Source organism: Chryseobacterium cheonjiense, from assembly GCF_012927265.1.
Classification (GTDB): domain Bacteria; phylum Bacteroidota; class Bacteroidia; order Flavobacteriales; family Weeksellaceae; genus Chryseobacterium; species Chryseobacterium cheonjiense.
On record NZ_JABBGF010000001.1, the window covers coordinates 772,891 to 830,561 of the forward strand.

The 57,671-nt window shown below is 38.6% G+C and carries 50 protein-coding genes (2 of these 50 only partly in view); 32 read left to right on the forward strand and 18 right to left on the reverse strand.

The features are described from left to right. Positions 1-356, reverse strand: partial view of a carcinine hydrolase/isopenicillin-N N-acyltransferase family protein gene (locus HHL20_RS03620; RefSeq protein ID WP_169229816.1) — the start only. Its footprint begins 922 nt before the window's first position; the window shows 356 of its 1,278 coding nt (coding positions 1-356); the start codon lies at positions 354-356; its stop codon lies beyond the left edge, outside the window. Between the two features lie 283 nt (positions 357-639). Between HHL20_RS03620 and rpsA the strand changes: the two genes are divergently transcribed. The 4 genes from rpsA to HHL20_RS03640 all read left to right on the forward strand — a co-directional run bounded on the left by rpsA (position 640) and on the right by HHL20_RS03640 (position 7,432). Continuing rightward, a complete protein-coding gene (gene rpsA, locus HHL20_RS03625; protein WP_169229817.1) occupies positions 640-2,436 on the forward strand; it encodes a 30S ribosomal protein S1 in 1,797 nt (598 codons plus the stop codon). A 217-nt stretch (positions 2,437-2,653) separates the two neighbouring features. Further along, positions 2,654-5,251 (forward strand): T9SS-dependent M36 family metallopeptidase, encoded by a 2,598-nt coding sequence (locus HHL20_RS03630; RefSeq protein WP_194306224.1) that lies wholly within the window; start codon positions 2,654-2,656, stop codon positions 5,249-5,251. Positions 5,252-5,378: 127 nt separating this feature from the next. After that, positions 5,379-6,350: an EamA family transporter gene (locus HHL20_RS03635; protein ID WP_169229818.1), complete on the forward strand. Its 972-nt coding sequence runs from the start codon at positions 5,379-5,381 to the stop codon at positions 6,348-6,350. Between the two features lie 89 nt (positions 6,351-6,439). Beyond that, positions 6,440-7,432, forward strand: coding sequence for an alpha/beta fold hydrolase (locus tag HHL20_RS03640; RefSeq protein WP_169229819.1), 993 nt, complete (start codon positions 6,440-6,442; stop codon positions 7,430-7,432). A gap of 57 nt (positions 7,433-7,489) precedes the next feature. Here HHL20_RS03640 and HHL20_RS03645 read toward each other — a convergent pair whose 3' ends face one another. Continuing rightward, the gene (locus tag HHL20_RS03645) at positions 7,490-8,452 is read right to left on the reverse strand and encodes a Gfo/Idh/MocA family protein (protein WP_169229820.1); all 963 of its coding nucleotides are present in this window, start codon (positions 8,450-8,452) and stop codon (positions 7,490-7,492) included. A 127-nt stretch (positions 8,453-8,579) separates the two neighbouring features. Between HHL20_RS03645 and HHL20_RS03650 the strand changes: the two genes are divergently transcribed. The 6 genes from HHL20_RS03650 to HHL20_RS03675 all read left to right on the forward strand — a co-directional run bounded on the left by HHL20_RS03650 (position 8,580) and on the right by HHL20_RS03675 (position 18,715). Then, a complete protein-coding gene (locus HHL20_RS03650; RefSeq protein ID WP_169229821.1) occupies positions 8,580-9,233 on the forward strand; it encodes a protein-L-isoaspartate(D-aspartate) O-methyltransferase in 654 nt (217 codons plus the stop codon). A 116-nt stretch (positions 9,234-9,349) separates the two neighbouring features. Then, entirely contained in the window at positions 9,350-10,342 is a 993-nt protein-coding gene (locus tag HHL20_RS03655) for a 2-hydroxyacid dehydrogenase (protein ID WP_169231110.1), read from the forward strand. 157 nt (positions 10,343-10,499) lie between these two features. Next, positions 10,500-10,790 (forward strand): hypothetical protein, encoded by a 291-nt coding sequence (locus HHL20_RS03660; protein WP_169229822.1) that lies wholly within the window; start codon positions 10,500-10,502, stop codon positions 10,788-10,790. 200 nt (positions 10,791-10,990) lie between these two features. Continuing rightward, on the forward strand, positions 10,991-15,187 hold the full coding sequence (locus HHL20_RS03665) for a T9SS type B sorting domain-containing protein (RefSeq protein WP_169229823.1): 4,197 nt from the start codon (positions 10,991-10,993) through the stop codon (positions 15,185-15,187). A 389-nt stretch (positions 15,188-15,576) separates the two neighbouring features. Beyond that, a complete protein-coding gene (locus HHL20_RS03670) occupies positions 15,577-15,993 on the forward strand; it encodes an endonuclease domain-containing protein (protein ID WP_169229824.1) in 417 nt (138 codons plus the stop codon). A 736-nt stretch (positions 15,994-16,729) separates the two neighbouring features. Further along, the gene (locus tag HHL20_RS03675; RefSeq protein WP_169229825.1) at positions 16,730-18,715 is read left to right on the forward strand and encodes a urocanate hydratase; all 1,986 of its coding nucleotides are present in this window, start codon (positions 16,730-16,732) and stop codon (positions 18,713-18,715) included. A 275-nt stretch (positions 18,716-18,990) separates the two neighbouring features. On the opposite strand, the gene HHL20_RS03680 is transcribed toward HHL20_RS03675, so the two are convergent. The 4 genes from HHL20_RS03680 to HHL20_RS03695 all read right to left on the reverse strand — a co-directional run bounded on the left by HHL20_RS03680 (position 18,991) and on the right by HHL20_RS03695 (position 23,696). After that, a complete protein-coding gene (locus tag HHL20_RS03680) occupies positions 18,991-19,626 on the reverse strand; it encodes a hypothetical protein (RefSeq protein WP_169229826.1) in 636 nt (211 codons plus the stop codon). 499 nt (positions 19,627-20,125) lie between these two features. Further along, positions 20,126-21,115: a hypothetical protein gene (locus tag HHL20_RS03685; RefSeq protein ID WP_169229827.1), complete on the reverse strand. Its 990-nt coding sequence runs from the start codon at positions 21,113-21,115 to the stop codon at positions 20,126-20,128. Between the two features lie 261 nt (positions 21,116-21,376). Next, a complete protein-coding gene (locus tag HHL20_RS03690; RefSeq protein ID WP_169229828.1) occupies positions 21,377-23,329 on the reverse strand; it encodes a DUF262 domain-containing protein in 1,953 nt (650 codons plus the stop codon). Positions 23,330-23,462: 133 nt separating this feature from the next. Further along, positions 23,463-23,696, reverse strand: a complete 234-nt coding sequence (locus HHL20_RS03695) for a hypothetical protein (protein WP_169229829.1) — start codon at positions 23,694-23,696, stop codon at positions 23,463-23,465. Between the two features lie 106 nt (positions 23,697-23,802). Between HHL20_RS03695 and HHL20_RS03700 the strand changes: the two genes are divergently transcribed. The 4 genes from HHL20_RS03700 (at position 23,803) to HHL20_RS03715 (ending at position 27,671) form a co-directional block, all read left to right on the forward strand. Continuing rightward, positions 23,803-24,513, forward strand: coding sequence for a DUF6261 family protein (locus HHL20_RS03700; protein WP_169229830.1), 711 nt, complete (start codon positions 23,803-23,805; stop codon positions 24,511-24,513). 120 nt (positions 24,514-24,633) lie between these two features. Continuing rightward, entirely contained in the window at positions 24,634-25,008 is a 375-nt protein-coding gene (locus HHL20_RS03705) for a hypothetical protein (protein ID WP_169229831.1), read from the forward strand. After that, entirely contained in the window at positions 25,005-25,220 is a 216-nt protein-coding gene (locus HHL20_RS03710) for a hypothetical protein (protein ID WP_169229832.1), read from the forward strand. Before HHL20_RS03705 ends, HHL20_RS03710 begins: the two co-directional genes overlap by 4 nt. Before the next feature lie 822 nt (positions 25,221-26,042). After that, a complete protein-coding gene (locus tag HHL20_RS03715; RefSeq protein ID WP_169229833.1) occupies positions 26,043-27,671 on the forward strand; it encodes an NADP-dependent glyceraldehyde-3-phosphate dehydrogenase in 1,629 nt (542 codons plus the stop codon). A gap of 713 nt (positions 27,672-28,384) precedes the next feature. Here HHL20_RS03715 and HHL20_RS03720 read toward each other — a convergent pair. After that, positions 28,385-29,215 (reverse strand): alpha/beta fold hydrolase, encoded by an 831-nt coding sequence (locus tag HHL20_RS03720; RefSeq protein ID WP_169229834.1) that lies wholly within the window; start codon positions 29,213-29,215, stop codon positions 28,385-28,387. A gap of 265 nt (positions 29,216-29,480) precedes the next feature. Here HHL20_RS03720 and HHL20_RS03725 point away from each other — a divergent pair, with 265 nt between their 5' ends. Then, positions 29,481-29,987 (forward strand): RNA polymerase sigma factor, encoded by a 507-nt coding sequence (locus HHL20_RS03725; RefSeq protein WP_169229835.1) that lies wholly within the window; start codon positions 29,481-29,483, stop codon positions 29,985-29,987. A 10-nt stretch (positions 29,988-29,997) separates the two neighbouring features. Further along, a complete protein-coding gene (locus tag HHL20_RS03730) occupies positions 29,998-30,594 on the forward strand; it encodes a hypothetical protein (protein ID WP_169229836.1) in 597 nt (198 codons plus the stop codon). 31 nt (positions 30,595-30,625) lie between these two features. Here HHL20_RS03730 and HHL20_RS03735 read toward each other — a convergent pair whose 3' ends face one another. Continuing rightward, entirely contained in the window at positions 30,626-31,156 is a 531-nt protein-coding gene (locus tag HHL20_RS03735) for a YdcF family protein (protein ID WP_228463081.1), read from the reverse strand. Positions 31,157-31,202: 46 nt separating this feature from the next. Then, positions 31,203-32,801 carry a S41 family peptidase gene (locus tag HHL20_RS03740; protein ID WP_169229838.1) on the reverse strand — a complete coding sequence of 533 codons (1,599 nt, stop codon included), beginning with the start codon at positions 32,799-32,801 and terminating at the stop codon, positions 31,203-31,205. Positions 32,802-32,872: 71 nt separating this feature from the next. On the opposite strand from HHL20_RS03740, the gene HHL20_RS03745 reads away from it, so the two are divergent. Then, entirely contained in the window at positions 32,873-33,973 is a 1,101-nt protein-coding gene (locus tag HHL20_RS03745) for an MBL fold metallo-hydrolase (RefSeq protein WP_169229839.1), read from the forward strand. Here HHL20_RS03745 and HHL20_RS03750 read toward each other — a convergent pair whose 3' ends face one another. Next, positions 33,974-34,261, reverse strand: coding sequence for a GNAT family N-acetyltransferase (locus HHL20_RS03750; RefSeq protein ID WP_169229840.1), 288 nt, complete (start codon positions 34,259-34,261; stop codon positions 33,974-33,976). A gap of 212 nt (positions 34,262-34,473) precedes the next feature. Here HHL20_RS03750 and HHL20_RS03755 point away from each other — a divergent pair, with 212 nt between their 5' ends. From HHL20_RS03755 to HHL20_RS03765, 3 genes are all read left to right on the forward strand, one after another. Further along, positions 34,474-35,367: a helix-turn-helix domain-containing protein gene (locus tag HHL20_RS03755; RefSeq protein WP_169229841.1), complete on the forward strand. Its 894-nt coding sequence runs from the start codon at positions 34,474-34,476 to the stop codon at positions 35,365-35,367. Positions 35,368-35,455: 88 nt separating this feature from the next. After that, positions 35,456-36,457, forward strand: a complete 1,002-nt coding sequence (locus HHL20_RS03760) for an aldo/keto reductase (protein WP_169229842.1) — start codon at positions 35,456-35,458, stop codon at positions 36,455-36,457. Positions 36,458-36,516: 59 nt separating this feature from the next. Then, positions 36,517-37,707 carry an MFS transporter gene (locus HHL20_RS03765; protein ID WP_169229843.1) on the forward strand — a complete coding sequence of 397 codons (1,191 nt, stop codon included), beginning with the start codon at positions 36,517-36,519 and terminating at the stop codon, positions 37,705-37,707. A gap of 271 nt (positions 37,708-37,978) precedes the next feature. On the opposite strand, the gene HHL20_RS03770 is transcribed toward HHL20_RS03765, so the two are convergent. Beyond that, positions 37,979-40,198 carry an NADP-dependent isocitrate dehydrogenase gene (locus HHL20_RS03770; RefSeq protein ID WP_169229844.1) on the reverse strand — a complete coding sequence of 740 codons (2,220 nt, stop codon included), beginning with the start codon at positions 40,196-40,198 and terminating at the stop codon, positions 37,979-37,981. A gap of 165 nt (positions 40,199-40,363) precedes the next feature. Between HHL20_RS03770 and tpx the strand changes: the two genes are divergently transcribed. Together tpx and HHL20_RS03780 are read left to right on the forward strand one after the other, a co-directional pair. Next, positions 40,364-40,864: a thiol peroxidase gene (gene tpx / locus HHL20_RS03775; RefSeq protein WP_169229845.1), complete on the forward strand. Its 501-nt coding sequence runs from the start codon at positions 40,364-40,366 to the stop codon at positions 40,862-40,864. Between the two features lie 261 nt (positions 40,865-41,125). Further along, positions 41,126-42,337, forward strand: a complete 1,212-nt coding sequence (locus tag HHL20_RS03780; RefSeq protein WP_169229846.1) for a DUF763 domain-containing protein — start codon at positions 41,126-41,128, stop codon at positions 42,335-42,337. A 60-nt stretch (positions 42,338-42,397) separates the two neighbouring features. Here the strand turns inward: HHL20_RS03780 and HHL20_RS03785 are convergent, their stop codons facing one another. The 5 genes from HHL20_RS03785 to HHL20_RS03805 form a co-directional block, all read right to left on the reverse strand. After that, positions 42,398-43,237, reverse strand: coding sequence for an SDR family NAD(P)-dependent oxidoreductase (locus tag HHL20_RS03785; RefSeq protein WP_169229847.1), 840 nt, complete (start codon positions 43,235-43,237; stop codon positions 42,398-42,400). A gap of 184 nt (positions 43,238-43,421) precedes the next feature. After that, on the reverse strand, positions 43,422-44,159 hold the full coding sequence (locus HHL20_RS03790) for an SDR family oxidoreductase (protein WP_169229848.1): 738 nt from the start codon (positions 44,157-44,159) through the stop codon (positions 43,422-43,424). A 180-nt stretch (positions 44,160-44,339) separates the two neighbouring features. Then, positions 44,340-44,912 carry a Crp/Fnr family transcriptional regulator gene (locus HHL20_RS03795; RefSeq protein ID WP_169229849.1) on the reverse strand — a complete coding sequence of 191 codons (573 nt, stop codon included), beginning with the start codon at positions 44,910-44,912 and terminating at the stop codon, positions 44,340-44,342. A 71-nt stretch (positions 44,913-44,983) separates the two neighbouring features. Beyond that, complete coding sequence (locus HHL20_RS03800) at positions 44,984-45,412, reverse strand: DUF4268 domain-containing protein (protein ID WP_169231111.1); 429 nt, start codon at positions 45,410-45,412, stop codon at positions 44,984-44,986. A gap of 101 nt (positions 45,413-45,513) precedes the next feature. Further along, positions 45,514-45,921, reverse strand: a complete 408-nt coding sequence (locus tag HHL20_RS03805) for a VOC family protein (RefSeq protein WP_169229850.1) — start codon at positions 45,919-45,921, stop codon at positions 45,514-45,516. Between the two features lie 182 nt (positions 45,922-46,103). Here HHL20_RS03805 and HHL20_RS03810 point away from each other — a divergent pair, with 182 nt between their 5' ends. The 6 genes from HHL20_RS03810 to HHL20_RS03835 all read left to right on the forward strand — a co-directional run bounded on the left by HHL20_RS03810 (position 46,104) and on the right by HHL20_RS03835 (position 50,898). After that, the gene (locus HHL20_RS03810) at positions 46,104-46,511 is read left to right on the forward strand and encodes an RrF2 family transcriptional regulator (protein ID WP_169229851.1); all 408 of its coding nucleotides are present in this window, start codon (positions 46,104-46,106) and stop codon (positions 46,509-46,511) included. Positions 46,512-46,599: 88 nt separating this feature from the next. Then, the gene (locus HHL20_RS03815) at positions 46,600-47,292 is read left to right on the forward strand and encodes a phosphoadenylyl-sulfate reductase (RefSeq protein WP_169229852.1); all 693 of its coding nucleotides are present in this window, start codon (positions 46,600-46,602) and stop codon (positions 47,290-47,292) included. Positions 47,293-47,311: 19 nt separating this feature from the next. Then, a complete protein-coding gene (gene cysD, locus HHL20_RS03820) occupies positions 47,312-48,220 on the forward strand; it encodes a sulfate adenylyltransferase subunit CysD (protein ID WP_169229853.1) in 909 nt (302 codons plus the stop codon). A 131-nt stretch (positions 48,221-48,351) separates the two neighbouring features. Further along, positions 48,352-49,593 (forward strand): sulfate adenylyltransferase subunit 1, encoded by a 1,242-nt coding sequence (locus HHL20_RS03825; protein ID WP_169229854.1) that lies wholly within the window; start codon positions 48,352-48,354, stop codon positions 49,591-49,593. Positions 49,594-49,632: 39 nt separating this feature from the next. After that, entirely contained in the window at positions 49,633-50,517 is an 885-nt protein-coding gene (locus HHL20_RS03830) for a sulfite exporter TauE/SafE family protein (RefSeq protein WP_169229855.1), read from the forward strand. Between the two features lie 90 nt (positions 50,518-50,607). Continuing rightward, positions 50,608-50,898 carry a putative quinol monooxygenase gene (locus HHL20_RS03835; RefSeq protein WP_169229856.1) on the forward strand — a complete coding sequence of 97 codons (291 nt, stop codon included), beginning with the start codon at positions 50,608-50,610 and terminating at the stop codon, positions 50,896-50,898. A gap of 139 nt (positions 50,899-51,037) precedes the next feature. Here the strand turns inward: HHL20_RS03835 and HHL20_RS03840 are convergent, their stop codons facing one another. Beyond that, complete coding sequence (locus HHL20_RS03840; RefSeq protein WP_169229857.1) at positions 51,038-52,345, reverse strand: T9SS type A sorting domain-containing protein; 1,308 nt, start codon at positions 52,343-52,345, stop codon at positions 51,038-51,040. Positions 52,346-52,560: 215 nt separating this feature from the next. Then, positions 52,561-53,379 carry a T9SS-dependent choice-of-anchor J family protein gene (locus HHL20_RS03845; RefSeq protein WP_169229858.1) on the reverse strand — a complete coding sequence of 273 codons (819 nt, stop codon included), beginning with the start codon at positions 53,377-53,379 and terminating at the stop codon, positions 52,561-52,563. Between the two features lie 95 nt (positions 53,380-53,474). On the opposite strand from HHL20_RS03845, the gene HHL20_RS03850 reads away from it, so the two are divergent. Then, complete coding sequence (locus HHL20_RS03850; RefSeq protein ID WP_169229859.1) at positions 53,475-55,610, forward strand: TonB-dependent receptor plug domain-containing protein; 2,136 nt, start codon at positions 53,475-53,477, stop codon at positions 55,608-55,610. 11 nt (positions 55,611-55,621) lie between these two features. Further along, on the forward strand, positions 55,622-56,749 hold the full coding sequence (locus HHL20_RS03855; protein ID WP_169229860.1) for an HmuY family protein: 1,128 nt from the start codon (positions 55,622-55,624) through the stop codon (positions 56,747-56,749). Positions 56,750-56,792: 43 nt separating this feature from the next. Continuing rightward, complete coding sequence (locus HHL20_RS03860) at positions 56,793-57,671, forward strand: heme/hemin ABC transporter substrate-binding protein (protein ID WP_169229861.1); 879 nt, start codon at positions 56,793-56,795, stop codon at positions 57,669-57,671. Beyond that, a protein-coding gene (locus HHL20_RS03865) for a FecCD family ABC transporter permease (protein WP_169229862.1) crosses the window boundary here: on the forward strand, positions 57,655-57,671 show its start. The gene runs 1,027 nt beyond the window's last position; the window shows 17 of its 1,044 coding nt (coding positions 1-17); its start codon is at positions 57,655-57,657; the stop codon falls past the right edge of the window. Before HHL20_RS03860 ends, HHL20_RS03865 begins: the two co-directional genes overlap by 17 nt.

A 57,671-nucleotide genomic window follows, 5' to 3' on the forward strand; every position in this document is an offset into this window, starting at 1 on the left:
AGGGCCTCTTTTACGTTTTTACATTTTCCTAAAACCTCCCACATAATATCGCCTTTATAAGGATTTGTCAGGTTGAGCTTACTTAAATCATAATTGGCTGCGGCATAATCAAAAAACAGCCCATGTTCATTCATTGCTGAAGCAATTTGCATATCCGGCGCTCCGAAACAAACAGAAGCATAGCGGGCTTTGGTAGCCGGGTTATACCATATTCTGTTAAAAGGTGTAGTATCGTCTTCATTAGCCGCTGCGTATACTTCTCCGCCTCTGGAACATGAAAAAATAGTGCATGCTTTTGCCGTACCTGGGCCGTATATAAGGATACTCATTACTATTAAAAAAATAATTTTATTCATAATTTATAGTTTTTATATTAGTTGTTTGATTGTTGTAAATAAATGTTGTTAAATGCTTAAACAAAATTTAAGTTAAATCACGCCTTTTTTTAAGTATAACTTTTTTAATCATAACAGAAAGAAAATCTGCTTGTTATTATAAAATAAAACTCGTACCTTTGCACCCACTTTTGTGGCGAAAAGGTTTGAAAAGTAAATAACTATAAATTAATTACTTCCGTATTTTTCAATTCACATTCATTCAAACCGTTGAAAGAGAAGGAATACAAATTTTATTAGAATTATGTCAAAAGAGACAAATTCAGCAGAATTATTATTAAACCAAAACGTAGCACCTGAACAATTTGACTGGGATTCTTTCGAATCTGGTCTTGATGCTGATGCTAGAAAAGAGAAAAGCGATCTTGAAGAAATCTACAACGGATCTTTAAACAACCTTGACGATAATGACGTATTGGTTGGTAAAGTAGTTAGATTAACTGACAAAGAGGCTATCGTAGACATCAACTTCAAATCTGAAGGTGTTATTTCTCTTAACGAATTCCGTTACAACCAAGGCCTTAAAGTAGGGGACGAGGTAGAAGTAATGGTAGACAGAAGAGAAGACAAAACCGGTCAGCTACAATTATCTCACAGAAAAGCAAGAACGCTTAAAGCTTGGGATAAAGTAAACGAACTTCACGAAACAGGTGAAATCGTAAACGGTTTTGTAAAATCAAGAACTAAAGGGGGTATGATCGTAGACGTACACGGAATCGAAGCATTCTTACCTGGTTCTCAAATCGACGTTAAGCCAATCAAAGATTACGATCAGTTCGTAGGTAAAACTATGGAGTTCAAAGTTGTGAAAATCAACCCTGAGTTCAAAAACGTAGTTGTATCTCACAAAGCATTGATCGAAGCAGATATCGAAGGTCAGAAAAAAGAAATCATCGCTCAGCTTGAAAAAGGTCAGGTTCTTGAAGGTACTGTTAAGAATATTACTTCTTACGGTGTATTCATTGACTTAGGTGGTGTAGACGGATTGATCCACATTACAGACCTTTCTTGGTCTAGAGTGAACCACCCGTCTGAAATCCTTGAAGACGGACAGACTGTGAAAGTGGTTATCCTTGACTTCGATGATGAAAAAACAAGAATCCAGTTAGGTATGAAGCAGTTAGAAGCTCATCCTTGGGATGCTCTTTCTGCTGACCTTAAAGTTGGAGACAGAGTAAAAGGAAAAGTAGTAGTTCTTGCTGACTATGGTGCATTCGTAGAAATCGCTCCTGGTGTAGAAGGATTAATCCACGTTTCTGAAATGTCTTGGTCTACTCACTTAAGATCTGCAGGAGACTTCGTGAAAGTAGGTGATGAAGTAGAAGCGGAAGTATTAACTTTAGACAGAGACGAAAGAAAAATTTCTTTGGGTATCAAGCAATTAAGCAAAGATCCATGGGAAAATATCGAAGCTAAATATCCTGTAGGATCTAAGCATGTAGGAACTGTAAGAAACTTCACTAACTTCGGTGTATTCGTAGAATTAGAAGAAGGTATCGACGGATTAATCTACATCTCTGATCTTTCTTGGACTAAGAAAATCAAGCACCCATCTGAGTTCTGTGCAGTTGGTGATAAACTAGATGTTGTAGTTCTTGAATTAGACATCCAGGCTAGAAGATTATCTTTAGGTCACAAGCAATTGACAGAAAACCCTTGGGATGCATTTGAAACGAAATATGCTGAAGGAACTATCCACGCTGGTAAAGCGGTAGAAGTACACGATAAAGGAGCTTCTGTACAGTTCGAAGATGCGGAAGTGGAAGCTTTCTGCCCATCAAGATTATTAGAGAAGGAAGACGGATCTAAAATCAAGAAAGGTGAAGAAGCTGATTTCAAAGTAATCGAGTTCAACAAAGAATTCAAGAGAGTAGTAGTTTCTCATACAGGAATCTTCAGAGATGAGGAGAAAAAGAATGCAAGAGAATCTTCTAACAACAGATCTAATAATACATCATCTTCTAATAACGAAGAAAGATCAACTCTTGGAGATATCGATGCATTAGCAGAATTAAAAAGAAAAATGGAAGAAGGTAAATAATCTTCACATATTTTTGAAATAGGCCACTCTTATGAGTGGCTTTTTTTATTTTATGATATTTAACTAAAAATTTTAAGTCGATTGAATGAATTGAAATAATTCATAATTATGTGATTTTACTGATTTAAAATTTAAAATTAAATATTATTAATAATGATTTTATTTGTTGTTGTTTTTGTTGTTGTTTGTTTGTAAATTCGGGGCTTTAATTATATATATGAGAAAAAAGACTCTACCTCTTTTATTTGCAGTTTGTGCATCTTTACCTTCTTTTGTTTTCGGACAGGATAATGAAAGCTTAATAAGAGATTATATCTCTCAAAATAAAATCAGAGAATACAAAAAATCTGATCTTGCAAATTTCATCATTGATAATGTTGATAACTCAAAATCAATGAACGGAGATATTGTGAAGTTTCAGCAGGTATATAATGGATTTCCTGTTTATAATTCCGAAGGAACAGCACTTGTAAGAGATCATAAAATTATTTATTACTCAGATACTTTTCTCAAAGATTATAGTTCAGCAGCATCAGATAATCCTGCAATTACAAAAAGCATCGCATTACAAAAGATTTCTCAGGATCTGCAGCTGCCGGAAATACAATCATATCCAATATTAGATTTTAAAGAACCCGAACCGGAAAATGGTAAGATGGTAAAGCAAAGATTGGTATATGTTCTTGATAACGGAATTTTAAAGTTGGCTTATCATTTCTCTTTCCCCCAACCCAATGCTTCAAATTACTGGGACATTCTGATTGATGCGGCCAATGGAAATGTGATCAGCAAAACAGATATTAATTTATCTTGTAATTTCCGTCACGATGCTTATTCTCATAATAAAGAGAATTCTTACGCCCATCTGATTGGTCCGGTATTCGAACCTTATAAAAATAATTTTTCGTTCTTAGCTCCGGACAATGCGAGTTATAATGTTTTTCCTCTGCCAATTGAAGCTCCTACTTTCGGCTCCAGATCTATCTTGAGCAACCCGTGGATTTTGTCGGCTTCTCCGGAAGGCTGGCATTATGATGGTAATACACGATATACCATTACAAGAGGAAATAATGCATATGCTTATGAAGACACTACCACAACAAATATACCCGGATTTTCTCCGGATGCTGGAACTGCCCGGAATTTTGACTATTCTTTTAACATTAATGATGATCCTTTTATAAATCAAAGTGCTGCCATTACCAATTTATTTTATCTGAACAACAGGATACATGATGTCTTTTACCTATTTGGTTTTACTCCTGCAGCGAAAAACTTTCAAAACACAAATTTTGGATTGGGAGGTATAGGAAATGACTATGTACAGGCTGAAGCACAAGATGGTGGAGGAACCAACAATGCAAATTTTGCGAGTCCGGCTGATGGAAGCAGACCAAGAATGCAAATGTATCTCTGGTCCACTGTAAACAGGATCTTTTTCTATAATGCGCCAAGCTCAGCAGTCAATCGTCAGCCGTTAGCCGGAACAGCGACATTCGGAAATCCCTTGGATCCAACGGGGGTTACTGGTAATGTTAAGCTGTCATCCGTATTAGATGGATGTACAGCAATTTCAGCAGGTTCACTTACCGGAAAAATAGGCTTAATAGAAAGAGGAACCTGTAACTTTTCTGTAAAGGTTAAAAATGCACAGAATGCTGGAGCGTCTGCAGTAATTATTTATAATAATTCAGCTAATGGCGATACTGTTGGGAATATGTCTGGTACCGATGCTACGATAACCATTCCGTCTGTTTTAATATCAAATACAGAGGGAGAGTATATCAAAAGTCAGCTTGCTGTTAATACCACCGTCAATGTAACATTAAAAAATGATCCTGCGCTCAGTATAACTCCAGATGGAAGTTTTGATAATGGTATCGTTGTTCATGAATATGGACACGGAATTTCAAACAGATTAACAGGAACAGGCTCCAATTGCTTAAGTTCTACTGCCAGTAAAGAACAAATGGGTGAAGGCTGGTCAGACTTCTTTGCCTTAATGCTTACCAATAAACCGGGAGACAATGCTTCGGTACCAAGAGGTATCGGAACCTATGCGGTAGGACAACCCATAACAGGGGGAGGGATCAGACCTGCCAAATATTCACCGGATTTCGCTATCAATGACTTTACTTATGGGGATACAAATGGTATGGAATATACAAATTCGAATGGGCAGGTAGTTCCGGATGTACACTCTATTGGGTTTGTATGGGCAACAATGCTTTGGGATCTCCACTGGCAATATGTAGCAAAATATGGTTATTCATCTGATGTTACCGCCAATACAACCAATGGAAGCTCAAGAGTATTACAGCTCGTAACCAACGCTTTAAAGCTTCAGGCTTGTAATCCTACATTCATAGACGGTAGAAATGCAATACTTAGTGCAGAGCTAGCGGCTACACAAGGTGCAGACCGATGCATGATCTGGAGAACGTTTGCAAAAAGAGGATTAGGGGTAAATGCTTCAGCAGGATCTAAAACCGATATTAATGACCAGGCAGAAGATTTCACGACTCCGGTAGACTGTATTTTAGCTACCGGAGAAGTTAATGCGGCAGATAATACAATTTCTATTTACCCTAACCCTGCTAAAAATGAGTTTTTCATTAACTTCCCAAGTAAAATTATGGGTAAGGTGAGTGTTGAAATTTATGATATGTCCGGAAAGCTTATTTCTTCTGAAGATAAAATTTCACCTGATGCAAAAAAATCGATTTCTACCGATAAGCTGATCAACGGAACTTATCTTGTAAAAGTAAAAGGGATTGGTATTGAGACAACGTCAAAACTGATCGTAAAAAAATAAATTAAGATAAAACAACATTAATATTCCGGCGCAAGCGAAGCTTGCGCCGGAATATTTTATCTATAATCACTATAGCATATAATTTCATTTATTAGCTGTAACTTTGCAGGCTTTTAAAAAATGAATCATGCAGAAGAAAAATGTACTGAAAGGAGTGGTGTTTGTGGGAATTGGAGCAAGCATCTACGGAATGCTCGCTACTTTTGTAAAACTCGCTTACCAAGACGGCTATACTACCTCGGAAGTTACAACATCACAGTTTGTTTTAGGTTTAATCGGACTTTTAATACTGAACTTTATACAGACCATCACTTCAACAAAAAAACTGTCATCACCCAGTCGTCGAGAAGTACGAAATTTACTGTTGGCTGGTACATCATTAGGGTGTACGAGTTTATTTTATTACATTGCCGTTCAGTATATTAATGTTTCAATTGCCATTGTGCTGCTGATGCAGTCGGTGTGGTTCAGTGTAGTTGCCGAGAGCTTTATGACCAGAAAACTGCCGCAGATGCGGAAGGTTGTGTCGGTAATTATCGTCTTAGCAGGAACGGTTTTGGCTACGAATCTTATCAATACCCAAATTGAAATTGATATCAAAGGTATTTTTTGGGGATTAATGGCGGCGGCATCATACACGCTTACTATGTTTACTTCAAACAAGTTGGCAACGCATCTCCCGGTTTTCAGAAAAAGCATCATCATGCTTGCCGGAGGTTCGGTGGTGATCTTTTTATTCCTGATCTTTGCTCAGATCGGGCCGTTGCATTTCAATAGCTTACAAGCTTTTTATCTCAACTTTACAGAAAATACAGAACACATTCATGCTTTCAGGTATTCAATTTTATGGAAATATGGATTTGTCCTGGCCTTATTCGGAACAATCATTCCTCCCATCTTATTTAATATCGGTTTTCCAAATGCAGGATTGGGATTAGGTAGTATTGTTTCATCGCTGGAGCTGCCGGTTTCCGTGACGATGGCATTTGTACTGTTGGGTGAAAAAGTAGGTTTTATACAGTGGGCCGGAATTGCACTGATTCTTTTTGCAATTGTTTTAATGAACCTTCCATCCAGAAAACACGCTGCTGTGGTATAGTGTTTGAAGAATTATAAAACTGAATAAAACAATATAAACTGTTTCTTTTGAGGCAGTTTTTTTAAATTTAAATAGTAAAATAAATCTTTATGAAATATTTTAAGAATACTCTTACTGCTGTGATGTTGATCGTTTCCGGTGTACTTTTTTCGCAAATCAAACCTCTTGATGCTGAGCTCACCAATTATCAGTATCCTTTTGAAGTATCTTTTCTGAATATTAAATCTCAGAATAACGATTTGAAAATGGCATACATGGATGTGAAACCAAAAGACTCCAACGGAAAAACCATTATGCTTCTTCATGGTAAAAATTTTAACGGAGCCTATTGGGAAAAGACTGCAAAAGACCTTTCTGATAAAGGATTTAGGGTAATCATTCCTGATCAGATCGGATTCGGGAAATCCTCGAAGCCACAAAGCTATCAGTTCTCGTTTTCACAGCTTGCCGAAAATACAAAAGCTATTTTGGATCATCTGAATATCGATAAAACAATTGTCTTAGGACATTCAATGGGTGGAATGGTAGCCACGAGGTTTACCCTTCAGTATCCCGGAAAAGTAGAAAAACTAGTTCTGGAAAACCCAATCGGATTGGAAGATTATAAAAGATTCGCATCCTATCAGACCATTGATGAGGCGTATCAGTCGGAATTAAAGAATACGGCAGAATCTTACAAAAATTATCAGCTTAAATTCTATTATGATAACAAATGGAAATCTGAATATCAGCCGTGGCTGGATTTGATAGCAGGCTGGACCCTGCATCCGGATTACCCGAAAGTAGCATGGGACGCAGCTTTAACTTCAGATATGATTTACAATCAGCCGGTGTGCTACGAGTTTAAAAATATTCAGGTTCCGACACTTTTAATCATTGGAACCAGAGATCGGACCGCTATTGGAAAAGACAGGGCGCCAAAGGAACTTCAGCCGAAAATGGGACAGTACCAGATATTGGGTAAAAAAACACAGCAGGAAATTAAAGGTTCAAAATTAGTAGAGTTGGAAAATGTAGGCCATTTACCTCATATTGAAGTGTACGATAAATTCTGGAAAGCACTGTATAATTTTATAAAATAATGACAAAATATTACGGCGGCCAAGAATTGGCCGCCGTAATATTTTTATTTTCTTAAATCAGGAAATAAGTTCCATAATCCGTAAAGCAACTTTCAGTGCTTCCGTTCCGTCTTCAATGGAAACTTCCACGTTTTTATTTTCGGTAATAGAATCCGCAAAAGAATTCAGCTCATCAAGAATTGCGTTATTCGGCTGTATATCAGGATATTCAAATAAAATCTGATTTTTTTCACCCTCTGCATTTTCAATAATCATATCAAATGGCGTCGGATGTTCCGGGGCGTCCTTCATTCGGATAACTTCGGCCTTTTTCTCAAGAAAATCAACAGATATATATGCATCTTTCTGGAAAAAACGGCTCTTTCTCATCGCTTTCATAGAAATTCTTGACGTGGTAAGATTGGCAACACATCCGTTTTCAAACTCTATTCTTGCATTGGCAATATCCGGAGTTTTGCTCACCACACAGACACCGCTTGCGTGGATATTTTTTACTTTAGATTTTACAATGCTGAGCAGGATATCCAGATCATGTATCATTAAATCCAGCACTACCGAAACATCCGTTCCCCGAGGATTAAATTCCGCCAGTCTGTGAATTTCGATAAACATCGGATTGTTAATATATTCCTTGGTGGCGATGAAAGCGGGATTGTATCTTTCAACATGGCCTACCTGTGCCTTAATTCCTTTTTCCTGGCATTGTTTTAGAAGCTCTTCTGCCTGTTCAAGCGTTTGGGTGACCGGTTTTTCAATGAAAAAGTGAAGACCTTTGCTTATTGCATGTAAAGCATAATCGTAATGATAAACAGTGGGGGTTACAATATCCAGCATCTCAATTTTATCCAGCAATTCATCAAAATTTTCAAAAAAGGGATATCCGAACTCAGCTTCTAATTTTTTCCCGTTTTCTATATCCTTATCATGAAAACCTATAAATTCATATTTATCCGATTGATTCAGAAGCCTTAAATGGATCTTACCCAGATGTCCGGCACCTACCAAACCTGCTTTTAACATACGTTACTAAATTTCTGTAAATATAAGAATTTTAGAGAACGCAAGAGAGATGATAGGTTTTAGGTTGATAAATACTGAATGTTTTTTTATTTTTGTAAAAAATACCTAAAATCTAAACTAAATTTAAATGGCGCAAGACTCGTTTGTACACAAAGGTAAGAGAAAGATTTTGGTAGATTATCTCAGAAACAGAATCGGAATATCAGATGAAAATGTGCTATCTGCAATGAATCAGGTTCCGCGGCATCTCTTTATAGAAAGCATCTTTGAAGATTTTGCATATGAAGACAGGGCATTTCCTATCCTTGCCCATCAGACTATTTCCCATCCTTCTACAGTGGCGGAACAATCTGAAATTTTACAGGTCAAGGAAAGCGAAAAAGTACTGGAAATCGGTACCGGGTGCGGGTATCAGACTGCCGTTTTACTGGCTATGAAAGCCTTGGTATATACCGTTGAAAGGCAGAAAGACCTTTTTGATTTTTCTAAGAAAAAATTTCGCGAAATGGGACTGTATCCTAAGTTCCAGAGCTTTGGTGACGGCTTTGCCGGACTTCCTACATTTGCTCCTTTTGATAAAATCATCGTAACCTGCGGCGCTTCCGTTTTGCCTACAGAATTGCTGAAGCAGCTCAAAGTAGGCGGTAAAATGGTTATTCCTTTAGGACCGACAGACGAGCAGGTTTTATACAGATTTACCAAAATTTCACCTACGGAATTTGAAAAAGAAGAATTCGGAGCCTACAAATTTGTTCCGATGTTGGGAAATACAAATTTATAATTTCATCTTAAAATTCATAATTAAATATTAGGTCTCATTATTAATTAATGGGACTTTTCTTTGATGGTTTGTTTTTTGATGAATATCAATATCTCAAATTTCAAAACAATTACAGAATGAAGGTATTTATCAATAAGCAGATTCCGGAAACAGGAATTCACATGCTGGAGGAAGCAGGTCTTGAAGTTTTTATTCCTGATCACGATAATTTGTCAAGAGAAGAATGGATAGGGTACTGCCAGAGTCATGATATGATTTTAAGTGTGGGATCAGAATTTAAATTTGATAAGGACTTCTTTAATGAATGTCCGGATATAAAAGCAATTGCTCTGTATTCTGTAGGTTTTGATCATGTTGACATTCAGGAAGCGAACCGCAGAAAAATTCCCGTAGGAAATACTCCGGATGTACTAAGCAAAGCGACTTCAGATATTGCTTTTCTCCTGATGCAGTCAGTAGCGAGGAGGGCAAGCTATAACTTTGAAAAAGTAAAATCAGGGAATTGGGGAGATTTTGATCCGCTTCACGCTTTAGGGCAGGAACTCTACGGAAAGACTTTGGGAATTTTCGGATTGGGTAGAATCGGATACGAAATGGCTAAAAAGTCGAAAGCTGCCTTTGATATGAATATTATCTATCACAACCGTCACCGAAACGAAGAAGCTGAAAATGAACTGCATGCACAATATGTTTCCTTCGAAGAATTGATCTCACAATCGGATGTACTGAGTATTCATGCTAACTTTAAGCCAGAACAGGCAGAGCTTTTCAATGCATCGGTTTTTGAAAAAATGAAAGACAATGCCATTTTTATTAATACTGCAAGAGGTGGTTTTCATAATCAGAAAGATCTTTATGATGCGCTTGCAGAGCATAAAATCTGGGGAGCCGGACTTGATGTAACCAATCCGGAACCTATTTATAAGGATGATCCGATTTTAGAACTTTCAAATGTTTGTGTGCTTCCACATATTGGCTCGGCAACAGTAGAGGCCAGAAGCGGTATGTCTAAAATAGCTGCTGAAAACCTTATTGCCGTTTCAGAAGGCGAAAAAATGCCGGCTTGTGCCAATCCTGAAATTTATTCAGAAAATCATCAAACCAATTGATTTTATTCTTAATTTTATTAGATCAAATATTAATATAATTGTTCTCAGAACACGAGAATCATTGAAACTTGCTTGTTATAGAGCCCCACAATTAAAACCACCTGTTTAAACTTGGAATTATTTTTGTTTGTATCAATTTACACTAAATATAAATATTATGATACCCGAAAACAGCGAACAGGAACAGGAAAGAAGACTGGAGCAGAGAGATTATCAACCTGGAGAAGATATTTTTAATCAGGAAGAGCATATTTCTTTAGACGGAGACGGAAAACCAATCTTTAACGAGAGTACAGATGACGATACCTTAGATAAAGGACTTGACATTCCAGGAGCTGACGACAAAGCCGGAACCGATGACATCGGAGAAGATGAAGAAAACAGCTATTGGGGATACAGTGATAACGAAGACGATCACGAAGAACAAAATGACGACTTGATACGCTAACCTTGCCTAACCGGTAAGGTTTTTTTATTGCCTGACTTTACAAATTCTTAAATTTTTTAATTAAAAATCTAATTGGGTAGAAAAAAATCAATATAAAATGTTATACATATTAATTTAACATAAATAATGATTGCGGATGGAAATGTTATAGTTTTAATTATTAAATTTATCATTGGTTAGTGATTAATTATAATAAAATTATGCTGAAATATTTACAAATTTTACTAGTTTCCATAAGTATATTCACATTTTCCCAGGCTCCTGTTGATGTGAAGGTAAAAGATGCTGCAGGAAACGAAAGTTTCAATGTTACCTGTAACAACGATCTCGATACAAACGGATGTATTGCTTTACATGTAGAATATCCTGTACTCAGACAGACGGCTAGCTACCAGGTCAGCCAGGAAACATACAGTCCGCCGATTCCCCTTAATCAGGGAACTCCACTTAACGCCAACTATGACGATCTTTTTGCCGCTAAACTGGATATGCCATTCAAATTCTGCTTTTACAATCAGTACTTTCAGTCACTTGTTGTAGGTTCAAACGGAATGGTCACCTTTGACCTGGCTCAGCTGGGGAATATCAATTATCCCAATGTTCAGTGGGCAAACCCAAGTCCCAATCTCCCGAAAAATTCTATTTTCGGAGTCTATCATGATATTGTTTTTTCTGCGGGAGATGCTTCCGAAATCTACTATTCGACCATTGGAACCGCTCCTTACAGAAAATTTGTTATCAATTTTTATGAAGGACGCGTATCAGGATGTACCGACAGATCTTCCTCACAGATCGTTTTGCATGAAACAACCAATATCATCGAAATATTTGTTGAAAAAAAACTTACCCCATGTCCCACCAGAAAATTTGAAAATGCTTTAATCGGCGTACTCAACAGCGACGGAACACAGGGAGTATCTCCTGCAAACCGCAACACAGGCGTTTGGCAGGCTCTTCAGGAAGGATGGAAGTTCAGTCCGCTGGGAAACGTGATCGAGCCTCAGGTTACCTGGACAAATGCTGCCGGACAAACTGTAGGAACAGGAATCCAGACAACCGTTTGTCCTACCCAGAACGATACTTATACTGCAAACGTAAAATTTAATATCTGTGGAAACAGTGAGCTTACTTTAACGGATGCCTTTCCGATAACATTCGATCCTACCTATCCCGTAGCAAAAAATTATACCCAGAATTTTTGCGGAAATACATCTGTAAACCTAACATTAAGCAGCTTTCAGGGAAATGTGACCACGCAGAACCCTGCAAACTTTCAGTTCAGCTTTCATACCAGTCAGCAGGATGCGCAAAACAACGTCAATCCGCTGCCGAATAATTATACCCTTACGGGCAATACGGTTTTATATGTGAGAATACAAAATCCGAATGCGCCTTCATGCTTCAGAATTGCGGTACTTACACTCAATCTTGTTTCTAAAAGTTTGCTTACAAATACGGTTGAGATCTGTGACACCAATAACAATGGAGTAGAATCGTATGATGTGACTTCGCTTAATGCGCAGCTTTTCGCACCCGGAACCACCGGAATTTCCTACCATCCTACACAATCTGATGCCCAGAACAATACCAATGCTCTTACGACAGTAAACATTACATCTTCCACCAATCTTTGGGTCAGGCTTCAGGAAGGCAGCTGTACCTATATTTTAGGCCCTGTAACTTTTCAGTTAACACCAGGCGTTAATATTAACTCACCTGTGAATTTCACTTACACGGTTTGTGATGTTAATGCCGATAACCAGGAACCCTTTAATTATTCAACTGTTATCGGTCCGCTTATTACAACCCAGACCGGAGCAGTGTTTGAAGCATACAATACCCTGAATGAAGCACTCACCGGAACCGGAACGGTTTTAAACACCATTAAAAGCGGGGTTTATACCATTTATGTAAGAGTAGAAATCCCGAACGGATGTTTTGCCGTGGCTACCGTCAATATGAACGTAACCTTCACGAAGATTGTCGCTAATGATAAAAACGAATACATCTGCTTTAACGGCACCGATGATATAACCGTAAATCTCATTACCCTGTCAGCAGGAATGCTGGTTTCTCCGGCTTCTGTTCCTGTAACGGAATTCTACGCCACAGCAGCCAACGCCAATGCGGGAGTAAATCCTATCAGTCCCATACAGACGATTACGGCAAACGGAAACCTCGTCACACAGACATATTTTGTACGTTTTGAAAATTCTGATGACTGTTATACGGTGCGGCCATTAGCGGTAAATCTTGTACATCCTGTTATCGTTCAGTCTTCTTTCACAATATGTGATTTTAATAATGATAATACTGAAAATGTACAGCTTGCTGAATTTTCTCCGGCGATTATCGGAAACCAGAATGCGACAACGCTTTTTTATCAGACTTCTGCCAATGCCATTGCGGGAACCAATCCCATAACCAGTATTACGGTAAACGGAACCCAGCAGGTTTTCGTAAAAATAACATCATACAACTGTCAGCAGATATATCCGGTAAATCTGAGTCTTACCTCAACTCCCGCAGTAACTCCTGAAGTGAATATTACCCTTAATACTATTTGCGACAATAATAATGACGGCAGCGAAAATTACAATCTTACGCAGGCGCAGCCTCAGATTTATTCAGGATCTAATGTAACTTTTACCTATTATCTGAATTATAATCCTGCCACCCATGTATTTTCCAATCAGGTCGCAAACCCGGCACAATTTCCTGTTTCTGCAGGAAGCGCAACAGTTTATGTAAAAGTAAAATTTAATAACAGCGAATGCTTTTCGGTTTCAAAACTCAATATTCAGATCACATTTTTACCGGCGGTAGTTTTGAATCCTGCCGTTTTAGAGACCTGTGACGAAGAATTTAACCTGAATGAAACCTTCCAGCTCAGCGATGCAGTTCCCCAACTGTTTGTTGCTTCGCAGAATACCTACCCATTGTCGGCAATGACAATCACTTATTACAATACAGCAGCTCAGGCCAATGCCGGAAGTCCGGCCAATCAGATCGGGCCGTCCGTAACCACAACGGTTTCCTCCGTTCAGGTATGGGCGAGATTTCAGTCACAGACTACCGGGTGTTATTCCGTAGCGCCAATCCAGCTCAAAACGTATTTTCCGCCGAAAGCTATTAACTCAACCATTACCGTCTGCGATGAAAATTTAGACGGAAGCTACGAAGTAAATCTCTTGAATTTTACCAACCTCATGGTGGATATTCCGAATCCTGCCAATTCATTTTCTTTTTATCTTACGCAGCAGGATGCTATGAATGGAACCAATGCTATAGCCAATCCGGCAAATTTTTCAGCCAATCCTTTTCCTGCGCAGATATGGGTGAAAGTTCAGAACATCCCGGGATGTGACGATGTTGCAGCCGTTAACTTTACCCAGGGAAACAAAGTGGTCTTGCAGAACGCCGGCCCTTTCCAGATCGCGGTCTGTGACACGGGAAATAACGGAACGGAAACCGTTGATCTCACACAGTTTCAAAACCAGATTTATACAGGAACAAATGTAACATTTACCTATTATCCTTCTCTGGCTGATCTTAACGCCGGAACCAATGCAATTACGTCTCCTTCGAGTTTTAATTACACTCAGGGACCGGGTCTCAATACCGTATATGTAAAAGTAAGTGTTCCCGGTTCATGCCCGAATGTTGCTCAGATCAATCTTTCATTGAAACTGACACCAATATTTGATATTCCGACCCTTTATTTCTGTCCGGAAGGATCACTGGATTATACGGTAAATATTGAAGGATATACGATCATCAGCTATGTATGGACTAATCCTTCAGGACAGGTTATTTCAACCACAGACACCATTACCGGAGTTACAGTGGTCGGAAACTATACGCTGACAGTCACCGCCCAAAACGGATGTACCTATACCGATACTTTCGAAATCAAACACTATGATGTTCCGGTGATTGAGCAGCTTGAATTCAACGGGAATACAGCCGTGGTTCATGCTACAGGACTGCAGACCATCCTTTATTCTATCGATGGAATAACATGGCAGGCCGGTAATACGTTCTACAATTTACCGACGGGGATCACTACATTCTATGTAAAATATGTAAACAGCGACTGTATCGTAAAACAACAGGGTGTTGTTCTGGATATTAAAAATGCCATTACACCAAACGGAGACGGCCTGAATGACCATTGGATCGTGAAGGATCTTCAGGTATTCGGTAGCAGAATGTCAACCGTTAAAATTTACGACCGGTACCAGTATCAGGTTTTTGAGCAGAGTTCCAATACCCAGTTTTTCTGGGACGGAACCATCAGGGGACGTGCAATTCCAACTTCCAGCTATTGGTATGTCATTACCCTTCCTGACGGCAGAACCTCCACCGGCTGGATCCTGGTAAAGAATAATAATTAAACCTTAAATCAGAAATAGAAACCTCATTGAATGTTCAGTGAGGTTTTATATTTTTGAAAAACACTCTTCATGCGCTCAAAAATTTCCCTATGTGGAAGTATTTTAACGGACAGTAAGTCCCCCTCCCTTGGAAATCGAGGAACGAGATTCGCCGATTCCTATTTATAAATAAAAATAAAAGAGGCATTGGTGGATTCGATCAAAGGCAGAAGACGGGTGTGAAAAGCATAACAACAAATAAAAAAAACAAACAATTAAAAGTCCTCGGAAATAAACATAATTTACATCCATTGACGAACAAAAATTCCCCTCCTTCGGAGGGGTGGATTCGACCGATGGGAGAAGACGGGGTGGTTAAAAATAAGACAACAAACAACAAACAACAAATAATGAAAAAAATCCTCACCGAAATAAATGGAATTCCGATTTACAGAAACTTCGTAGAAGACCTGCCTTATAATCCCCAATTAAAACCCTTATTAAACGGAAAAAGAAATGCCGGAATCCTCAGCGAAGTTATCTTCTGGAAGCAGGTTCGGGCGAAAACTTTCCACCAGCTAGATTTTGACAGACAGCGGATTATCGGAAATTATATCGTTGATTTTTATGTCAAAACATTAGGTCTTGTTATCGAAATAGACGGCTGGAGCCACAATAACAAAGAAATCTACGATGACGTAAGACAGCAATATCTCGAATCTTTAGGTTTAACAATATTCAGAATAACAGATTCTGATGTAAGGAATAACCTCGCTGTAGTAATGAAAGACTTAGAAAATTTCCTTATCGAACATTATAAATATTAGCAGGCAATATTCCCCTCCCATGGAAATCGAGGAACGAGATTCGCCGATTCCGATTTATAAATAAAAATGAAAGAGGCATTGGTGGATTCGACCAACGGGAGAAGACGGGGTGGTCAAAAGAACAACGACAAACCAATAAACCTTACCGTATAAAACCACCCCGTCAAAAATTCTTTGAATTTTCGCCACCCCTCCAGACGAGGGGAATTAACCACTCATAAGATTCCATCTACAAAAAACTCTGAGATTAGACGCTTTTGCTGTTCATATTTTAAACAATATATTTACATCAACATTTTATGTATGACAAAACTCTTTACAAAGTACCTGTTTCTATGGTTTATTCTTCCGATTATAATAATAGTAATTATTTTTAATTTTCCTACGACAAAATTTGAAGTTGGATATTTTGGAGTCAATAGAACTGTAAATTTTAGTAAAATTGACACTGTTTTTGGAAATACGATATACAATTTTTCCTTTTTTCTTATTACATATCCAGTGTATTTCCTAAGCTACTTTATTATTTTTTTAATTCGAAAACATACAGATTTTAATTATTCCATAATACATTTCAGTATATTTATAATTAATTTTATTTTGCTTTCTGTCAATGCAGAGAATAGATTCTTAATTCCTTTATCTGTAATTTGCTTCGTATTTTTTATTTTGAATATCTTTAAAACCTTGAATTCAACCAACTGTAAACATTAAACATAGAACTTTAAACTGCAATATGACTTTCCAGGAACAGATACAGCAGGGCATCCCGAGCCAACTGCCACAGCCGAAACCTTACGAAACCAATATCAACCATGCTCCGAAACGTAAAGAGATTTTGGGGGAAGAAGAGAAAAAACTCGCCCTAAAGAATGCTTTGCGGTACTTTGAGCCTCAGTTTCATGCGGAACTTCTGCCTGAATTCAGAGAGGAACTCGAAAAATACGGAAGGATTTATATGTATCGTTTCCGTCCGGACTATGAGATGAAGGCAAGGCCAATTTCAGAATATCCCGGAAAATCGGAGCAGGCAAAAGCGATCATGCTGATGATTCAGAACAATCTGGATTATGCCGTGGCGCAGCATCCGCATGAGCTGATTACCTATGGAGGAAACGGAGCGGTTTTCTCAAACTGGGCGCAGTATCTTCTAACGGTGAAATACCTGTCCGAAATGACAGATGAGCAGACTCTCGTCATGTATTCCGGGCATCCCATGGGATTATTCCCTTCACATAAAGATGCGCCGAGAGTGGTCGTAACCAACGGAATGATGATCCCCAATTACTCCAAACCGGACGACTGGGAAAAGTTTAATGCATTAGGCGTTACGCAGTACGGACAGATGACGGCAGGAAGCTATATGTATATCGGGCCGCAGGGAATTGTTCACGGAACAACAATTACCGTTCTCAATGCTTTCAGAAAAATCAATAAAGAACCGAAAGGCGGATTGTTCGTAACCTCCGGATTGGGCGGAATGAGCGGGGCGCAGCCAAAAGCGGGAAATATTGCAGGCTGTGTTACAGTGTGCGCGGAAGTAAATCCGAAAATTACCAAAATCCGCCACGATCAGAAATGGGTGAACGAAATCCATGAAAATCTTGATGAATTGGTAGAAAGAGTAAGAAAAGCGCAGGAAAACAAAGAAACCGTTTCATTAGCTTATCTCGGAAATATCGTTGAGGTTTGGGAAAAATTCGACCAGGAAAATATAAGAATTGACATCGGTTCGGACCAGACATCGCTTCACAATCCGTGGGCGGGAGGCTATTATCCTGCCGGGCAGAGCTTTGAAGAATCCAATAAAATGATGGCTGAAGATCCCGAATTATTCAAAGAAAAAGTTCAGGAAACGCTGAGACGACACGCAGAAGCCATCAACAAACATACCGCCAAAGGCACGTACTTCTTCGACTACGGAAATGCTTTCTTATTGGAAGCTTCCAGAGCCGGAGCAGATGTAATGGCAGATAATCCTACGCTCGGAAGAGAATTTAAGTTCCCTTCCTATGTTCAGGATATTATGGGACCGATGTGTTTCGATTACGGTTTCGGGCCGTTCCGTTGGGTATGTACCAGCGGAAAACCGGAAGATCTGCAGAAAACGGATGACATCGCCTGTGCGGTGTTAGAGGAAATCCAGCAGAATTCTCCGGAAGAAATCCAGCAGCAGATGAAAGACAATATCCAGTGGATCAAAGGCGCGCAGGAAAATAATCTGGTCGTAGGTTCACAGGCCAGAATTCTCTATGCCGATGCGGAAGGAAGAATGAAAATCGCCGAAGCATTTAATAAAGCCATCAGAAACGGGGAGATCGGACCGGTAGTGCTGGGAAGGGACCATCACGATGTTTCGGGAACGGATTCGCCGTACCGCGAGACTTCCAATATTTATGACGGATCAAGATTTACCGCAGATATGGCGATCCACAATGTGATCGGTGACAGTTTCCGGGGGGCTACGTGGGTTTCCATTCACAATGGAGGCGGCGTAGGATGGGGTGAAGTGATCAACGGAGGTTTCGGAATGCTGCTGGACGGAAGCGATGATGCCGACCGAAGATTAAAATCCATGCTGTTCTGGGATGTTAACAACGGAATTTCCCGCAGAAGCTGGGCCCGAAATGAAGGGGCTGTTTTCGCCATCAAAAGAGCGATGGAAGCAGAACCGAAACTCAAAGTGACGCTCCCTAATTTTGTGGATGAAAGTTTATTCTAACGTCATTGCGAGGAGGAACGACGAAGCAATCTGTTGAATGGTTGAAAATTATTTGAACGGATTGCTTCGCTTTGCTCGCAATGACGGACAATAATAAAACCTGCTGTAAGGCAGGTTTTTATCTATAACAAGAAAACCGTCCCATCGAGTAGCTTTGCAAAAGCGTATCGAGAAGTTTGATGACAGGCTCTCGATACATCCGACAACAGGATAATTGATACTGGAATATAAAAAAACCTGCTTTTGAGCAGGTTTTTCGTTTTTAATTTATCGTTCTATTTTGGTCCGTTAAAAGTTATTCCGAGAGAAAAAACAGGCTTGGTCAGTTGCGTTCCGTTGATAAAACTCCCGTTTCCCATCACAAACTGATAACCGACCCTCGACGTAAGATAGACTCCGACCTTTTCTTTGGTGATATTTCCCAGTTTATAAGAAAGATCCAGTCCCGGCTGTATATTATAAAACAGATCCCGGCTTAATCTTCTCGGAACTTCATATTCATTTACAAACCATACTCCCCGGATTTGATTGTAAGACATTTCCGTATATGTTTCATCAGGGTTTACCAGGCTTAGAAAATAGATCCCGGTAGAAATATAAGCGCTTAAAGTGAGGTTTTCTTTTTTGATCAGATCATTTTGGGCAAGTACGTTGAAGGTAGTATGATAAGATCTGGTTCTGTTGGCCGGATATCCAAAATTTTCCGAATGATTCTGTTGGGTATACGCCAGTTCGCCACCCAACGAAACGCGGTCATTCACGTATATCCTTCCATTCATTTGAAAAGCTGGCAGGTGCTTTTTTAAACCGGGCTGTAATTGTAATCCTGCAAAAACGGCAATATGATCTTTTTGTGCAAAGAACAGGTTAGAGGTTGATAAAAATCCCAAAATATAAATCACTTTTTTCATACGGATATAATTTACTGTTATATTGGCTATGACCGTACTATTGTTAAAGGTTGCACATCTTTAAAAACGGTACGCTCTATATACAAGACGAAAAAAGAGTTTGATGGTTGCCTGATTACAAATGATTCTTCTTAAAAATCAGGTGTAGGTAATATAGGTTTTAGGATAAAAATATTTTTAGATGGTAAAAATCCCGTCACTTCGAGTAGCTTTGCAAAAGCGTATCGAGAAGTCGGTGATGGGTTCTCGATACATTTTTCGGCGCTGCGCTGCGAAAAACACTCGAACTGACGGAAGCCGTTACTTCTTTGCAGAGACAGTCGTCACTTCGAGTAGCTTTGCAAAAGCGTATCGAGAAGTTGGTGATGCGGTCTCGATACATCCGATTGCATCGGACACCCAACTGACGGAGTGACTTCCGTATGGTAACTCCGCTTTGTCAAAGTTCCGGTCTTTTTTTGATTCATATCAGTGACAAAATTTATTAAAGGACTTCTTCTTATTTACCGAGAATTTCAATGGTATCCTCATTGGCAATGGCTACCTGTTTTGTTATTTGGTTAAAAGCAATAAGAGGTATTTTCTGAGTGCTGAAAACAATTGAAGAAACCTGTTTTCCTGATGAAATTTCTTTTATTTCGTCCACAACTTTCCCGGTCTTGTAATTAATAATCTTAGGATATTCGTAGAGTTCCCAAGCGAAAGTATCGTCGATGGCGATCAGGTTTCCTCCAATGGCACATTCCGGTGTAATGATATCCGAAACGGTATTCGTAACAATATTCCATATGCCGATTTGCCCGTTTTGAAGCTCATCGGGAAACTCATCATCAAAAGGTTCGGTCTCATTAGGAGCACCGATGAGTACAAGTTCATTATTGATAAAACTCGCCGTGCTTATTTCTGCACAAGTTTCAGGTTTTATTCTGCTTTTATCTAATGCTTTCGGGTTCTTAATACATTCTTCGATGTCGAATACTTCTACAAAATCATAAGGATGCCATACCCAGCCTTTGCTCAATAAGGTTTTCTGATCAGGACTTACCTCGAGTCTTGAATGAAAAAAATGGCCGGGTTTTCTGTCGCTGGTATTGGTTAAAAGGACTCCGGTTTCTACCTCTTCGAATTCCAGTCTGTTGAAGTCGTTCGGACAATGAATCAGGATATTTCTTCCGTCTTTAAGCTTTGCAAAAGCAGCAGGATATTCATATACGTGAGCATGATAATAAGAGCGGTTGATTTCTCTCAATATTTCTCCGTTTTTTAGCAAAAGTCCTTTTGTTCCTAATTTTTTATAGAGGAATGAATAGACACCGTCTGAAGAGCTGATGGCACCATCAAAGGAAAAAGCATGATAATACCTGATTAATAGATGATCATCCCCGTCAATTGGAAAAAGTACTCTTCCTCCATTTACCCAGTCTACCAGATGATTTCCTGTCCAGTTTAGGGTTGCCGGTTGTACTTCATGTAACGTCTGTCTCTGCATAAGTTTTCAATGGTTTTATTTGAACTTTTAATAACCATGTAGGTCAGCACAAATATATCCAAATTATAGCAACATTGAATATCAGTTGTACAGACAGAAATTTTCTTACACACACTTTGTCAAAGTTCTGATCTTTGGCAAAGTTTAAAAATAAGAAAACCTGCTTTACGGCAGGTTTTGTTTTATTTTAGAGTGGATTGTAATCTGTGCTTTGTTTTGTAACGCTCACGGATTGAAAATTTGCAAGATTGGTATAAGAATTTATTTTTTACGCAGGAATTCAAGACCTAAAAATTTAATTTTTTCATTTTCATTACTAAACCTTATTTTCCATCTTTTTTCCATAAATTCTATTAATTTTAAACCTCTTTCAAGAATTTCTTTTGATGTCCATTCTGTATAATTTGTAATTTCATTTTCTGAGTAACAGCCATACCTATAGCCGACAGCATTTAGATTATTACTAATTTTATTTTCAAAACATTTATCCTTTAATGATGAATTTTTTTCTTTTGAAATAGGTAATAGGTTTCCTAAGGAATTTCGCAAAGATTTTCGTTGTGGTGATGTGAAATTTTTAAATTTCTCTCTCCAACAAAGTTGTCTCGATGACTGGGGATAAATATGCTCAATACTTTTATAGTCAAAATTATCAAAAATTTCCCAATCTAATTTAACTCTTTTTGTCTTTGAATTCTCGCTCAATGTTAAATCATATTCATAGAGAAAATACCTTATTCCAGCCCATTGATAAAATCCTTTATCTCTAAATAACTTTATCATCAGATCTCTTGCTTCCCTAGTATTTAAAAACTTGTTAGCATTGTCTTCGATTTTTCTTATAAGTTCTTCAGACGTAAATTTTCTATTATGGAACTCTATTGAAAGTTTTAAAAAATTTAAATCATCAACATCTAAATAGTAAAATCTTATATTATGTAAACTAACAATAAAAATCAGCCTTTCAATTTCAATTAAAAACTGCAATCTCTTTCTATTACTATGTTCATTTTTGAAAAATATCATTATCAAAGGAGAAACTGCATTTATTCCTATTCGATTTATTTTGTCTAGGTAATTTTTAACTTCAGAAGAATAATCGGAATCTTGCGGATTATGTAGTTGATACCAAATATCTACTGAGTTTTGTAAATTTTCGACATAATTGTTAATTGAAATTAAGTCGATCTTTGAATCATTTAAATTTTTTGTTGTAAACTTTTTTTCTAGCAAAAAATTTGCATATTCGTCTCTCTGCGGAGAATTTAGACTTGGAATTCTAAGTGTTTTTGCAACGTATTCTTCTTTTGGGAATAATTCAGAACCAAAATAAATTATATAATGATTGAACAAAAATATATCATCTTTAAGTGGTTTGGATTTATTTCTACCTAAATTATGATAAATAGATTTCCAACATTCATTTATTTTTTTTCTTAAACTATTTTTCTCATAATCCTCGTTTGAGAGTTTTGTACTTAAATAAATTAATCTATTTTTTAATAATTCAAGGTGGGATAATGGCTTGCCTCTATTATTCATTGTTTCAAACGAAACAAATGTGTCTATATCAGAAGTAATTGTATAAATGTTAAAAAACAAATTTTGTGTAAGCTTGCGATATAGTAATTCTATTTTTTTTATACTCAAAGCATCAAGTTGGCTTAAAAAAAAACTTTTTGCATTTTTTAAGTTTTGAGTGTATATTGTCTCTTGTTTTTGAGATTTTGTTTCAGAGTGCTCTAAAAATATTTCTGTTTTAAGATACTCATAGCTTGGATTATCTTTTTCATAACCAAAAATATATGATCTTGATATACCATTATCCTTAGAATCAAAGATGAATTTTTTTCGTATATCGCTTATGGGTGTGTAATTTAATTCTTGACACTTTTTTGAGGAAGCTTCTATAATCGACTGAATCAAAATTAATGAAGTTGTTAAGCGTTGTTGCCCATCAACAATATAATATGGATAATAACTTTTACTGCTAATAATCCATGTGTCATCATGCCAATTACTTGAAATAACATCTTCAACAGGTTCTAAAGTTATCACACCCGTATAATGATTTTTACCATCTTCTAGTTGTTCTAAATCATTCCAAAAATCTTTTAATTGCTTCTCTGTCCAAGCATAACCTCTTTGATAATCTGGTATTCGAAATAGCCTCTCATTAAAAATTTTTGAAAGTGAGAACAATGTAGACTCCATTTTTATTTTTTTGTAGTTTAATTTTTAGTTTTCTAATTTAGAAATAAATTAAATATTAAAGTAGACAAATGATATAAAAACAGATTTATATTTAGACTAATGCCACTTATCTACAAACAATTGTATTATTATTTCAAATACTTCTAAATATAAGTATATAATTAAGTGCTAAAATAAAAAACCACCACCACATTCCATTCCGTATTTCTACGGAATTTAAAACAACCCTGAAACAAATCTCCTGCAACTGCATGAAGTCTCCTGCAAGTTGCGGGAAACCTCCTGCATCTGCATTTTGTTTAAAACAAGTCTGTTTGTAACCTCCTGCAATTGCATGAAGTCTCCTGCAAGTTGTGGGGAACTTCATGCAACTGCATTTTGTTTCCCGCAAAATGTTTTAAACTAAATGTAGAATTTTTTATATTTGTTCGTCTCAATTCATAAATAATTAACAATAAAAACACATTTCAAGTATGAAAATCTCATTAGTGAGGCTGAGTACCAAAGACTTGGCTACTCTTGCCCAGCGAATTATTTCGAATGCCCAATCGGGAAAATATCCTGTTATTTCCAACCATCCTCTTGTATCAGCGATACAGACTTCTTATGCAGCGTATGATGAGGTGTACACCAAGCAGATCTATAGCGGGAAGGGAACAGATGTTGCCGGCGCAGATTATGAACGCGACGTTGCGTACAAAAGCCTCAAAGCATTTTTAAACGGTTACCGTAAGCTTTCCACAGCGGTCAATTATCAGCTGGCAGAGGAACTGTACCAGGTATTTAAGCAGTTCGGACTGGATCTCGACCGGCTGAGCTATTCGTCCCAGACCGCCCAGATGAAAAAGCTGATCGAGGAGCTGGAACGTCCTGAAAACAGCCAGAAAATCACCGCACTTTCCCTGAATGCAGCATTTAACGAAATGAAAGCCAAGCATGACGCTTTTGAACTGATCTTTGCCGGTCAGGCTGAAGCCAATGCTGACCTCCGGCAGATGTCCAGCGCATCAGCCATCCGAAAGGTCCTTGAGAAAAACCTCAAATCGTATTTCAATTTGCTGACGGCCATGAAGGAAGTATCGGGATGGGAGCTTTTCTACAACGATGTGAACGAACTGGTAAAAGCCGCTAAAAATTCCTCATCGGGAAAGGGCAAAGACGACGATCAGCCTAAAAGCGAATAGCTTCATCAACTCAGCACCGCGCTGGGTTTTTTTATGACTGTACGGAAGGGTTATGGGAAATAAATGTCACCATTTCCAACCTTTTCAGCGGGTACTGCATCTTTATAAGAAAAGTATGCTATGAAATTAACGATACCGACCCCATGTCATGAAAACTGGGAAGAGATGGCTCCGGCTGAACGGGGAAGATTCTGCTCCGTATGCGTAAAAACCGTACAGGATTTTACCGCCCTTCCCGATGAGCACCTTATGGAAACCCTTTCGCACAGCACTGAAAATGTCTGCGGCCGTTTTACAACGTCACAGCTCAACCGCGACCTGCAGTTTTCCTATATCAACACGCTGTTGGCAAAGTTTGCGGTAGGTTTTATCCTGACCGCAGGCGGATTTACGGCTGTTAAAGCCCAGCAATGCGAGCCTAAGAAAGACAGTAGACCGGAAGAGACGAAAGGAAATGTACAGTCGGTGGTCGTAAAGATTCCGTTAAACACATGAGTATGGTGGTAGGAGGGCTGCAAGCGGTAAGCATCAGAACCAATGTTCCTGTGTATGTGGTTGATGGAAAAATAATGAGTGAGAAGAGATTCAGAAAAATCGATTCACAGCATATTGATAGTGTACGGGTGTTAAGGGGAGAGGTTGCGATTGCCGCTTATGGTAGGAAAGCAAAACACGGAGCGGTTGTCGTGACGACAAAAATGAGGTGAAGAATCTTTAATTTTATTTCCGTTTAATTTGTCATGCTGGAAGCATCTGAACAATGATTTGTTGTGCGTCTGTTGCATTGTTTAGATCCTTTACAGGATGACAATAGAAATGATCGTTTAAAAACAATGAATAATTGTTTGGTGTTTTGTGGGATTGTAGTGATGGATGTTTTTAAACCACCCCGTCAAAAATTTTTTAAATTTTCGACACCCCTCCAAAGGAGGGGAATTTTTATTGTGTTGGTGGTATATTGTTTTGTCATTCTGAACAGAGCGAAGCGGCGTGAAGTATCTTTTTAACCACAGATTTCGCGGATTTACACGGATGATTGTGTGTTATCTTGGCGGATGAGATTCTTCCTTCGTCAGAATGACATCGCATTATTGATGTGTGTTCCTGCTTGTATTAAGCTTGTTATGCTGTAGTTTTTAAACAATAATTTGTTGTGTGTGCTGATGGTTGGTTTAGATTCTTACAGGATGACAAACAGGGATGGTGTTTTTTAAACAATGAATAATTGTTTGGTGTTTCGGTGGATTGTAGTGATGGACGGTTTGAAACCACCCCGTCAAAAATTTTTCAAATTTTTGCCACCCCTCCAAAGGAGGGGAATTTTTATTGTGTTGGTTGGGATCCTTTGCGGGATGACAATCGGAGCGTATGAATTCTGAATGTGCAGAGTAAAAGCATCAGCAGTTATATGTTAATTTTATTTCAAATAGAGCAAATCTATTAATTCAGTCTTTTTAAAATCAATTTTTAGGTCTACCTTTATTCTATTCAAATAAATAACATTAAACAGTAATACAATAAAAAGATCTATGGAATCATCAAGCACCCCTTTATTTCACGAAATATTCAAACCCTACAACGAAATTCCCGAAGAGTATAAAGTTCCCGAAATCCACCAGCGCGAATACCTCCTCAATGGTGAGCTGGTAGCCTGGAGCGGAGACGTACAGGAAATCTATTCGCCGGTATGTATTCCCACAGAAAACGGTCCGCAGCGGAAGCTTCTGGGAAGTGTTCCCAACATCGGCCCGAAGGAAGCAATGGAAGTGCTGGATGCCTGCGTAAAAGCTTATGATAACGGGTTGGGAGAGTGGCCGACGATGTCGGTGGAAGGAAGAATCAAATGTATGCAGAAGTTCGTATACCTAATGATTCAGCAGCGGGACGTGATCATCAGGCTGCTGATGTGGGAAATCGGAAAAACATTAGGAGATTCTACCAAAGAGTTTGACAGGACGGTAGATTATATCAACCAGACCATTGATGCGTTAAAGGATCTTGACCGCGAGTCGTCCCGCTTCCAACAGGCGGAAGGTACCATCGCACAGATCAGAAGAGCGCCTTTGGGAGTTGTTCTCAGTATGGGACCTTTCAATTATCCTTTAAATGAAATATTTACGACGCTTATCCCTGCGCTGATTATGGGAAATACGATTCTGTTTAAACTTCCTAAACATGGTGTTCTCGCACATTATCCTTTGCTGAATGCTTTTAAGGAAGCTTTCCCGAAAGGAACAGTTAATACATTATACGGAAAGGGCTCTGAAATTATCACCCCGATTATGGAAAGCGGAAAAGTGAATGTGCTGGCTTTCATCGGTTCCAGCAAAGTGGCCAATGGTTTGAAAAAACTTCATCCGAAGGTTAATCGTTTACGTGCTATTTTAAGCCTTGATGCAAAAAATGCTGCGATTGTTACCAAAAATGCCAACCTTGACGTTGCGGTGAATGAGTGTATTCTGGGATCGCTTTCTTTTAACGGACAGCGTTGTACTGCTCTTAAGCTGATCTTTGTACAGAAAGACGTAGCAGAAGCGTTTACGCAAAAGCTGACAGCTGCTGTTGCAGCGATGAAGCCAGGGCTTCCGTGGGAAAAGGATGTTAAAATAACCCCGCTTCCGGAAGTCAATAAGCCGCCTTACCTGAAAGAATGTATAGATGATGCGAAGTCAAAAGGCGCCAAAGTTCTTAATGAGAATGGTGGTTTTAATGAGGCTTCTTTCTTCTTCCCGGCGGTGGTTTATCCCGTAAACAGCGATATGAAGCTTTATCATGAGGAACAGTTCGGGCCGGTGATTCCGGTGGTTCCTTTCGAGAGTATTGATGAGCCGATCGAGTACCAGGTGAATGCAGACCACGGAATGCAGGTGAGCATTTTCAGTGAAGATCCATTGGAAGTATCGAAATTAATCGATCCTTTCGTTAATCTTGTAAGCCGTGTGAATATTAACTGTCAGGCACAGCGTGGCCCGGATGTTTTTCCTTTTACGGGAAGAAAAGACAGTGCGGAAGGAACGCTTTCGGTATTTGATGCGTTACGTTCTTTCTCTATTCGTTCGCTGGTAGCTGCGAAAGTAACGGAATCGAATAAGAATCTTCTGAATACGATTGTGCGGGATCATGATTCTAATTTCCTGAGTACGGATTATATTTTTTAATATTAAGTGATGGGCTTTGTCATTTTGAACAGAATGGAGGGGCGTGAAGAATCTATTTTCCCACAGATTTCGCGGATTTGCACGGATCTGTGATTTGAACAGAGCGGGGTGATGTGAGGAATCTTTTTAGCACAGATTTCGCGGGTTTGCACGGATCTTTGATTTGAACAGAGCAGTGCGGCGTGAAGAGTTTTTTTTAAGCACAGATTTCGCGGATTTACACGGATGATGGTGCGTTATCATGGGGAGATTCTTCCTTCATCATAATGACACAGGGAGGGGTTTGTTGAAGCAGTGAATGCTTGTTTTGAGTGAATTGTTAATGTTGTGATCTTTTTAAACCACCTCGTCGTAAATTCTTTGAATTTTCGCCACCAGTGCCTCTGTGCTTTTTATTTATAATTATTTATAAATAGAATCGGCGAATCTCGTTCCTCGATTTCCAAGGGAGGGGAATTGTATCGTGTTAGTGGAATATGTTGTTCTGTATTCTGAACAGTTATTTCCATTACGTTTGTCATGCTGAAAGCATCTCTACAGCGCTTTATTGTGAGTTCAGTAGTTGCTTCGACCGATTTAAGATGGGGTAGATGGTTGGTTGAGTAACTTTTATTTTAAAGAATTACATCATTATACTATATAATAAATCCGCAGCACCAAAGGTGCTGCGGATTTTTGATTGATGAAATCAAAACATATATTGAAGAGAATTGTTATTGCGAAGTAAGAAATCTGCTGATGATCGCGTTCAGCTCTTCAGCATGGGTCACGTTGAGACCGTGAGGTGCGCCTTCAATAATCATGAAATCGTTGTTAAGAATTCCGTTGGCGGCTTGTTTTCCGGCAGTGTCAATAGGAACGATATTATCTGAATCTCCATGTACGATGAGTGTTTTTACGGTTACGTTTTTCAATTCGGGACGGAAATCGGTATTGGCCCAGCTTTCCGCACATTTTATGGTAGCGATGGGATTGGCAAATGATGCAATGGCCCAGTCGTAATCCAACTGCTTCTGGCTTACTGCTTTTGAAAGCAGTCCTACATTGTAAAAATCTTTATGGAAGGATTCCAGGAAGGTGATGCGGTCTGTTTTCAGGGCATTCATAATTTCATCAAGCTTTTCCTGAGGAACACCGTCGGGATTGTCATCTTTCTGTTTTACCAAAGGAATAATGGATGAAATTAACGCGACTTTATCGATGTTTTCGGTTCCGTAATTGGTGAGATACCGAACGACTTCGCCACCACCCATTGAAAATCCGAAAAGGATCACATTTTTAAGATCCAGCTGCGTGATGATTTCATGAAGATCCTGCGCAAGCCCGTCATAATCGTAACCATTAAGGCTTGGCGATGATTTCCCGAATCCTTTTCGGTCATAGGTAATAACCCGGTAGCCGAGATCCAGCAGAACAGGAATCTGCATTTCCCACGATTTTCCGCTTAACGGCCATCCGTGAATTAAAATAATGGGTTGTCCGGATCCTAAATCTTCATAGTAAAGTTCGACGTTTTTATCGTCCTGTTTCGTAATAAAAGGCATATTGATATTTTTTTGGTGTACCACAGAAGACACAAATATTAAGCCATAAATACCATTTCGTCTATATTGTTCTTGTTATACTATATCCGTTAATTGTCCGCCAGTTCAGGGGTTTTGCAGTGTAGCAAAGAAGATGTACCGAAAGCTTGTTGACCAGCTTGACCAGTATATTGTTGTAAAAACTAAATTTATTATTAAAAAAAAGCTGACATTCGCTGTAACATTTTTAAAGGGTTGTTACTAACCTCACAGAGCGTTAGAAATTATGGTCTCAACAGAACAGGATTTTTTAGATAAAATTGAAAAGCATAAAGGAATCATTTTCAAGATTTCTAAAATGTACATGGACGATAAAGACGACCGTGACGATCTTTTTCAGGAAATTACCTATCAGGTCTGGAAGGCGTATCCCGGCTTCAAAGGTCAGAGTGAATTTTCTACGTGGCTGTACCGTATTGCCTTGAATACGGCGATTATCTTTCTTAAAAATGAGAAAAAAAGAAGTTTCATCAGTAACGGCTCTTACACCGAATACAAGATTGCCCATGAAGAATTTAGTAATGATAAAGAAGAAAAGCTGAATGAAATGTATAAAGCCATCAACCAGCTGAATCCTATTGACAAAGCTTTTATTTTCTATTATCTCGAAGATTTTTCCGGAAGAGAGATTGCAGAACAGATGGGAATTTCGGAAGGAAATGTACGGGTAAAAATGAACCGCGCCAAGAATAAACTTAAAGATATTTTAAACTCAAATCAAACACCATATTAAATCAACTGTCATGAATATCGATGAACTGAAAAATACCTGGAATCAGGACGATTCTTTTGAAGAAACCCCGGAAATAAGTATGGAACAGAAGAATAAAATCAACCTTCCGCTTGAAAAAATCCGCCGCAATATGCGCATGGAATTCTGGTCTACCGTAGGAATTTTTGTTTTCGCATTTACCCTTATAGCCCTTTCTGCCGGACCATTTAAGTTTAAATTTTATATTACCATCCTTATTGCTTCGATGGTTTTTGTGACTTTCTTTTTTTTCAGTCAGTTTTTTAAACTGTATAAAAATATGAGCAGTCCCATGATGAAAACCTACGACAGCCTGAAAGACCTGCTGCACCAATTCCAGCTGAATAAGCAGTATTATCTCTCTTTTTATCTTTCTTTTGTTCCGTTTCTGGTATGTGAGATCATTATTGTTCTCGAATTTATTCCACGGCCGGTACCTTTGTCAGATACGAAAATTGCAAGCATTCTTATCGGCAGTATTGTAATTGTCATGCCTTTGCTTTTTGTAATCGGAAAATGGTGGTTTAAGTGGTTATATGGAAAATACATCATCCAGATTGAGAATCTTGTGAATGAGCTTAAACGATAGTTTCGGCGGGCCGAAAGCCCGCCGAAACCTTTTATTGTGTATAATAAGCAGGAAATTCTCTTATTAGGGCATACATATCTCTCCATTCAAAATAATCCGGACTGACGCTGCTTACATTTTCAAAGCCTTGATCCCGAAACAGTTTTTTTGTTCTGGATACATGAAAGTATTGTGAAACGACGATCACACTTTTGAAACGAATCTGCTTTCGTAAGGCTAATGTATTTTCAACGGTAGCTCTGGTATTATTTCCGAGATTGTCGACAATAATCAGCGAATCGGGAATGCCTTGAATAATAAGAAATTCTTTCATTTTATCTCCTTCATAAAAGCCCTCTTTTCCCAGTCCACCGCTTACCAGAATTTGTTTGACACGTCCTGTCTTAAATAGCTGTACTCCGGTTTTCAGCCGCATTTCGAGCCGCTTGGATAAAGTGCCGTCTTCATTAACTTTATTTCCGAGTATCACGGCAAGATCTGCATTTTTTCTACTGTCGGAAAGTCCGTCAGAAATGATAAATACTGTGTGTCCCACAAACCAGACAGCAACTGTAAAGACCAATATTTTAATTACTTTTAATATATTCTTGACCACTGGCTTACTGTAATTATTTCGCGGTTTTTTCTTTTTTAATTTCATTGAGGATCCAATCGAGCTGAGGGTCTCTTTTATGGATTATATCTTCCATTGTTTCCTGAACGGCAATATCAGGAACCACACCTTTTTTAGTATTGGTAGGAGTGATATCCGGCTGTACAAAAACAAGCCCTATGGGAAGATCGATCATGGAATTGGGAAGTGTCTGGTACGAATAAAATCCGGCTACCGTTCCGTCATTGGCGCCTCCTGTCTCCTCTCCGACAAGGGTTGCTCTTTTATCATTTTTAAGCTTTGAAGTAAGAATCGATGACGCTGAAAAACTCGCTCCGTTAATCAATACGAATATTTTACCTCTGAAAGCATTCTTATCGGGTTTTGATCGTTTATCCGCTTTTATTTTATAGTAAACCTTTCCGTCTTTTTTGTAAGTGCTGAAAGTCTGTGCAAAGAAAAAAGCAGGATAGGTAAGGGTTTTAAATGTGTATTCCAAGACATTGCTCTTGCGGAAGTAATTGGTTTTTAAAGGTGTTGTTGCAGAATTTACCTCAGAAGGTTTAATCAAAATATACGGTTCGGGAGAAAGATACGAGTACAGTTTATGAATCTCTTCCAGTGAGCCTCCATAATTGTTTCTTACGTCTATAATTAAATACGATGAGTGGGTTTCTTTTATTTTTTCAAAGGCATTTTTATAAAATTTACCTGAATAAACCCCAGAAAAACTTTTTACCTGGATGTAAGCAATCGTACTGTCTTTATCAAGGAATTTAAAATTTCTGTTATAAGAATCACTTAAAGCCACATAATCGTTGATTTTTTTCTCGTCGGTTCTTTTTTTGTTTTCCTTTTCTTTTTTAAGGTCATCACCGGATTTGGATTCCCGGGTAAGCTGATAGGTTTTTGTTTTTCCTTCATAAACTGTTTTAATGCTGGCTTGATTTTGAAAGCCTTTCTCTGCAACATAATAACTGAAAAAGAGGTCTTTCAGGAAATACGGCTTAAAAGTGGTATTGAATCCGTCGGTACTGATGAGCTTCCTGTATCTTTTAATGTAGTAAGAAACAGGTGTATGATCGATGGAAAGAATCTCAGTTCCGGGTTTAATATTTTCAACAGAATCTTTATTTCCGCTAATAAAAAGGCGGTCATCCTGAATGTAATAATCGAAGCGGCTGAACATTCCTTTTTTATTCTCCAGGGATTTGATTTCTTTTTTGGTAATCCTTTTAGAAGGAATTCTCAGTGAAAGATGTCCTTCCCGGATATCTGAAACCACCGGCTGCAGCTTAAAATAAAACTGAAGCGGTGTAAGGGGCTTATCAATGGTATTTTTGAGACTGTCAAATTTACGGTCAAGATCCTGCTTTGAAATATACCAGAAAAGATGAGGGTGCATTTCTTTGATCTTTGAATATGCGAAATCCACATCTTGCTTCAGTTTTTCCGGCGGAATACAGATTTTCTGCCGCTCGTTGTGTTTCCGCACCGATCCGCAGGCCGTGATTAACAGAAGAAAAAGCAGGAAGAAATATTTTTTCTGCACTTTTTTTAGTTCAAAATTAAAGTTTTCGTCATTACATTCCGAAAAAAGGCGTAATATTTTCATGTAAAATTAAAGGTTTTATATCGACCGAACGTCATATAGAATATTATCACTCATTAACATTTATCTGAAAAATGATCTACATTATTATCAGCCTGGCTGTTCTATCCATTGTATTGTATTTTGTCGTTACGGGACAGCCAGTCTTCGGTTCGGAAGCAACCGGAGAGCGACTGCTCAAAATACAGCGTTCCAAACATTATAATAATAAGCAGTTCCAGAATATTTCTAATACTCCGGCGCTGGCAGAGGGGTATTCTATGCCCAAAGTGATGTTTAATTTTCTGTTTAATAAAAAGAATCCCCATCTTAAACCTTTGTCTGAAATTCCATCGATACATACGGACCTCAAAAATCTTTCCAAAGATCAGGATGTTTTTATCTGGCTCGGTCATTCATCGTATTATATTCAGACAGACGGCATTTCTTTTCTGATTGACCCGGTGCTGAGTCCATACGGTTCCCCGTTTAAATTTTTTAATAAAGCATTTTCGGGAGCGGATATTTTTAAACCTGAAGATATTCCTGCCATTGATTATCTTATCATCACCCACGATCATTACGACCACCTTGATTACCCGACTGTAAAATCGATCCGAAACAGAGTGGGAAAGGTTATTCTGCCTTTGGGAGTAGGTGCACATCTGGAACGGTGGGGGTATACGGCCGAACAGCTTATTGAGGAAGACTGGGGAACTGCAGTTGACCTGCAAAATAATATCAAAATAATATTTACTCCAGCCAGACATTTTTCAGGCAGGAAGGTAAAAAGAAATGTTACCTTATGGACGTCCTATGTTATGATCACTCCTACGAAAAGATTGTTTCTCGGCGGTGACAGCGGCTATGATACTCATTTTAAAGAGATCGGGGAGAACTACGGTCCGTTTGATTATGCTATTATTGAAAACGGACAGTACAATGAGGCCTGGAAATATATTCATGCATTACCGGATGATGTGATTCAGGCAAGTATAGATGTGCAGGCTCGAAATATCATTCCGGTACATTCATCAAAATTTGCCCTTGCACTCCATGCATGGAATGAACCTCTGAAAAAAGTAACCAGTCTTGCCGAAAATAAACATCTCTCAGTTTTAACACCCATGATCGGGCAACCCGTAGATCTTAACGCGGCAGAGCATCATTTTGAGAAATGGTGGGAAACCGAATAGTTATGCGTGCCAGATGTTTTTGTAGCGTGAAGGATGATTTTCAAACTGTTGCCGTACAAAATCACATTCCGGATCTATAAGAAGATCTTTTTCTTCTGCGTACTTCACCAGTTCATCCAGCAGCATTTTGGCATAGCCCTGGCCTTCAAGATCTTCATTAAGCTTGGTATAGTAAACGATCAGCAGTCTGCCATCAACCTCGATAGACATATAGCCGGACTTTTTTCCTTCTATTATCATCTGCAACTCATCCTGATACGGAGATACTTCAAATTTTATATTTTCCATAGTATTGGGATTTTCGGTGTTAATGAAATGATGTGAGAATTTCTTCATTTAAAATTACAAATTAAAAATGATATATAATATCTAAGAAAATTATCATCATCCAACTATACATTCAATTTTTTCAATGGCCGGTAGCAGTATCGGTCATTTTATTTTATCTATTCTTTCGATTTTAATATTACAGTATTGTTTGAATTTTATAATTTTGACAAATGGAATTTAACGAAACAATAAAAGGTTTTTACAAACGCGTAGGACTGCAGTGTATTAAAACACCGGGAGTAGGTCATTTCAATGTATTTTCACGTGAGAACTGTTCTTTAATAACCCCGTACAGCAGAAGGGATTATTATAAAATTTCATTGATCATAGGGAAGGGAAAGCTTCATTATGCTGATAAATGGATTTACGTAGACCGTCCGGCATTACTGTTTTCTAATCCTCTAATTCCGTATTCCTGGGAAGCAGAAGATAATAACCAGAAGGGATATTTCTGTCTTTTTACCGATCACTTTGTGCATGACGGGAACCGCTTGGGAAATCTTCAGGATTCACAGCTTTTTAAAATAGGGGGAACTCCGGTTTTCTTTATCAATGAAGAACAGCAGAAAACCGTTGCGGATATTTTTATTAAAATGATGGCCGAAATTCAATCGGATTATCTTCATAAATACGACATGCTAAGGGCCTATCTTCATCTTCTGATTCATGAAACCATGAAAATACATCCCGCAGAAAATTTCGAACCTTACCAGAACGCTTCACAGAGGGTAGCTTCTTTATTCATGGAGTTGCTGGAAAGACAGTTTCCTATTGACAGTCCCGAAAGGTTTCTTAAATTAAAAAGTCCGGTTGATTATGCCGAAAGCTTATCCATTCATGTTAATTCTTTAAACCGTTCCGTAAAAGAGATCACCGGAAAAACAACAAGTCAGCAGATTGCGGCGAGGATTATCCAGGAAGCTAATGCATTGCTCAAGCATACGGACTGGAATATTTCAGAAATTGCGTATGGTTTGGGTTTTGAAGAGCCTGCTTATTTTACCAATTATTTTAAAAAACAGACCGGAATATCACCCAATGCAGTAAGAACTGCTGTTGTTTGAATTTTATAATTCTTCGTTTGAATTGTATATTAAATAGAAAGCCCGGCTTCTATAATTTTGTACTGTAAATTTTAAATCACAAGCTATCATGAAATTTAGAACATTAGGGAACACAGGAGAGCAGCTGTCTGCCATTGGATTAGGATGTATGGGAATGAGCTTTGCTTATGGACCTGCGGATGAGCAACAAAGCATCAGCACGCTTCATAAAGCACTTGATTCGGGAATAAACTTCTGGGATACCGCAGATATGTACGCCAACGGCGATAACGAGAGGCTGATTTCGAAAGTTTTGGTGCCGAACCGCGATAAAATTTTTATTGCTACCAAATTCGGATTTCGTTTTAAAAATGAAACGGCGGGACACAGCGGATCTCCGGGAACGTATTTTGACGGCTCACCGGACTGGATTAAAAAAGCCGTGGATCTGAGTCTTCAACGGTTGAAAATTGATGAAATCGATTTGTATTATGCACACAGGGTCGACCCGAATATTCCTGTTGAAGAAACGGTAGGGGCGATGGCAGATCTTGTAAAAGCCGGTAAAGTGCGCTACTTAGGATTATCCGAAGCTTCTGCAGAATCTATCAAAAAAGCAAATAAAATTCATCCGATTACTGCCCTGCAATCAGAATACTCTCTGCTGACAAGAGATATTGAAAAAGAAATTCTTCCAACAATCAGGGAACTGGGAATTACCTTAGTGCCGTATTCTCCGCTGGCAAGAGGATTATTTTCAAATATTAATGAAGCACAGCATTTCGGTGATGATGATTTCAGGAAATCCCTGCCGCGGTATCAGGAAGAGTTTCTTGAAAATAATAAAAATCTTGCGAAAGAAATTAATGAATTTGCCCAATCCAAAGGTATTAAAGGAACTCAGCTGGCATTAGCGTGGGTGCTGAATCAGGGAGAAGACATTATTCCTATACCGGGAACAAAGCGCATCCCATACTTAGAAGAGAATATCGCAGCTGCAAATATTGAACTTTCTACTGCTGATCTGGAAACAGTTGATTCGATTTTAAAAAAATATCCAAATGTCGGCGCACGATACAGCGAAGGTGCCCTGAAACTGGTCAATAACTAAAATATTTCCTTTCAGATTTCAATATAAAAACATAATCTGGATTTTACGATTTTATAAAAATGGTTACACTTAAAGAAAAAAATAAGTTTATTGCTACAATTCTGGCATTCGCTGTCATTCCGATGTCGGGTCTTGCAACAGACATTTATCTGCCGTCTATGCCAAGTATGGCAACAGAGCTTCAGCAGCCGGAAAGCAATATTCAACTGACGCTTTCCATATTTTTAATCAGTTACGGTCTGACGCAGTTTTTTGCAGGAAGTATTGTAGATTCATTCGGTAGGTATAGAATTACAATGCTTTCGCTTGGTTTGTTTGTCGCATCTTTTTTGATTACGGCAACCACTCACAATATTTTTGTGATCTACGCCATGCGTGTTTTGCAGGGAATACTTTCGGGGTTTGCCGTAGTGGCCAAAAGGGCATTTTTTGTAGATGTCTACGAAGGAGAGCAGCGGAAACATTACCTCAGCATCATGACAATTGTCTGGTCGGTAGGTCCTATTATTGCGCCGTTTATCGGAGGATATTTACAGAAAAATTTTGGATGGCAGTCGAACTTTTATGTATTGGCAGGCTACAGTTTACTGTTGTTAATTCTGGAATTTATTTTTTCAGGCGAAACACTGAAGAAAAGAAATCCTTTCCATCTGGAATTTCTCATTAAAGAATACAATACGATGTTCAAAGCTAAAGATTTCTTTTACGGAATGATTATGTGCGGACTGAGCTATTCCATGATTATGTTCTTTAATCTGTGCGGATCTTTCATTATAGAGCATAAAATGGGTTATTCTGAAGTAGTGGCTGGTTATGTATCGCTGATTCTGGGATTTGCCTGGATGACCGGCGGGTTTTTAGGGAAGGCTTTGATCAATAAAGCATTTCTGCCAAAAATACGTTATGCAAACTTTATCCAGTTATTTTTAATTATTTTAATGTTTGTTGCATCCTATTTCTCGAATAATATCTACAGTCTGGTTGCCTTTGCGTTTTTGATACATGTTACGGCAGGATTTATCTTTAACAATTATTTCTCCTACTGTATCGGAAGATTTCCAAATTCTGCGGGAATTGCTGGGGGGCTTACCGGTGGTGTTGCCTTTATCATCACCTCGGCCATCAGCTACGGAATTGTAGCCGTGATAAAGCCTCAGATTCAGCTTGAGGTTGCAGAAGGATATTTCGTGCTGGGAATTTTAGGGCTGTTTATTTTAAGCATGATTAAATTTAGAAGGGCGCATGCTTAATTGTTAAAGATTTTTGCATCATTAGGAACGGTCAATGTCATCCTGAGCTTGTCGAAGGAAGCTCGTTTTTACATTAAATTACAATCAATGGCTTTAGCCAAACTTAATATTTGGGTGATGCAGTTTCTGCGTTTGTCAAATCAAAAGCGGGCGTAGCCAATGTCAATCAGATGGAACCTTTTGTGTACGATAAGATAGTTAAGTTATTTTTAAACCAATAAAAAAAGCTCCTTTAAAAAAGGAGCTTTCATTTATATCAAAACCTGGGAAATTAAATTCCGTCAATAATTTCATTTAAAACCGTGCTTGGCCTCATTGCAGTATACGTTTTGTAAGTATCTGTTTTGTAGTAGCCTCCGATATCCTCAGGTTTACCCTGAACGCCAATTAGCTCAGCATTGATTACTTCTTCGTTCTCTTTCATCGCCTCTGCAATAGGAGCAAACTGTGCAGCCAACTCCGCATCAGCAGTCTGGTTCGCTAATGCTTCAGCCCAATACATCGCAAGATAGAAATGAGAACCTCTGTTATCGATCTGTCCTACTTTTCTGGCAGGAGATTTATCAGTTGCTAAGAATTTAGCGTTTGCTTCATCCAATGCATCTGCCAATACCTGAGATTTTGTGTTTCCCTGAGTTTGTGCTAAATGTTCCAAAGAAGCTTGTAATGCCAAGAATTCACCTAAAGAATCCCATCGTAAATAACCTTCTTCAACGAACTGTTCAACGTGCTTCGGAGCAGAACCTCCGGCTCCTGTTTCAAATAAACCACCACCATTCATCAATGGAACGATAGAAAGCATTTTTGCAGAAGTTCCAAGCTCAAGAATAGGGAAGAGATCAGTAAGATAATCTCTCAATACATTTCCTGAAACGGAAATCGTATCTTTTCCTTCTCTTGCTCTCTTTAAAGTTTCTGTCATTGCGTCTTTTACATCCATAATTCTGATGTCAAGACCTGCAGTATCATAATCTTTAAGATATTTTTCAACTTTTTTGATGATTTCCCTGTCGTGCGCTCTTCCTTTATCCAGCCAGAAAATAGCAGGCGTATCAGATAATCTTGCTCTGTTTACGGCTAATTTCACCCAATCCTGGATTGGCGCATCTTTCGTCTGGCACATTCTGAAAATATCACCTTTTTCCACTTTTTGAGAAAGAAGAACATTTCCGTTTTCATCCTGAACTTCAATTGTTCCGTCAGCAGAAGCCTGGAATGTTTTGTCGTGAGAACCGTATTCTTCAGCTTTCTGAGCCATCAGACCAACATTCGGAACAGAACCCATTGTCGTTGGATCTAATTTTCCGTGCGCTTTCATATCATCAATTACAGACTGGTAGAATCCTGCATAAGAACGGTCCGGAATAATACAAACCGTATCTTCTTCTTTTCCGTCTTTGTTCCACATTTTTCCTCCGCCTCTTACCAAAGCAGCCATAGAAGCATCAACGATGATATCAGAAGGAACGTGGAAATTAGTAATTCCTTTGTCAGAATTTACCATTGCCACTCTTGGCCCGTTTACCAAAGCAGCTTCGATGTCTCCTTTAATATTGGCTTCCTGCTCGTTTCCTTTGATTTTATCAAAAAGATCTGCAAGACCATTGTTAGGATTAATATCTAAAGATTTGAACGTTTCGGCATATTTAGTGAAAACTTCTTTAAAGAAAGTTTCTACGATAGCTCCGAAAATGATTGGATCAGAAATTTTCATCATCGTTGCCTTCAAATGTGCGGATAACAATACATTTCTATCTTTAGCTTCCTGAATTGCCTTTTCCACAAAAGCTTTCAAAGCATTTAAATTCATTACGGATGAATCAATAACTTCTCCTGCCTGAAGATTGGCGAAATCTTTTAATTGAGTTTCAGAACCGTCATTTCCTTTGAATACGATTCTGTATTTTGTAGCATTTTCAAGTGTAGTTGAAGTTTCCGTCCCATAGAAATCTCCGCTTTCCATGTGCGCAACATCTGTTTTGCTGTCAGAAGCCCAGTCGCCCATTCTGTGAGGATTTGCCTTGGCATAGTTTTTAACAGCTTTAGGAGCACGTCTGTCAGAATTTCCTTCCCTTAATACAGGATTTACAGCACTTCCGAGCACTTTTGCATATTTAGCTTTGATTGCTTTTTCTTCATCATTTTTAGGCTCAGCCGGATAATCAGGAACGGCAAAACCTTTAGCCTGAAGTTCAGCGATTGCCGCATCAAGCTGAGGTGCCGAAGCAGATATATTAGGTAATTTGATAATATTAGCGTCAGGTTGTGTAGCCAATTGACCCAGTTCAGCCAAAGCGTCACCGATTTTCTGATCATCTTTCAGAAACTCAGGGAAGTTGGCTAAAATTCTTCCTGCCAAAGAAATATCCGGTACTGCAATCTCAATGTTTGCTGATTTTGTGAAAGCTTTTACAATCGGTAAAAACGAGTGTGTAGCCAACATCGGAGCCTCATCTGTAAGGGTGTAATAGATTTTTGATTTGTCTGACATTATACTGTTATTTATTATTTGATTTTTTAAGACTCACAAATTTAGGTAAAAATTAATTTTTTAGATGATTATAAGCCAATATTTTCGGCTTTAAGATTAATTTAACCCCAAACCGCATAAAAAGCGCTGTTTTTTAATTAAATTTGATGAACTAAAAAAAGAATTATGTCAACAACCATTACTTTAAAAGGAAATGAAGTGCACACAATCGGGAAATTACCGGAAGTAGGCTCCAAGATCAGGGATTTTGCACTGGTAGATTCAGGGTTACAGGTAAAAACACTTGAAAATTTCGACGGAAAGAAAAAGGTATTCAACATCTTCCCGAGCATTGATACGCCTACATGTGCATCATCAGCAAGAAAATTCAATGAAGAGGCTTCTGCACTGGAAGATACTGTTGTTATCAACGTTTCCAGAGATTTACCTTTTGCTTTAGGAAGATTTTGTGCTGCCGAAGGTCTGAACAATGTAGAAACCCTTTCAGACTTCAGAAGCAGTTTTGGGGACGATTATGAAGTAACAATCACCGATTCTCCGATGAAAGGTCTTTTGAGCCGTGCCGTAATTGTTACTGATGCCGACAATAAAGTAGTGTACACAGAACAGGTTTCGGAAATCGCTGACGAACCAAATTATGAAGCTGCTTTAGCTGCATTGAAATAATTAAAAATTATATTTTAATCATTGCCTTGTGGACTTCCGCAGGGCTTTTTTTAATTAAACACGAATGTCACGAGTATTTTTCACGGATAACACAAACCTCTATCAATAGGAACGGGCTTTAGCCCATTTAATCCAATAGCAATTCAATTGGCTTTAGCCAAAATTTATAAATTTAATTAGTGAATATTCGTGAAAAATATTCATGCTTAAATACTGACCTCAATCATCAAAATTTAATTCTAATAATCCTACCTTTACATCATGAAACGTTCCGGAACAGCAGATTTACCGCTTCACTATGGCAAAGTACCGCCTTGGTTATATGAACGTATGTCTGTTCTCGGCCTATCCATTATTGAGGTCATTCTCGCAGATTATGGAAAAGATGAAGTATTGAGACGACTCGCAGATCCGTTCTGGTTTCAGAGCTTTGGTGCGGTGATGGGGATGGACTGGCACTCTTCCGGAATTACCACTTCGGTTATGGGAGCACTGAAACGTTCCATCAACCCAAATTCCCAGACTCTTGGATTGTATATCTGCGGCGGAAAGGGAAAATTTTCAAGAGAAACACCTTCGGAACTCATCAGGATTGCCGACAAAACAGGATTAAACGGAAACGAACTTGTAAGAGCCAGCAAGCTTTCGGCAAAAGTCGATAATACGGCCATTCAGGATGGTTATCAGCTATACCTGCATAATTTTATCCTGGCAGACAACGGAAACTGGAGTGTCGTACAGCAGGGAATGCATGAATCCGATAGTACGGCGAGACGCTATCACTGGCATTCTGAAAATATAAAATCTTTTGTAGAAGAGCCTCACACGGGAATCAACGGTATTTCAAGAGGTAAAATTTTAAATCTTACTGATTCGGATGCTTCCGAAAACAGGAAAGGTATTCTGGAAATTTCCCATACTGATTCTGCGGAAATTATGAGTGATTTTGCAAGGTCAATTCTTCCCGCACACCACGATGTACAGGCTTCCGATGTTGATTTGAAACGCCTCGGAGCATTGTTGTATGTGACCCGCGAACAGCAGCCTCAGAATTTTGAAGACCTGCTGATGCTGGAAGGGGTAGGGCCAAGAACCATGCAGTCACTGGCGTTGGTAAGTGAAGTGATTCATGGAGCGCCGTCAAGATTTACCGATCCTGCAAGATTTTCTTTCGCCCACGGCGGAAAAGACGGCCATCCTTTCCCAGTTCCCACTAAAGTCTATGATGAAAGTATTAATATCATCAGAAAAGGAATTGAAAAATCAAAACTTGGAAATTCCGATAAACTGAAAACATTGAACAAGCTTCACGATATTGTTGTAAAAACCGAACAGAATTTTACCCCTGATTTTGATATCCAGGAAGTGATTGAGGAAGAAAGACAGAATTCATGGCGTTTTGGCGGAAAAACTGTTTTTGGTGATGCTCAAAAGCCCTCTCCTCCGAAACCAATCCAGCTTTCTTTGTTCTGATAACTAAAAAGCCTTATACCTTTTGGTATAAAGCTTTTGTTTAAATTGTGGATTCTGGTTTTAGATTCCTGTAGATAAAGTTAAATCTTCCCAGTTTTTCGCATCTTTTGTAATCGCTTCGATCTTATTGTTCAGGAATTCCGGAGCTCCAACTCCCAACAGCAGATGTACCGGCGGATTTTCCTCTTTACTGATCTGTATCAGAACATCAGCTGCTTTTACCGGATCATTCGGCTGGTTTCCGTTGATCTCGTCCAAGTGTGCTTTCTCCGAATTTCTTGCCGCTTCATAGGCTTCAATAGAATTTTCAGGCGTTTTTACCGAATCTTTTGTCAGGAAATCGGTACGGAAATAAGCAGGATAAACAACCGTTGCGTGAATTCCGAAATCTCTCGCTTCTTCGGCCAAAGCCTCCGTAAATCCGGCTACTGCAAATTTTGTGGAACAGTAAACTCCCCATCCCGGAAAACCACCGTAATAGCCTCCAACAGATGAAATGTTGAAAATATTTCCTGATTTCTGCGCTCTGAGATAAGGCATCGCATTCCTGATCACATTCAGTGTTCCGAATACGTTAACATCGAAATTGGCCCTTGCTTCGGCATCGCTCAATTCTTCCAGCGTTCCCAATTGTCCGTATCCTGCATTGTTAACAATCACATCAACATTTCCAAAATGCTCTACCGTTTTATCCAGAGCAGATTTTACATCATTATTATCCGTAATATTCATACTCAACGGGAGGAAATTTTCGGAAACTTCTCCGAATGCATCTGTTAAAGATTCTACCGTGCGGCTTGTTGCAGCCACTTTAAATCCATCTGATAATAATTTTTTTACCAGTTCGAACCCAAGACCTTTAGACGCTCCTGTCACGAACCATACTTTTTTTGCTTCCATTTTTTAATATTTTTATTGTTTTAAATGATGGTACAAAGATGGTAAGAAGAGCTTTTTTAAAAGTAGCCGAATCCGCGAATGATGTAACCAAATCGTGAATGATCTTTAGTTCTTGCAAAGCAGGATGCAGAAATTATAGCTTAATAAAATAGAAACGCTAAGTCTCTCTTTTAGTATTAAAAATCTACCACGGACTGATTCCGTTTTCATCCTCAATATCATTGCTGAAATATTGTCCGGTCGGTCCGTTTTCATCCGTTAATGTATGTTTTACGATGAATGATGCTGCACTTTCCACAGAGCCTGGTCCGCTGTGGCCATTGAAATCGGTTGCCGTATAACCGGGATCAATGACATTAACTTTGAATTGCAGTTCTCTCAGTTCGTACGCAAGCGTAATGGTATACGCATTCAATGCTGACTTTGAAGGGCCGTAAGCTGCTGTTTTTACATGATAATATTTCCATTCCGGGTCGGTATGCAAAGTAAGAGAACCTAATCCTGAAGTGATATTGCTGATTCGCGGACTGTCTGATTTTTTAAGCAAATCTAAAAATGCCTGGGTAACATTGATTACTCCAAAGAAATTTGTGTTAAAAACTTCCCGGATATCATTCACCGAAGTCTCGGAAGCGGTCTGAGGATTTACGCCCAGAATTCCGGCGTTATTAATCAGGATATCCAGTTTTCCCTGTTCTTTTTCAACCAAATTCTTTGCTTTGGCTATTGATTCAGGATTGGTAACGTCGATTTCAACTGCTTTGATATTCTGAAATCCCTGCTTTGTCAATTCTTTTACAGTTTCTTCTCCTTTTGCAAGATTTCTGCTTCCTAAATAAACAAATAATCCCTTTTCTGAAAGTTGTTTTGCGGTTTCAAGACCGATGCTTCTGTTGGCTCCTGTAATTAATACTGTTTTCATTTTTTTTATTTTAACTGATGTAAAATTCCGATAATAAAACAGCATGACATTTGCCATTTGGCAAAAAGAGAGAAATTATAAACAACATTGAGGCATTTTGTCAATAATGAATGAATTTTGACAGAATTGTTTAAGCAAAGACTCTTTAAATAAATTAAAAATGAGTATTCAGATAAAAATTTACAACGTGATATTTTTCCTGATCCTGCTCAGAGAAGACTGTGTCACGCCCAGATAAGAAGCCACATATGAAAGCGGAATTCTGTTGACTGCCGTAGGATAAATTTCAAGAAACTTGAGGTAACGTGTTGTAGCATCTTCTGTAACCAGCGGACTCCTTCTTTCCACCTTCTGTATTAAAGCTCTTGAAATGATTTTATGAACGATAGCATCAAATCCCACAATGGTCTGTAAAAGCTCCAGCCAGTCCTTTCTTTCAAAAACGATAAGCTTACAGTCGGTTACTGCCTGAACATATGCGCTGGAACAAATCTGGTTATCAAAGCTCTCAAGATCTACGACCAGGTTATTTTCTTCAATGAAATATTTGGTGATCTCCTCGCTTTTATTGTTGTAGTAACATACGCGCAGGATTCCGTCAACAACAAATCCCACCTGTTTGGCTACTTTACCGGCTTCGGAAAAATATTCTTCTTTCGGAAGAGTTAATTCTATGGCTTTACCTGCAATAAAATCCATCTGCTGCTGATTGAGATTGCCGAATCTCAGGATAAAATCAAATAGTTCTTTCATAAATGCAAGGTAAGGAAAGAAAATATTGTGGCATTTGTCATTTGGCAAATAAAAGGTTGGTTTTTATAGAATTAGACATCTTTTATAAAATCTTCATATTCATAATAAAACCTTTCAAAACCATCCATTTTATCAACGAAAAACTGAAAAGTTTCCTGCCATGTATTTTTATTGAAAATGGAAACGTCATGTTTTTCAACCCAGATTCTGCTGATGATTTTCCCGTTTTCCAACGTATAAGATTCTTCCTTATGAAAATCGCCGATAAAATCTTTCAGAATATCCTCAAGCGACCAGATTTTATTGTAATAGGCATCTCTGAAAACTTCATCTTTCATTTCGATATCAAGAGAGACTTCCGCCTTTTTATTATCCGCATAAAACTTGAACGACATATCCTTAATCTTGGTATCGTATAAAATCCATTTTCTCGGAAAAGATTTTCCAAAGGCCGTCCAAAATTCTTTTTTTAGCTGTTGTGCTTCCTGTTTGCTGAACATATAACAAAAGTAGGAATTTTTGAACGGAATGGAATAAGAAGAAAAAAAGCCCGCCGAAAAACTTAATTTTCCTGACGGTCTCTGTCGGTTCATATCCAATATTATTTTCCTTCTGATCTTACTGTTGCTTCAGGAGTAACGGGGGTGAAGAAATTGACAAGATTTCCGTCAGGATCACGGAATAAAAGTGATTTATTTCCCCAGGGCATTATTGTTGGCTTCTGTACGATGCTTCCCTGAAGATAGGCAGATAATCTTTCATACTCTTTATCAACATCTTCTACCTTAAATTCAATAATGATGCTGCGGTTTTGTTGCGGTTGTGCTATATCATCACCGCCAAAGAACTGTAATGTTCGGATGCTTCCGATGGCTAAAGTTGCTGTTGCCGTCCTGAGCTCAGCGAAATCCGGCGTGTATTGTATCAGAGAAAATCCTGTGATGTGTTCGTAAAATTTTATTAACCTTTCTATGTCTGCAGTAATGATGCGAATTGATAATAGATTCATTTTTTATATTTAATTATAGCACAAAATTAGCCGATCGTATGACAGCTGTCTGTCAGCAGTCTTTGAATTAATTCAAATAAAATTATACTGGTAGTTTCTGTATATTGCAACGTATTCATATCCTGATCTTTCAACTTTTCAGGATATTGATGATTTAAAACAATTTTCTTATTTTTGTAGTAATGCTGTCTAAAAAATCTCAATACGCGTTTAAGGCGCTGTCGTATCTTGTAGAAAAGAGGAACGACGGGCCTATTCTTATTTCCGAAATTGCCGATCATAAGAAGATCCCTTTGAAGTTTTTGGAAAATATCCTGCTCGAACTTAAAAAAGCGGGGATTCTCGATAGTAAAAAAGGTAAAGGTGGAGGATATTTTTTTAAAGAAAATCCTGAAAACGTTAAGCTGGCCAAAATTATCCGTCTCGTAAACGGGCCCATTGCGCTGCTTCCCTGTGTAAGCCTGAACTTTTATGAAAATTGTGAAGACTGTACCGAAGATCATTGCGGGCTGCACGACGTACTGATTGAAGTAAGGGATGCCTCGCTGAATATTCTGGAAAGAAAAACTTTAATGGATCTGGTCGACTGACCCGGTCCTTTTTTTTGAATTATTAGTCTACTTTTTTGGTGGGATAATAATTTTATTGGATATTTGCATTACTTCAAATGAATAAATTATGATTTCAAAAGAAGATGCAGAAACACTCAGACAGCTTCCGTCAGAAGAAGGATTGAAATTTATTTCTTCACGTTTTCCGGAAACAGCTGTTTTTTCAACATCACTTGGTCAGGAAGACCAGGTCATTACCGACATCATTTTCAGAAATAAGCTGCCGATAAAAGTTTTTACACTGGATACAGGCCGGCTTTTCTACGAGCACTATGAACTGCTTTCACAAAATAATGCCCGCTATGCAACCAAAACGGAAGTCTATTTCCCGGAATCTTCGGATGTTGAAAAATACGTCAATGAAAAAGGCATCAATGCGTTTTACCATTCTGTAGAAAACAGGAAAGAATGTTGTTTCATCAGAAAGGTTAAACCTTTAAACCGCGCCCTTGAAAATGCAGACATCTGGATCACAGGATTGCGTTCTGAACAATCGGAAAACCGGGAAAATATGCCTATTATCGAATGGGACGAAGAACGGAGGCTTTACAAGTATAATCCGTTAATCGACTGGAATTACCAGCAGGTTCTCGTTTATCTGCAACAGAATAAGGTTCAGGAGCTGCCTTTGCATAAAAAAGGATTCATAAGTGTCGGCTGTGAGCCATGCACGAGAGCTGTTGTTGCAGGCGAGAATCCGCGTGCAGGACGCTGGTGGTGGGAAAATTCACAAAAAGAGTGCGGCCTTCATACGCATTAATTCAAATATTACTTTCAAAATGAATACATATAAACTAGACTATCTGGAACAGCTGGAAGCTGAAAGTATTTACATTATGCGGGAAATTGCCGCACAGTTTGAAAAGCCAGCTTTGCTTTTCAGCGGCGGAAAAGATTCCATCACATTGGTACATCTGGCAATAAAAGCTTTTGCACCTATGAAAATTCCTTTTCCTTTGGTACATATTGATACCGGCCACAACTTTCCGGAGGCATTGCAGTTCAGGGATTATCTTGCAGAAACAATCGGTGCAGAACTGATCGTACGCAGTGTGGAAGATACCATTAAAGCTAAAAAATTAGCAGAACCTAAAGGAAAATTTGCCTCAAGAAACTGGCTGCAGACGCATACTTTACTAGATACGATTGAAGAATTCGGGTTTGATGCATGTATCGGCGGAGCCAGAAGAGACGAAGAAAAAGCAAGAGCGAAAGAACGTTTCTTCTCCGTTCGGGATGAATTCGGGCAATGGGACCCAAAATTACAACGCCCTGAACTCTGGAATATTTATAACGGAAGAATCAGCAAAGGTGAAAATGTAAGGGTTTTCCCGATTTCCAACTGGACGGAACTCGATGTCTGGAATTATATTAAAAAAGAAAATATCCAGCTTCCATCGATTTATTTTGCGCATGATCGTGATGTGATTGAACATGAAGGACAGCTGATTGCCGTTTCAGATTTTATCCGGATTGATGAAAATGATACGATTGTCAATAAAAAAGTCCGTTACAGAACAGTAGGCGATATGACCTGTACAGCAGCCGTAGAAAGCCATGCGGAAACACTGGATGAAGTAGTGAAGGAAATTACGGCTTCCAGGATTTCAGAACGCGGCGAAACAAGAATCGACGATAAAGTGACGGAAGCTGCCATGGAAGACAGGAAAAAGGGCGGATATTTTTAATAAGCAATGCCAATTGTGCTTAAAATTTGTTTTTTAAAATTAATATAATTTCTAACACGATTGATAGGTAATGTAATTTGATGAGCTCAAAAATTACTTATTACCTATTACTCATTATTAATAAACTAAACGTGGACATATTAAGATTTATCACTGCAGGAAGCGTGGATGACGGCAAAAGTACCCTCATCGGAAGACTTCTTTATGATAGTAAAAATATATTGGTCGACCAGCTGGAAGCGCTGGAGAAACAGTCAAAAAATAAGAACGAAAACGGAATAGACCTTGCCATTTTAACTGATGGATTGCGGGCTGAAAGAGAGCAGGGAATTACCATTGATGTTGCCTACCGATATTTTTCGACACCTAAAAGGAAATTTATTATTGCCGATGCTCCCGGACATATTCAGTACACAAGAAATATGATTACCGGAGCTTCAAACTCACAATTGATTGTTATTCTTATTGATGCAAGACAGGGAGTTATCGAGCAGACCAAAAGACATTCCATCATCGCTTCATTACTGAAGATGAAACATGTAGTGGTAGCCATTAATAAAATGGATCTTGTTGACTATACACAGGAAATTTTTAATGATATTAAAATTCAGTATGATGAAGTTGCAGCCAAACTGGGACTGGAAAATATCAGCTATTTCCCGATTTCGGCATTTCATGGTGATAATATTGTTTCCCGGTCAGAAAATATGAGCTGGTACGATGGCCTTTCACTGCTTGATTTTCTGGAAACAGTTGAGGTCAATAACAACAACGAGTTTGAAAGCCCGAGATTCCAGGTACAATATGTAATCCGGCCTCAGACTGATGAGCTTCACGATTACAGAGGTTATGCCGGAGAAGTGATTTCCGGCGTTTACAAAAAAGGGGATGAAATTACGGTGCTTCCGCAAAATATCAATACAAAAATATCGTCTATTGAAACAGGAGGTAAGGAAACGGATGCTGTTTTTGCCGGACAGCCTGCCGTTATTCATATTGAAGATGATATTGATATCAGCCGCGGTGACTTCCTCGTTAAACCGGACAGTCTTCCAAAAATGGAAAATGAAATTGAAGCGGTTGTCTGCTGGTTGGATAAAAAAGAACTGACTGAAGGCAGTAAATATTTTATCCAGCATAAAAGCAAGCTTCTGAAAGCGCTGATAAAAGAAATCGAATACAAAATTGACGTCAATACATTAGAAAAAATTCCGGTTACGGAAAATATCAGGCTGAATGAAGTGGTAAAAGTCCGATTGAAGACGGCTTCTCCACTTGTATTCGACAGCTTTAATGAAAGCCGTAACACAGGAAATGCCATCCTGATCGACGAAACCGGCAATTCGACAGTAGGTGCTGTCATGATCCTGTAAGTCTATAATTATTGTTTTAACAACTAAATGTAAACGGTAATGATCATCTCAAGAAAAGTTCAGGTTAGGCTCAATGTATTTTTTATAACAGCCGCAGTATTGTCTGTTACCGTTTTTTCCATATATCAGCTCGGGTATCTGGACGAACTTTTTACGGTCCTTGCTAAAGATAACTATATTTTTTACTGGATGCTGCTGGTGGGCGTTTTAGCGGAAATTGTAGCCGGATCAATGGGAATGGGCTATGGTGTGATCTGTACTACCACACTGCTGTTTCTGGGTATTCCGCCACATGCGGTAAGTGCGAGCATTCATTCTGCCGAAAGTTTTACCACCGCGGCAGGAAGCTTAAGCCATATCAGGCTGAAAAATGTAAGTAAAACGCTGGTGAAAAGGCTTGCGGTTCCGGCTGTAATCGGAGCTGTGATCGGAGCTGTTTCTCTGACATATCTGGGAGAATATTATTCAAAAATCACAAAAACCATTATTTCCTTTTATACACTGTATCTGGGCATTCAGATTTTATCCAATGCCTTTAAAAATAAGCAGGATAAAAAACTGAAAAAGAAAACTAATCTTACCAGACTTGGCCTTGCCGGAGGATTTATCGATTCATTTGCCGGAGGAGGATGGGGACCTTTGGTGACCGGAACATTAATTAAAAATTCCTTTACGCCAAGGTTTGCAGTGGGAAGTTCTACGGTTGCCAAGTTTATTTTAACCCTTACCGCAGCTATTACTTTTATTTTAACCCTGGGCATCCAGCACTGGAACATCATTTTTGGGCTGCTGATCGGGGGAATCTTTACCGCACCTTTTTCCGCAATGCTTACGGCTAAACTCCCTGTGAAGAGCATGTTTATCGTCATTGGACTGCTGGTGATTATTATGAGTTCCATAACCATCTATAAATCTGTTTTTTAATAAAAATCACTTATTGAGTTGAAAATAAATGCAATAAAAAATATTTTTGGTTTTGAAAATATTTTACTTTTACAGCATTAAAAAAATACTATGAACATACACGTCGTTGCCGTTTTTAAGTTTAATGAAAACTATTTAATGGAAGCTGTTGAGCTTTTTCAGACTTTGGTAAAAGAAACCAGAAAAGAAGAAGGCTGTCTGAAATATGATCTTATTGAAGATAAAGACAATAAAGGAACATTCTTTATGGTAGAATTATGGGAAACCGAAGATCATCTGAACCGTCACAGCGGACAGGATCATCTGCTGAACTTCAGAAAAGAAGTATCCAAAATGCTGGAAAGCTCTACCGTAGTGTATAAAGGGTTTAAAACACTTTAAATAAAGATAACCTTATTAAATCTAAAAGGCTGTTCACGAATGCGAGCAGCCTTTTATTAGAAAAAATAGAAAGTATTATTTGAAAAGTGAAGTATTAATCGTTAATTTTAAAAATTCTTAATTGACCATTCAGAATTGCCTATTTCACGATCAGCTTTTTCGTTTCCGTCTGTCCGCCGAACGTTATCTTCACAAGATAATTTCCTGGAGAGAGGTGCGAAAGATTCAGATCCTGTTTATAAAAGCCCGTCTGGTTGGTAAGTTCAGCAGAATGCACTTTTTTTCCGGATAGATCATAAATCTCTACATTCCCTTTACCGCTGAGCTTTTCTTTAACATCAAATAAAACAGTGACCTGCTTATCTGCCGTTGTCGGGTTAGGATAAATTCCGAAAGAAGCTTTTTTACCGGAAGCATCTATTGTTCCTAAAAATGATGTAATATTTTTATACTTAAAATACATATTTCCGGTCTGGGAACCTTCGTTTGAAGTGAAATACATTCTGTAATAATCAGAACCCTGTTTGATGTAATACACTACGTCACTGTAAACACCTACCGTCGGTTTCCAGGAATGACCGATGGTTGTAATATTGTTTGAAAATGAAGAAGCTACAGGAAGAGTAGAAGCTGTAGTTGCCTGAGTCTCGGGCTGTACTTTGGCTACCGTGATATTGCTGTTCTGTATCACGCCGGACATTCTGTATTTCGTAGTAGCAGGCTGACCTGTATTCGGGTCGGTGTACGGATAATCGGTCCAGTATCTTGTAAACATAAGGTCCCAGTTGGCTTTTGGAGGCTCCAGATTAGTTACTTTATCTTCGGTTGCAAAAGAGAAATAGTTAAAATACGCATCGTCGGTTCCGTTGGCTATGGTTTTTGAAACGGTGGTATCCCATGACGAAGTTGCCGGGTTCCATTTGGCATATTTGAAAGTGTAGCCTCCGAAATAATCGTCAATCATGAATTTGTAATAGGTATTGCTCAAAACATATTTCAGGATAAAAATTACTTTTCCTTCAATATGATGATTTCCGGGATTGTATTCGCCCCAGCCGTAAGTAGCTGTTCCCTGCTCGAAAGCACCTTCCTGAATAGATGTTGTATTGTCAAGATTATATAGCGGCGATCCGTAAGCAGCAACACTGTTAGTTGTAATAGAATTCCAGTCGTTCGGATTAGCGGAAGCCTGATATACTTCGATATTTTGAGCATCATTAATTCTTGTCCCGAAATTCATGCTGGAGTTTCTGTAGAAAGCTATATCCCAGGTATTGGCTGGTTGAGGGACCATTGCATTGCTACTCAGATCAAAAAATACACGGTTCTGGTAGCTTGCGCCCATCGTCATATTTACTGTCGTATATCCGTTGGCATCAACCTGCGAAAGAACAGTCTGCTGAACTCCTAAAGCAAGCATTGAAGCGAAAAGTAGTTTTGTTTTCATAATATCAGATGTAAATTATTATTTAGAATTATTCTACAAAAATATATTATTTATTTTTATTTGTTCTAAATAAAATATGATTTTTGTCGTGTTTTAAATTTAAATTTTAATTATTTAAAGAAAATAATGAGCTTCAGCCTACTCTTAAAACATAAAAAAAGACCGATCTATGAAATCATAAATCAGTCTCCCGCCGTAAGGCTGTCTAATTAATCTTATTTCTTTATAAACTTGGATTTTACTGCAGAACCTTCTGTAGTTTCAATAATGATATAATATACTCCTGTCTGCAATGTGCTGATATCGAAAGATCTTCCGGCTAATTTGCCGCCCGCCACTTTTTGTCCGGATGCAGAATAAATACTGATGTTTTTCGGATCTTTTTTGGAGATAAACTGTAAAGCGGTATTTTCTGCATTCACTGCAAATTTTACAGATTCCTTAGATTTGATCTGATCAGAAACAGCAAGATTGGAAGCGGTGTTATATACAACATTATCAATCTGTACCGCAACATGTGTTGCTGAAGGGGTAAACCGGAATACAATATACTGAGATGAAGAAGCCGGAATGGTAAGGCTGATATTCTGAACGGCTCCGATTGTTGATACGGTGATTGGATTTCCAACGGCAACAAATGTAGACATATCCGCAGGGTTTGAAGCCAGTCCGATTTGTATCGTTCCGGGACCGGGCGACGGGGAAACTAACGTTGTCTGGAATGATAATGTTTTGTCGCCTGCAGGAGCTGTAATCTGGGGAGAAATAAGGTAAGATGGCGCAGAACCGTTGTTTCCGGCATAAGACTGTACAAACTTATTGGCAGAATTACTATTGTCTATAGCAACGATCATTCTGGGAGACACCGGTGGGAATTCCTGAGTTGGAGAAGCCGTTATGGCCGACCAGCCGCCTTGTGGGAAAGTAGTGTTTCCTGCGGTAAAGCCGTCAAAGTTTTCATTAAGTGTTGCTACCTGCGCCTGTGCAGCCATTGCTGTAAAGAGTAAAGTTCCTAAAAGTAGTCTTAGTTTCATAACGTTATTTTTATTTAGAATTATTCCACAAAATTATAATATTTATTTTTAACTGTTCTAAATAAAATTATATATTTGTCAAAAATTTTTCGTCTATGAAAAAGAAAGTGCTTTCCATACTATCATTATCCGTTATTTTATGGGTGAATGCACAGGAAAAAGATTCTCTTAAGCAGAAAACAATCGATGAGGTTGTCATTACCGGACAATTCATGCAGCAGTCAATTGACAAATCGATCTATAAAGTTGAAGTAATTGATGCACAGCAGATCAAAAATATGGCGGTGACGAATGTTGCCGAAGTGCTGAATCAGAATCTTAACATTTTAATAGAACCCGGCAAAAGCTCAGGAAATTCAACGGCCAACATCATGGGGCTCAGTGGCGAATACACCAAGATTCTTATTGATAATATTCCTGTGGTGAGTGATGAAGGCATGGGAAATCTTGTTGACCTTACTAAAATCAATGTCAATAATATTGAAAGAATTGAGGTTGTAAAAGGTTCAATGGGCGTGGAATACGGAAATAATGCGGTAGCCGGAGTTATCAATATCATTACGAAAAAAAATTATAGTAAAAAGTTTACCGCGCTGGCATCCATACAGGAAGAAACAGTACGAAATGACTACGACTGGTTCAAAAAAGGAAACGGACGCCATATCCAGTCACTGAATTTTGGGTACAGGTTTAATGACAACTGGTCTCTTTCTGCAGATATTAATCATAATGATTTCCAGGGTTATAAAGGTTCGCTTAACGGATATAAATATTTTAGTGAAAATAACGACGGAAAGCGCGGGTACGACTGGCAGCCGAAAGATCAGCTCACCGTAAACGGAACCATCCGTTACAGCAAAAACGCTACGAGTTTTTTTTACAAGCTGAACTTTCTTACGGAAGAAATCAACTACTATAATCCTTTAGTTACGGATCTTCCATTGGGCGGAGGAAACAGGACGTATACTGCAAACGACAAAGATTATCACACCAACCGCTGGATTCATCAGTTTAATATTCAGACAAAATTCGGAAGAATTAACTATAACGGAGACTTCTCTTATCAAAGCCAGGAAAGAAAATCACAGGTTTATACGTATGATGTTCCCAACCGACAGGAAATCTCCAGAGATTCTGAAATTACATTCTACAAATCCGACGTATTGTACTCAAGAGGAATGTTCAATAATTTTTTAGATAATGAAAAAATTAATTTTCAGCTTGGATACGAATTAGACCGTACGAAGGGTTTTGCCGATGCAACTACTTTTGAAAGCAATAACAATGGAAAAAGCATTGAACGCGCTATATTCAATTATGCCAATTTCTTATCAGCCGAATGGAAAGTAAATGACTGGTTTTCATTCCGTCCCGGAGTAAGGCTGGCCCTGAGCGACAGGTTCAGTTCGCAATATAACTATTCAGGAACATTAAGATTTACAACCTCTGAAAATTCGGACATCCGTGCCGTTTTCGGTTCAGCCAACCGATTTCCAACTTACGATGAATTATACACTTTTGTAGTTGATAACAATCACGACATCAGAGGAAATGAAAATTTAAAACCTGAAACCGGTTATTCTGCTTCCGTTTTCTGGGACTATGCTTTAACCAACTCCAGCAACTGGAAATTTAATTTCAGCCTATCCGGAATGTACCTTGATGTGCAAAACAGAATACAGGATGTGATTATCAACAACAGCCCGCTGCAAATAACTTTCCTGAATGTAGACGATTACAGATCAATCTTATTCGGAGGGGGAATTAACGTAAGAAAAGGAGATCTTTCTTTGAATGCAGGAGTTTCGGTTATGGGCGTTTCACAGGTTTTAAATACAGGAAACATCACTTCACCTGATGATTATAATTATTATGCTGAAGCAAATCTTGCCGCCAACTACACTTTGCCGGTGTCAAAAACTTTGTTTGCACTGTATTATAAATACACCGGAACTCAGCGACGCTACACCTACCAGGGAAAAGAAAACGATCCGGGAGATCCGGGGCAATATATTTTAGGGGAAATCGGGGATTTCAATATGTTGAATTTCACAGTGAGCCAGCCTTTCTTTAAAAACCATTTTGAAATAAGTGCGGGAATTAAAAACATCTTCGACGTGACGAGTGTGAAAAATACCATTCAGTCTGGGGATACCCACAATGCCTCTTCCGGACTGCAGAATCTGTTCTATGGACGAAGTTATTTCATGAGGTTAAATTATAATTTTTAAATACATTAAAAATGAAAAAAATACTCTATTGTTTGCTTGTAGGAGCTTCCTTTATTTCTCAGTCATGTATTAATGATAATGAAGATCCTGTATCGGTAGCCAAAATAGAAGGAGCCATTGCAGATCCAAGGGTAGGCGGGGCAACACAACCCAATCAGGTGTGGATTGATCTCAGCGAAACTGATCCGATAACGAAAGGACCTGTACAAAAACTGACCAGAAGAACCGACTGGGATCTCGCCTTGTATTCGGGACCGGAATTTAAAGTAGTGTTGAATTCTTCCATCATGATGGCTGCAGCTAAAATCCCTAATGTTACAGATTTCAGTCAGGTAACGGAAGCTACCGTTTCCACCTTGAAAAATCAGGTTCAGGTAGCCAATTTCAATCCTGCCAACGAGGTTTATATCGATGATGTCAAAGGAAATTTTCCCTCCGGATATACTGCTATTGAAGAAATTAAAGCCAATGATTCTGAGAATGCGGTTTATCTTGTCAATATGGGTAAAGAAATCTACAATGGTTCGGTACCCGTTGGTTCTGTAGCTACGGGAGGTGACAGCCGCGGATGGAAAAAAGTACAGATTTTACGGTCTGGGGAAGGCTATAAAGTAAAATCAGCAGATATTGATGGCAATAATTATTTTGAAATAACGGTAGCCAAAAATACTCTCTATAACTATAATTTTATCAGTTTAAAAAATAAAAACGAAGTATCCATTCAACCCGAAAAGAAAAAGTGGGACCTTTGTTTCACGGTATTCACCAACACCATTTCCGGAGCAGGAAGCTATATTTATGCCGACTTTGTAACGATCAATAATGTCGGCGGAACAGGCGCTTATGAGGTAATTGTTCCTGCAGGAACTTCAGGAGTGGAAGCGTATAATAATTTTAAAACTTCTGATATTGATCCATCCAAATTCATCTACGATGATCAGCGTGTAATCGGGTCCAACTGGAGGAATCCCGTAGGCACCAATGGTCTGGAAGTTTACGGGGATCGTTTTTATATTCTCAAAGATCCCAACGGGTATTATTTCAAGCTGAGATTTACCAGACTTACCAAAGCAAATACGGACGATCAGGGAGTTAAAGACGAAAGAGGTTTCCCTTCTTTCGAATACAAACCTTTGTAAGATTTTACATTTTCTCTATTCAATAAATCAAATAAGTATATCTATGAAAAAATTCATCTTTGCAGCTTCTGTACTGATGGCAGTATATTCCTGCAAAAAAGAAGAGGGTGCTAAAACGGAAACTCAAACGGAAACAAAAGCCGAAACACCGAAATCAAGTAATAAAATTGTAACACTTAACGGTGGGATCACAGAAATTGTAGCAGCTTTAGGCCACGAAAAAGAAATCGTGGGAACAGATGTTACCAGTACTTATCCTGAATCACTAAAAGCGACAGCGAAAGACCTGGGTCATGTACGATCAATGACCATCGAGCCGATCATGGCCGTATCTCCGACATTGATTTTAGCTTCAGATAAAGACATCAACCCGGAACTGATGGGTAAAATCAAATCTTCAGGAATTAAAACTGAAATTTTCAAACAGGAATTTACCGTAGACGGAACCAAAAAGCTGATTGCAGATGTTGCCAAAGCCACCGGAAATACAGATTATCAAAAGCTCAATGACAAAATTGATGCTGATTTGAAACAGATTCAGCGTATCGCTAAAAAGCCGAAAGTATTATTCATCTACGCCAGAGGAAATACGCTGATGGTTTCAGGAAAAAATACACCCATGGCTTCTTTAATTGAAATTGCAGGAGGTGAAAATGCAGTTAATGACTTTGAAGATTTTAAACCTTTAACACCGGAAGCTGTTGTAAAAGCAAACCCTGATGTTTTATTCTTCTTCACCAGCGGACTGCAGGGTGCCGGAGGAAATGAAGGCGCGCTTAAAATGCCGGGTGTTGCACAAACCAACGCCGGAAAAAATAAAAAGATCATCGCAATGGATGGCGGACTGGTTTCCGGTTTCGGGCCAAGGCTGGGTGAGGCTGCTGTGGAATTAAACAAACTTTTCATTGAAAACGCAAAGTAA

Bases quoted from the DNA above. Each gene is read 5' to 3' on its own strand.
- HHL20_RS03845 (WP_169229858.1), bottom strand. From the start codon at position 53,379: ATGAAACTAAGACTACTTTTAGGAACTTTACTCTTTACAGCAATGGCT.
- HHL20_RS03665 (WP_169229823.1), top strand. From the start codon at position 10,991: ATGCTGAAATATTTACAAATTTTACTAGTTTCCATAAGTATATTCACA.
- HHL20_RS03630 (WP_194306224.1), top strand. From the start codon at position 2,654: ATGAGAAAAAAGACTCTACCTCTTTTATTTGCAGTTTGTGCATCTTTA.
- HHL20_RS03670 (WP_169229824.1), top strand. From the start codon at position 15,577: ATGAAAAAAATCCTCACCGAAATAAATGGAATTCCGATTTACAGAAAC.
- HHL20_RS03810 (WP_169229851.1), top strand. From the start codon at position 46,104: ATGCTGTCTAAAAAATCTCAATACGCGTTTAAGGCGCTGTCGTATCTT.
- HHL20_RS03760 (WP_169229842.1), top strand. From the start codon at position 35,456: ATGAAATTTAGAACATTAGGGAACACAGGAGAGCAGCTGTCTGCCATT.
- HHL20_RS03830 (WP_169229855.1), top strand. From the start codon at position 49,633: ATGATCATCTCAAGAAAAGTTCAGGTTAGGCTCAATGTATTTTTTATA.
- HHL20_RS03650 (WP_169229821.1), top strand. From the start codon at position 8,580: ATGGCGCAAGACTCGTTTGTACACAAAGGTAAGAGAAAGATTTTGGTA.
- HHL20_RS03780 (WP_169229846.1), top strand. From the start codon at position 41,126: ATGAAACGTTCCGGAACAGCAGATTTACCGCTTCACTATGGCAAAGTA.
- HHL20_RS03840 (WP_169229857.1), bottom strand. From the start codon at position 52,345: ATGAAAACAAAACTACTTTTCGCTTCAATGCTTGCTTTAGGAGTTCAG.
- HHL20_RS03795 (WP_169229849.1), bottom strand. From the start codon at position 44,912: ATGAAAGAACTATTTGATTTTATCCTGAGATTCGGCAATCTCAATCAG.
- HHL20_RS03765 (WP_169229843.1), top strand. From the start codon at position 36,517: ATGGTTACACTTAAAGAAAAAAATAAGTTTATTGCTACAATTCTGGCA.
- HHL20_RS03685 (WP_169229827.1), bottom strand. From the start codon at position 21,115: ATGCAGAGACAGACGTTACATGAAGTACAACCGGCAACCCTAAACTGG.
- rpsA (WP_169229817.1), top strand. From the start codon at position 640: ATGTCAAAAGAGACAAATTCAGCAGAATTATTATTAAACCAAAACGTA.
- HHL20_RS03790 (WP_169229848.1), bottom strand. From the start codon at position 44,159: ATGAAAACAGTATTAATTACAGGAGCCAACAGAAGCATCGGTCTTGAA.
- HHL20_RS03680 (WP_169229826.1), bottom strand. From the start codon at position 19,626: ATGAAAAAAGTGATTTATATTTTGGGATTTTTATCAACCTCTAACCTG.
- HHL20_RS03740 (WP_169229838.1), bottom strand. From the start codon at position 32,801: ATGAAAATATTACGCCTTTTTTCGGAATGTAATGACGAAAACTTTAAT.
- HHL20_RS03730 (WP_169229836.1), top strand. From the start codon at position 29,998: ATGAATATCGATGAACTGAAAAATACCTGGAATCAGGACGATTCTTTT.
- tpx (WP_169229845.1), top strand. From the start codon at position 40,364: ATGTCAACAACCATTACTTTAAAAGGAAATGAAGTGCACACAATCGGG.
- HHL20_RS03700 (WP_169229830.1), top strand. From the start codon at position 23,803: ATGAAAATCTCATTAGTGAGGCTGAGTACCAAAGACTTGGCTACTCTT.
- HHL20_RS03755 (WP_169229841.1), top strand. From the start codon at position 34,474: ATGGAATTTAACGAAACAATAAAAGGTTTTTACAAACGCGTAGGACTG.
- HHL20_RS03725 (WP_169229835.1), top strand. From the start codon at position 29,481: ATGGTCTCAACAGAACAGGATTTTTTAGATAAAATTGAAAAGCATAAA.
- cysD (WP_169229853.1), top strand. From the start codon at position 47,312: ATGAATACATATAAACTAGACTATCTGGAACAGCTGGAAGCTGAAAGT.
- HHL20_RS03785 (WP_169229847.1), bottom strand. From the start codon at position 43,237: ATGGAAGCAAAAAAAGTATGGTTCGTGACAGGAGCGTCTAAAGGTCTT.
- HHL20_RS03675 (WP_169229825.1), top strand. From the start codon at position 16,730: ATGACTTTCCAGGAACAGATACAGCAGGGCATCCCGAGCCAACTGCCA.
- HHL20_RS03770 (WP_169229844.1), bottom strand. From the start codon at position 40,198: ATGTCAGACAAATCAAAAATCTATTACACCCTTACAGATGAGGCTCCG.
- HHL20_RS03860 (WP_169229861.1), top strand. From the start codon at position 56,793: ATGAAAAAATTCATCTTTGCAGCTTCTGTACTGATGGCAGTATATTCC.
- HHL20_RS03745 (WP_169229839.1), top strand. From the start codon at position 32,873: ATGATCTACATTATTATCAGCCTGGCTGTTCTATCCATTGTATTGTAT.
- HHL20_RS03800 (WP_169231111.1), bottom strand. From the start codon at position 45,412: ATGTTCAGCAAACAGGAAGCACAACAGCTAAAAAAAGAATTTTGGACG.
- HHL20_RS03655 (WP_169231110.1), top strand. From the start codon at position 9,350: ATGAAGGTATTTATCAATAAGCAGATTCCGGAAACAGGAATTCACATG.
- HHL20_RS03635 (WP_169229818.1), top strand. From the start codon at position 5,379: ATGCAGAAGAAAAATGTACTGAAAGGAGTGGTGTTTGTGGGAATTGGA.
- HHL20_RS03855 (WP_169229860.1), top strand. From the start codon at position 55,622: ATGAAAAAAATACTCTATTGTTTGCTTGTAGGAGCTTCCTTTATTTCT.
- HHL20_RS03850 (WP_169229859.1), top strand. From the start codon at position 53,475: ATGAAAAAGAAAGTGCTTTCCATACTATCATTATCCGTTATTTTATGG.
- HHL20_RS03695 (WP_169229829.1), bottom strand. From the start codon at position 23,696: ATGAAGTTCCCCACAACTTGCAGGAGACTTCATGCAATTGCAGGAGGT.
- HHL20_RS03815 (WP_169229852.1), top strand. From the start codon at position 46,600: ATGATTTCAAAAGAAGATGCAGAAACACTCAGACAGCTTCCGTCAGAA.
- HHL20_RS03750 (WP_169229840.1), bottom strand. From the start codon at position 34,261: ATGGAAAATATAAAATTTGAAGTATCTCCGTATCAGGATGAGTTGCAG.
- HHL20_RS03645 (WP_169229820.1), bottom strand. From the start codon at position 8,452: ATGTTAAAAGCAGGTTTGGTAGGTGCCGGACATCTGGGTAAGATCCAT.
- HHL20_RS03690 (WP_169229828.1), bottom strand. From the start codon at position 23,329: ATGGAGTCTACATTGTTCTCACTTTCAAAAATTTTTAATGAGAGGCTA.
- HHL20_RS03835 (WP_169229856.1), top strand. From the start codon at position 50,608: ATGAACATACACGTCGTTGCCGTTTTTAAGTTTAATGAAAACTATTTA.
- HHL20_RS03705 (WP_169229831.1), top strand. From the start codon at position 24,634: ATGAAATTAACGATACCGACCCCATGTCATGAAAACTGGGAAGAGATG.
- HHL20_RS03710 (WP_169229832.1), top strand. From the start codon at position 25,005: ATGAGTATGGTGGTAGGAGGGCTGCAAGCGGTAAGCATCAGAACCAAT.
- HHL20_RS03720 (WP_169229834.1), bottom strand. From the start codon at position 29,215: ATGCCTTTTATTACGAAACAGGACGATAAAAACGTCGAACTTTACTAT.
- HHL20_RS03805 (WP_169229850.1), bottom strand. From the start codon at position 45,921: ATGAATCTATTATCAATTCGCATCATTACTGCAGACATAGAAAGGTTA.
- HHL20_RS03715 (WP_169229833.1), top strand. From the start codon at position 26,043: ATGGAATCATCAAGCACCCCTTTATTTCACGAAATATTCAAACCCTAC.
- HHL20_RS03660 (WP_169229822.1), top strand. From the start codon at position 10,500: ATGATACCCGAAAACAGCGAACAGGAACAGGAAAGAAGACTGGAGCAG.
- HHL20_RS03640 (WP_169229819.1), top strand. From the start codon at position 6,440: ATGAAATATTTTAAGAATACTCTTACTGCTGTGATGTTGATCGTTTCC.